Annotated in this window: 45 protein-coding genes (2 of these 45 cut by a window edge); 18 read left to right on the forward strand and 27 right to left on the reverse strand. The window is 61.5% G+C overall.

Annotation, left to right across the window (positions count from 1 at the left end):
• The 3 genes from AC1RME_RS04915 to AC1RME_RS04925 form a co-directional block, all read left to right on the forward strand.
• Positions 1 to 99 carry the final stretch of a LysR family transcriptional regulator gene (locus tag AC1RME_RS04915; protein ID WP_493090614.1) on the forward strand. It extends 879 nt beyond the left edge of the window, so the window shows 99 of its 978 coding nt (coding positions 880–978); the start codon falls outside the window, past its left edge; the stop codon is at positions 97 to 99.
• 67 nt (positions 100 to 166) lie between these two features.
• The gene (locus AC1RME_RS04920; protein WP_493090616.1) at positions 167 to 676 is read left to right on the forward strand and encodes a GNAT family N-acetyltransferase; all 510 of its coding nucleotides are present in this window, start codon (positions 167 to 169) and stop codon (positions 674 to 676) included.
• 115 nt (positions 677 to 791) lie between these two features.
• Positions 792 to 1,283: a hypothetical protein gene (locus AC1RME_RS04925; RefSeq protein WP_493090618.1), complete on the forward strand. Its 492-nt coding sequence runs from the start codon at positions 792 to 794 to the stop codon at positions 1,281 to 1,283.
• 47 nt (positions 1,284 to 1,330) lie between these two features.
• On the opposite strand, the gene AC1RME_RS04930 is transcribed toward AC1RME_RS04925, so the two are convergent.
• Together AC1RME_RS04930 and ccoN are read right to left on the reverse strand one after the other, a co-directional pair.
• Complete coding sequence (locus AC1RME_RS04930) at positions 1,331 to 1,552, reverse strand: CcoQ/FixQ family Cbb3-type cytochrome c oxidase assembly chaperone (protein ID WP_096821818.1); 222 nt, start codon at positions 1,550 to 1,552, stop codon at positions 1,331 to 1,333.
• Positions 1,553 to 1,567: 15 nt separating this feature from the next.
• Entirely contained in the window at positions 1,568 to 2,995 is a 1,428-nt protein-coding gene (gene ccoN / locus AC1RME_RS04935) for a cytochrome-c oxidase, cbb3-type subunit I (protein ID WP_096821819.1), read from the reverse strand.
• 324 nt (positions 2,996 to 3,319) lie between these two features.
• Between ccoN and AC1RME_RS04940 the strand changes: the two genes are divergently transcribed.
• From AC1RME_RS04940 to AC1RME_RS04950, 3 genes are all read left to right on the forward strand, one after another.
• Positions 3,320 to 4,993: a nitrite/sulfite reductase gene (locus AC1RME_RS04940; protein WP_096820237.1), complete on the forward strand. Its 1,674-nt coding sequence runs from the start codon at positions 3,320 to 3,322 to the stop codon at positions 4,991 to 4,993.
• Positions 4,990 to 5,469, forward strand: coding sequence for a DUF934 domain-containing protein (locus AC1RME_RS04945; protein ID WP_096820238.1), 480 nt, complete (start codon positions 4,990 to 4,992; stop codon positions 5,467 to 5,469). Before AC1RME_RS04940 ends, AC1RME_RS04945 begins: the two co-directional genes overlap by 4 nt.
• Before the next feature lie 139 nt (positions 5,470 to 5,608).
• Entirely contained in the window at positions 5,609 to 6,583 is a 975-nt protein-coding gene (locus tag AC1RME_RS04950) for a hypothetical protein (protein WP_493090621.1), read from the forward strand.
• 42 nt (positions 6,584 to 6,625) lie between these two features.
• On the opposite strand, the gene AC1RME_RS04955 is transcribed toward AC1RME_RS04950, so the two are convergent.
• Complete coding sequence (locus AC1RME_RS04955; protein WP_493090623.1) at positions 6,626 to 8,974, reverse strand: tetratricopeptide repeat protein; 2,349 nt, start codon at positions 8,972 to 8,974, stop codon at positions 6,626 to 6,628.
• A gap of 212 nt (positions 8,975 to 9,186) precedes the next feature.
• Between AC1RME_RS04955 and AC1RME_RS04960 the strand changes: the two genes are divergently transcribed.
• Positions 9,187 to 9,858, forward strand: coding sequence for a DUF3313 domain-containing protein (locus AC1RME_RS04960; protein ID WP_096820241.1), 672 nt, complete (start codon positions 9,187 to 9,189; stop codon positions 9,856 to 9,858).
• Between the two features lie 50 nt (positions 9,859 to 9,908).
• Here the strand turns inward: AC1RME_RS04960 and AC1RME_RS04965 are convergent, their stop codons facing one another.
• The 13 genes from AC1RME_RS04965 to AC1RME_RS05025 all read right to left on the reverse strand — a co-directional run bounded on the left by AC1RME_RS04965 (position 9,909) and on the right by AC1RME_RS05025 (position 25,602).
• Positions 9,909 to 12,413 carry a spermidine synthase gene (locus AC1RME_RS04965; RefSeq protein WP_493090625.1) on the reverse strand — a complete coding sequence of 835 codons (2,505 nt, stop codon included), beginning with the start codon at positions 12,411 to 12,413 and terminating at the stop codon, positions 9,909 to 9,911.
• A gap of 107 nt (positions 12,414 to 12,520) precedes the next feature.
• Entirely contained in the window at positions 12,521 to 14,107 is a 1,587-nt protein-coding gene (locus tag AC1RME_RS04970; RefSeq protein ID WP_096820242.1) for an arylsulfatase, read from the reverse strand.
• 72 nt (positions 14,108 to 14,179) lie between these two features.
• Positions 14,180 to 15,202 (reverse strand): HAD family hydrolase, encoded by a 1,023-nt coding sequence (locus AC1RME_RS04975; protein WP_096820243.1) that lies wholly within the window; start codon positions 15,200 to 15,202, stop codon positions 14,180 to 14,182.
• Entirely contained in the window at positions 15,199 to 16,503 is a 1,305-nt protein-coding gene (locus AC1RME_RS04980) for a BatD family protein (protein WP_493090627.1), read from the reverse strand. The genes AC1RME_RS04975 and AC1RME_RS04980 overlap by 4 nt, the downstream gene beginning before the upstream one ends.
• Positions 16,500 to 18,065 (reverse strand): VWA domain-containing protein, encoded by a 1,566-nt coding sequence (locus AC1RME_RS04985; protein WP_493090629.1) that lies wholly within the window; start codon positions 18,063 to 18,065, stop codon positions 16,500 to 16,502. The genes AC1RME_RS04980 and AC1RME_RS04985 overlap by 4 nt, the downstream gene beginning before the upstream one ends.
• 1 nt (position 18,066) lies before the next feature.
• Positions 18,067 to 19,059 (reverse strand): vWA domain-containing protein, encoded by a 993-nt coding sequence (locus tag AC1RME_RS04990; RefSeq protein ID WP_493090631.1) that lies wholly within the window; start codon positions 19,057 to 19,059, stop codon positions 18,067 to 18,069.
• Positions 19,046 to 19,534: a DUF4381 domain-containing protein gene (locus AC1RME_RS04995; RefSeq protein WP_102621377.1), complete on the reverse strand. Its 489-nt coding sequence runs from the start codon at positions 19,532 to 19,534 to the stop codon at positions 19,046 to 19,048. Before AC1RME_RS04995 ends, AC1RME_RS04990 begins: the two co-directional genes overlap by 14 nt.
• Positions 19,531 to 20,469 carry a DUF58 domain-containing protein gene (locus AC1RME_RS05000; protein ID WP_493064753.1) on the reverse strand — a complete coding sequence of 313 codons (939 nt, stop codon included), beginning with the start codon at positions 20,467 to 20,469 and terminating at the stop codon, positions 19,531 to 19,533. Before AC1RME_RS05000 ends, AC1RME_RS04995 begins: the two co-directional genes overlap by 4 nt.
• A gap of 8 nt (positions 20,470 to 20,477) precedes the next feature.
• Entirely contained in the window at positions 20,478 to 21,458 is a 981-nt protein-coding gene (locus AC1RME_RS05005; RefSeq protein ID WP_493090634.1) for an AAA family ATPase, read from the reverse strand.
• A 15-nt stretch (positions 21,459 to 21,473) separates the two neighbouring features.
• The gene (locus AC1RME_RS05010) at positions 21,474 to 22,517 is read right to left on the reverse strand and encodes a hypothetical protein (RefSeq protein WP_493090636.1); all 1,044 of its coding nucleotides are present in this window, start codon (positions 22,515 to 22,517) and stop codon (positions 21,474 to 21,476) included.
• Between the two features lie 13 nt (positions 22,518 to 22,530).
• Positions 22,531 to 23,481: a SphA family protein gene (locus tag AC1RME_RS05015; RefSeq protein ID WP_096820251.1), complete on the reverse strand. Its 951-nt coding sequence runs from the start codon at positions 23,479 to 23,481 to the stop codon at positions 22,531 to 22,533.
• A 12-nt stretch (positions 23,482 to 23,493) separates the two neighbouring features.
• Positions 23,494 to 24,870, reverse strand: a complete 1,377-nt coding sequence (locus AC1RME_RS05020; protein WP_493090638.1) for a DUF1254 domain-containing protein — start codon at positions 24,868 to 24,870, stop codon at positions 23,494 to 23,496.
• A 306-nt stretch (positions 24,871 to 25,176) separates the two neighbouring features.
• A complete protein-coding gene (locus AC1RME_RS05025) occupies positions 25,177 to 25,602 on the reverse strand; it encodes a YciI family protein (RefSeq protein ID WP_096820252.1) in 426 nt (141 codons plus the stop codon).
• A 132-nt stretch (positions 25,603 to 25,734) separates the two neighbouring features.
• Here AC1RME_RS05025 and AC1RME_RS05030 point away from each other — a divergent pair, with 132 nt between their 5' ends.
• The 8 genes from AC1RME_RS05030 to AC1RME_RS05065 all read left to right on the forward strand — a co-directional run bounded on the left by AC1RME_RS05030 (position 25,735) and on the right by AC1RME_RS05065 (position 39,096).
• Entirely contained in the window at positions 25,735 to 26,178 is a 444-nt protein-coding gene (locus AC1RME_RS05030) for an SRPBCC family protein (protein WP_096820253.1), read from the forward strand.
• 132 nt (positions 26,179 to 26,310) lie between these two features.
• Positions 26,311 to 26,811, forward strand: a complete 501-nt coding sequence (tpx, locus tag AC1RME_RS05035) for a thiol peroxidase (RefSeq protein ID WP_096820254.1) — start codon at positions 26,311 to 26,313, stop codon at positions 26,809 to 26,811.
• A 188-nt stretch (positions 26,812 to 26,999) separates the two neighbouring features.
• Positions 27,000 to 28,307 carry an MdtA/MuxA family multidrug efflux RND transporter periplasmic adaptor subunit gene (locus tag AC1RME_RS05040; RefSeq protein WP_096820255.1) on the forward strand — a complete coding sequence of 436 codons (1,308 nt, stop codon included), beginning with the start codon at positions 27,000 to 27,002 and terminating at the stop codon, positions 28,305 to 28,307.
• Complete coding sequence (locus AC1RME_RS05045) at positions 28,304 to 31,408, forward strand: MdtB/MuxB family multidrug efflux RND transporter permease subunit (protein ID WP_096820256.1); 3,105 nt, start codon at positions 28,304 to 28,306, stop codon at positions 31,406 to 31,408. Before AC1RME_RS05040 ends, AC1RME_RS05045 begins: the two co-directional genes overlap by 4 nt.
• Positions 31,405 to 34,512, forward strand: coding sequence for an efflux RND transporter permease subunit (locus AC1RME_RS05050; RefSeq protein ID WP_096820257.1), 3,108 nt, complete (start codon positions 31,405 to 31,407; stop codon positions 34,510 to 34,512). The genes AC1RME_RS05045 and AC1RME_RS05050 overlap by 4 nt, the downstream gene beginning before the upstream one ends.
• Positions 34,509 to 35,978: an efflux transporter outer membrane subunit gene (locus AC1RME_RS05055; RefSeq protein WP_096820258.1), complete on the forward strand. Its 1,470-nt coding sequence runs from the start codon at positions 34,509 to 34,511 to the stop codon at positions 35,976 to 35,978. The genes AC1RME_RS05050 and AC1RME_RS05055 overlap by 4 nt, the downstream gene beginning before the upstream one ends.
• 205 nt (positions 35,979 to 36,183) lie before the next feature.
• Positions 36,184 to 38,265, forward strand: coding sequence for a putative bifunctional diguanylate cyclase/phosphodiesterase (locus AC1RME_RS05060; protein WP_096820259.1), 2,082 nt, complete (start codon positions 36,184 to 36,186; stop codon positions 38,263 to 38,265).
• An 84-nt stretch (positions 38,266 to 38,349) separates the two neighbouring features.
• Complete coding sequence (locus AC1RME_RS05065) at positions 38,350 to 39,096, forward strand: SDR family oxidoreductase (protein ID WP_096820260.1); 747 nt, start codon at positions 38,350 to 38,352, stop codon at positions 39,094 to 39,096.
• A gap of 127 nt (positions 39,097 to 39,223) precedes the next feature.
• Here AC1RME_RS05065 and AC1RME_RS05070 read toward each other — a convergent pair whose 3' ends face one another.
• From AC1RME_RS05070 to AC1RME_RS05090, 5 genes are all read right to left on the reverse strand, one after another.
• Positions 39,224 to 39,712, reverse strand: a complete 489-nt coding sequence (locus AC1RME_RS05070) for a hypothetical protein (RefSeq protein WP_096820261.1) — start codon at positions 39,710 to 39,712, stop codon at positions 39,224 to 39,226.
• 230 nt (positions 39,713 to 39,942) lie between these two features.
• The gene (gene mapR, locus AC1RME_RS05075) at positions 39,943 to 41,352 is read right to left on the reverse strand and encodes a GntR family transcriptional regulator MpaR (RefSeq protein WP_096820262.1); all 1,410 of its coding nucleotides are present in this window, start codon (positions 41,350 to 41,352) and stop codon (positions 39,943 to 39,945) included.
• A gap of 85 nt (positions 41,353 to 41,437) precedes the next feature.
• Positions 41,438 to 42,868: a cytochrome c oxidase accessory protein CcoG gene (ccoG, locus tag AC1RME_RS05080; protein WP_096820263.1), complete on the reverse strand. Its 1,431-nt coding sequence runs from the start codon at positions 42,866 to 42,868 to the stop codon at positions 41,438 to 41,440.
• A 195-nt stretch (positions 42,869 to 43,063) separates the two neighbouring features.
• Positions 43,064 to 43,297 (reverse strand): DUF3203 family protein, encoded by a 234-nt coding sequence (locus tag AC1RME_RS05085; RefSeq protein WP_096820264.1) that lies wholly within the window; start codon positions 43,295 to 43,297, stop codon positions 43,064 to 43,066.
• Between the two features lie 80 nt (positions 43,298 to 43,377).
• Positions 43,378 to 43,536: a hypothetical protein gene (locus tag AC1RME_RS05090; RefSeq protein ID WP_173861372.1), complete on the reverse strand. Its 159-nt coding sequence runs from the start codon at positions 43,534 to 43,536 to the stop codon at positions 43,378 to 43,380.
• A 218-nt stretch (positions 43,537 to 43,754) separates the two neighbouring features.
• On the opposite strand from AC1RME_RS05090, the gene AC1RME_RS05095 reads away from it, so the two are divergent.
• The 3 genes from AC1RME_RS05095 to glgB are packed head-to-tail and all read left to right on the forward strand — an operon-like array spanning position 43,755 to position 51,367.
• Positions 43,755 to 45,752, forward strand: coding sequence for an alpha-1,4-glucan--maltose-1-phosphate maltosyltransferase (locus AC1RME_RS05095; protein WP_096820265.1), 1,998 nt, complete (start codon positions 43,755 to 43,757; stop codon positions 45,750 to 45,752).
• A gap of 39 nt (positions 45,753 to 45,791) precedes the next feature.
• Positions 45,792 to 49,133 carry a maltose alpha-D-glucosyltransferase gene (gene treS / locus AC1RME_RS05100; protein WP_096820266.1) on the forward strand — a complete coding sequence of 1,114 codons (3,342 nt, stop codon included), beginning with the start codon at positions 45,792 to 45,794 and terminating at the stop codon, positions 49,131 to 49,133.
• Between the two features lie 2 nt (positions 49,134 to 49,135).
• The gene (gene glgB / locus AC1RME_RS05105; protein WP_096820267.1) at positions 49,136 to 51,367 is read left to right on the forward strand and encodes a 1,4-alpha-glucan branching protein GlgB; all 2,232 of its coding nucleotides are present in this window, start codon (positions 49,136 to 49,138) and stop codon (positions 51,365 to 51,367) included.
• Between the two features lie 54 nt (positions 51,368 to 51,421).
• Here glgB and AC1RME_RS05110 read toward each other — a convergent pair whose 3' ends face one another.
• The 6 genes from AC1RME_RS05110 to AC1RME_RS05135 form a co-directional block, all read right to left on the reverse strand.
• Complete coding sequence (locus AC1RME_RS05110; RefSeq protein ID WP_096820268.1) at positions 51,422 to 52,492, reverse strand: autotransporter domain-containing protein; 1,071 nt, start codon at positions 52,490 to 52,492, stop codon at positions 51,422 to 51,424.
• A 431-nt stretch (positions 52,493 to 52,923) separates the two neighbouring features.
• Entirely contained in the window at positions 52,924 to 53,721 is a 798-nt protein-coding gene (locus tag AC1RME_RS05115) for an endonuclease/exonuclease/phosphatase family protein (protein ID WP_096820269.1), read from the reverse strand.
• 87 nt (positions 53,722 to 53,808) lie between these two features.
• Positions 53,809 to 54,570, reverse strand: a complete 762-nt coding sequence (locus AC1RME_RS05120) for a PIG-L deacetylase family protein (protein WP_096820270.1) — start codon at positions 54,568 to 54,570, stop codon at positions 53,809 to 53,811.
• A 251-nt stretch (positions 54,571 to 54,821) separates the two neighbouring features.
• Positions 54,822 to 56,981 (reverse strand): glycogen debranching protein GlgX, encoded by a 2,160-nt coding sequence (gene glgX / locus AC1RME_RS05125; protein WP_096820271.1) that lies wholly within the window; start codon positions 56,979 to 56,981, stop codon positions 54,822 to 54,824.
• Between the two features lie 103 nt (positions 56,982 to 57,084).
• Positions 57,085 to 57,405: a DUF2934 domain-containing protein gene (locus AC1RME_RS05130; RefSeq protein ID WP_096820272.1), complete on the reverse strand. Its 321-nt coding sequence runs from the start codon at positions 57,403 to 57,405 to the stop codon at positions 57,085 to 57,087.
• A gap of 29 nt (positions 57,406 to 57,434) precedes the next feature.
• Positions 57,435 to 57,671 carry the 3' portion of a malto-oligosyltrehalose synthase gene (locus AC1RME_RS05135; RefSeq protein ID WP_096820273.1) on the reverse strand. It continues 2,538 nt past the right edge of the window, so the window shows 237 of its 2,775 coding nt (coding positions 2,539–2,775); its start codon lies off the right edge, out of view; it ends in the stop codon at positions 57,435 to 57,437.

Consider the following 57,671-nt stretch of genomic DNA (forward strand, 5'->3'; position numbering starts at 1 on the left):
TTGGCGGTGAACAGGGAGTCAGAATCGGTGGGGGAGGTGCAGACGTTGGTTGAGTTGATTCAGCGAACGTTCAATGAGCGACAGGAGTGGTTCGAGTAGGTCTCGCCAGAATCAGTTGCGCCGGTTTACAGTGACCGGCCACGCACTGATCCAGGAGGGATCTTTCATGCCTGAGCACAACCCCGCCATTCACCTCGAACGTTTCAACGAATCCCACGTCGAGGGCATCACAGCGCTCTATAACGACCCGGCCGTGACCCGGCAGGTGTTGCAGATGCCGTTTCAGACCACCGAGGTCTGGCGCAAACGCCTCGCGCCGGACAACGAGCGGGTGGTGCAACTGGTGGCGCTGCATCAGGGGGTGGTGATTGGCAATCTGGGGCTGGAACAGTTCTCACGGATTCGCCGCAGTCACGCCGGCAGTGTCGGCATGGCCGTTGCGGTGGCGTGGCAGGGCAAGGGTGTCGGTTCGAAGCTGTTGGCGACGACGCTGGACGTGGCGGACAACTGGATGAACCTGCACCGGGTCGAGCTTTCGGTGTACGCCGACAACGAGGCGGCCATCGGGCTCTATCGCAAGTTCGGTTTCGAAACCGAGGGCCTGTTCCGCGATTACGCCGTGCGTGACGGGCAATGGGTCGACACCCTGAGCATGGCGCGTCTGCGCAAACGCTGACCTTCTGTCCGTCAATGGCTGACGAGGCGACCGTGCAGGCAAATGACTTGTACGGTCGTCATCGGCATCTGCCATGCTCAAAGTCCGCAGCACCGCTCCTTGAAGGAACACCGCAATGGACGACGTACAGCAACTGGGCGAAATGCTTCGCCACTATGCCGACAGCGAAGCGCACAAGAAGCAATTGTTCGAGACCCAGTCGGCGACCTGGGCTACACGGATCACTGAGTTGTTCGGGCAGATCCAGCAATGGCTGGCACCGGTGCAGGCGCCGGGTTTGCTGGAGGTGAGTCGGGAGGCGTACGTGGCGTTCGGGCCGAGCATTCAGGTTGAGACGTCAACCTTCAAGACTGAAAAACTGAGCATCGTGATCGCCGGCAAACCGGTGGAGTTCGTGCCGGATGTGATGGGCAGTGGCGGGCAGATTTCGTTGGCGGTGATGGGGCTGACGGCGGCGCGGTACGGGAGTATTTCGCTGGTGGGGCTGCCGGGCGGGGAGTGGCAGTGGCGCAAGACCAATGGGTTGAAGGATCCGGATACGTTTGTGTTTGATGCGAATTTTCTGGCGCAGCAGCTGCAGAGCCTGATTCCGCGCGATCGCACCTAGGGCCAAATCGATCCCACACCCAGTGTGGGATCGATCATCGGGTGCAATTACATTTCGAGGTTGACCCACCCCGGCTTCGCCACCTCCGGCGCCACCGCCTTCACAGTCTTGCCCGTAGCCAACTCAACCCGCCGAGCCACCTCCGGATCATCGGCAAACGGCGTCAGACTCGCATCATCCAGGCTTTCAGCCGTTTCGTGGCGCAAGCAATACTCCACCGACAGCCACAAAAACAGCACGCCCAACACATTCAAAAAGATATCGAACATGACCGGCTCCCTTGATCAGGCGATCTGCGCTTCACGGTGGGCAATCGCGACATCCGCCACCCGCACGGTGCGCCATACGTTGTAGGCCATCAGCAACATGCCCGTCAGGAAGAACACCCCACCGGCAAACCGTACGACAAACCCCGGATGGCTGGCCTGCAGCGCTTCGACGAACGAGTAGGTCAGCGTGCCGTCCTCGTTGATCGCCCGCCACATCAGACCCTGAGTGATGCCGTTGACCCACATCGAAGCGATGTACAACACCGTGCCGATGGTCGCCAGCCAGAAGTGCAGGTTGATCAGCGGCGTGCTGTGCATCCGCTCGCGGCCGAAGACCTTGGGCACCATGTGGTAGGTCGCGCCGAAGGTGATCATCGCCACCCAGCCGAGCGCGCCGGCGTGTACGTGGCCGATGGTCCAGTCGGTGTAGTGGGAGAGGGCGTTGACGGTCTTGATCGCCATCATCGGGCCTTCGAAGGTCGACATGCCGTAGAACGCCAGCGACAGGACGAGGAAACGCAGGATCGGGTCGGTGCGCAACTGATGCCAGGCGCCGGACAGGGTCATCATCCCGTTGATCATCCCGCCCCAGCTCGGGGCCAGCAGAATCAGCGACATCGCCATCCCCAGCGACTGCGCCCAGTCTGGCAGCGCGGTGTAGTGCAAGTGATGCGGGCCGGCCCAGATGTACAGGGTGATCAGCGCCCAGAAGTGCACGATCGACAACCGGTACGAGTACACCGGCCGATTGACCTGTTTCGGCACGAAGTAATACATCATCCCGAGGAACCCGGTGGTTAGGAAGAACCCCACTGCGTTGTGCCCGTACCACCACTGCACCATGGCGTCGGTGGCGCCGGAATACACCGGATAGGACTTGAACCAGTCCACCGGAATCGACAGGTGATTGACCACGTGCAGCATGGCGATCACCAGGATGAACGCGCCGAAGAACCAGTTGCCGACGTAGATGTGTTTGGTCTTGCGCTGTACCACGGTGGTGAAGAACACCACGGCATACGCGACCCAGACCACCGCCATCCACACCGCGCCGGAGAATTCGATCTCGGCGTATTCCTTGGTGGTGGTGTAGCCCATCGGCAGGGTGACCAGCATGATCACGATCACCGATTGCCAGCCCCAGAAAGTGAAGGCTGCGAGTTTGTCCGAGTACAGCCGCACCTGACAGGTCCGCTGTACCGCGTAGTAACTGGCGGCGAATTGCGCACTGCCGGCGAAGCCGAAAATCACCAGACTGGTGTGCAACGGTCGCAAGCGGCCGAAGGTGGTCCACGGCAAGTCCAGATTCATGTCCGGCCATACCAGTTGCGAGGCGATCCATACCCCCATCGCCATGCCCACGACACCCCAGAAAACAGTCGCGATGACGAATTGGCGGACGACCTTGTAGTTATAAGCCTGTCCGATTGTTGCTGTGCTCATGGTCAATTCTTCCACGGTTGCAAAGTCTTGCCAGGCCACCCGGTCTGGCACGAGCTGCACTGTAGAAACCCCACCGGAAACAAAACAGGCTCAGGAATTGATCATTTGTGCGGATCAGATCGAAGCGCTGCCTGCGGCCATCTGCCGCGCCCTGATACGGTTTTTATGTGTTCAGGTGAATCTGTTGTGCACTGCGCCGTTCGTCCATAGTCAGGGAAAATACTGTGGGAACGGGCGAACCCGAGATAGCGCCAGACGCGAACTGGCGCTATCTCGGGTTCGCCCGTTCCCACAGGAATCTGTGCATTCCTGATGAGGTAGCCGATGTATCAATACGACGATTACGACCGGGCACTGGTGTTCGAGCGCGTTGCGCAGTTTCGCGATCAGGTCGAGCGCTTCATGGCCGGGGAGTTGAGCGAAGAAGAGTTCCTGCCGCTGCGTCTGCAAAACGGCCTGTACATGCAAAAGCACGCTTACATGCTGCGGGTGGCCATTCCTTACGGCACGCTGAGCGCCGAACAGATGCGCACACTGGCGAGCATTGCCAGTGACTACGATCGTGGCTACGGCCACTTCACCACGCGGCAGAACATGCAGTTCAACTGGATCGAACTGCACGAGGTGCCGGACATTCTCGAACGTCTGGCGCAGGTCAACATGCATGCGATCCAGACCTCGGGCAACTGCGTGCGCAACATCACCACCGAAGCCTTCGCCGGGGTCGCGGCAGACGAGTTGATCGACCCGCGCCCGCTGGCGGAGATCCTGCGGCAATGGTCGACGATCAACCCGGAATTCCTGTTCCTGCCGCGCAAGTTCAAGATCGCCATCTGCTCGGCGAAACAGGATCGCGCGGCGATCATGATGCACGACATCGGCCTCTACCTTTACCCCGGCCGCGACGGGCAGATGCTGCTGCGAGTGATCGTTGGCGGTGGTCTGGGGCGCACGCCGATCCTCGGTCTGCAGATCCGCGACGGTTTGCCGTGGCAGCACTTGCTGTCCTACGTCGAGGCGGTGCTGCGGGTCTACAACCGTCACGGCCGACGGGACAACAAGTACAAGGCGCGGATCAAGATTCTGGTCAAGGCGCTGGGTATCGAGGCGTTCGCCAAGGAAGTCGAAGAAGAATGGCAACACCTCAAGGATGGCCCGGCGCAACTGACCGAGGACGAATACCTGCGGGTTGCCAACGCCTTTGTCCCACCGAGCTACCGGACTCTGGCGGGCACCGATCTGGATTTCGGCACGTACCTGGCCGACAACCCGGCGTTCGCCCGTTGGGTTGCGCGCAATGTGCAACCGCACAAGGTGCCGGGCTACACCAGCGTGGTGCTGTCGACCAAACCGGGCCTGGCCTCGCCCCCGGGGGACGTGACCGGTTTGCAGATGCTGGCGGTGGCCGACTGGTCCGAACGTTTCGGTTTCGGCGAAATCCGTATCGCCCACGAGCAGAACATCGTTCTGCCGGATGTGCCCAAGTCCGAGCTGTTCGCGTTGTGGCAACTGGCGAAAGAGCAAGGGCTGGGTGCTGCCAATGTCGGCCTGTTGACCGACATCATTGCCTGCCCCGGTGGCGATTTCTGTGCGCTGGCCAACGCCAAGTCGATTCCGATTGCCCAGGCGATTCAGGCGCGTTTCGACAACCTCGATTACCTGCACGACCTCGGTGATATCAGCCTGAACATTTCCGGCTGCATGAACGCCTGCGGCCATCACCACATCGGCAACATCGGGATTCTCGGCGTCGATAAGAACGGCAGCGAGTGGTACCAGATCACCCTCGGCGGGTCGCAGGGCAAAAACAGCGCGCTGGGTAAAGTCATCGGCCCGTCGTTCAGCGCTGCCGAAGTGCCGCAGGTGATCGAACGGATCATCGGCACCTTCGTGCGCTACCGCGAGAGCGAAGAACTGTTTGTCGATACCGTGGCGCGCATCGGGCTGGAGCCGTTCAAGGAACGGGTCTACCCGAAAACGCTGGAGGTGTCGGCATGAACAATCTGCTGCGGATGGAGGCGAGCGGGGCGCGGATTGTGCTCGACGATCCATGGACGCTGATCCGTTCACCGGATACGGATGGCGCCGCTGACATGTCGATTCTGCCGCTGGCCCACTGGCTCGAATCACCCTCGACCCATGCAGTCTGGCTGGGCCCGGACGACGGCGTCGAAAGCCTGCTGCCGTGGTTGGCATCGCTGCCGCTGATTGCCCTCGATTTCCCGAGTTTTCGCGACGGCCGCGCCTACAGTCAGGCTTATCTGCTGCGCAGCCGTTTTGGCTGGAAAGGCGAATTGCGGGCGATTGGCGATGTGCTGCGCGATCAACTGAGCCACATGCGCCAGTGCGGGTTCGACAGCTTCGCCGTGCGCGAGGACAAATCCGCCGAGGATGCGCTCAAGGGGTTGGCGGGGATGAGCGTGTTGTACGGGCGCTCCGTCATCGAGCCGCGACCGTTGTTCAGGCGGCGTTGAAGCGAGGCCCGCACAGGGGAAACCCTTAGAACCCTTACAAATCGGGGATTTTTCCTTGGGTCGATGGTGGCCTTTTGGTAGAGTCCCCGTCGCCAGCGGGTTTTCGGCTGGACGACGGAACGAAGAAGGGAGTCTGTTTGTGAGTGCGGGCAAGAAGATCTTGGGCCTGACGGCGTTGCTGTTGATGCTGACGTTGTGGGCCGGTTACATCTACGTATTCAACGAAAGCCGTGGCGGTCAGCTCGGCGGTGTCGGCGAAAGCACCGCGTGGTGCGGCACGCCGCCGTCCTCGGATGCGGCGCTGCTGGGCAAGGATCAGTTGACCTTGCGCATCACCAACAACCTGCGCGGCGAGTTCATGCTCAGCGGTGCGGTGGTGGTGTCCGAACGCACCTTCAACCGCTATGACCTGGGCCGCAACGAACTGCGTCTGCGCCTGGAACCGTTGCAGTGGACTTACGGCGCCACGCCGATCTTCCTTGAGCAAGTGAAGGTCCTGCCGCTGAGCCGCAACCTCGCCTCGACCGACAAGAGTGCCTTTGCCCAACTCGAATCGCGCCCGATCGGCGTTCAGGGGCGGGTCACCGAGTTTCCTTTCGACACTTATCGCTACGGCTACAAGCCAGTCCTGTACTACCTCAAGGGCAACGAGCGTGTCGACCTGCGCTTCAAGAACATCACCACGCTGATGGAGATGTCCAACACCTTCACGCCGATCCAGAAATACAACCGCGCCGACTACATCAACGAGAAAAACGTGATGGTCCGCGACGAGGACTACAAAGCCTACGGCCACCACGAATGCGCCTTCAGCGTCGAGCGCAAAGGCGCGTTCAAGGTTGTGGTGCTGTTGATGCTGCTGGTGTTGTGCCTGCCGTTGCTGCTGGTGTTCTACCGCGATGAGCCGGGGATCGACTTCCTCGCCACGCTGGTGGGGATCGGCGTGGTGCGCACGGTGCTGGTGGGGCCGGTGCAGGATTTCCAGCTGTACAACATCGACTTCCTGTTTGGTGCTGCGTTGTTGTTGGTGGGCACGGTTTCGCTGATCAAGGCGATGCGGATTAACAGTCGGCGGGAGATGGCGTTGCGCAGTGGAGAGACTTCGACCTGGTAACGCAATCGGGCGGGAGCAACCAAGCGTTGCTCCCGCCCGTTTTCATTTCAATGCCGGATCCCCCATATTCATCTTCTTCCACCCCTGCAACAGCACCTGCGCCTTCGGCTCCTGCCCGCTGTCCAGATACCACTGAATCAGCGACAACCGCGCATTGCGGTTCGCCGGTTGTACCTTGAGCAGTTTCTCCAGTTGCTCGCTTGCCTGATCCACCTTGCCGCTGTCATGCAACGCCACCGCCAGCACGTAACCGTATTGCGCGTTCTGCGGTTCCAGTTGTGCGGCTTTGCCAAGCGCCGACATGGCTTCAGTGGTTTTGCCCGCGCGAATCAGTGACAGGCCTCGGGTGTGCTGCAGCAGGGCCGCGTCAGGGTGTTGCTTGAGGCTGGCATCGAGCAGTTGCTGCGCCTCCTGACCACGACCATTGGCCTCCAGCCATTGCACCAGCGTGACCAGCGCCGGGTAGAAGTCCGGGTCGCGCTTCAGTGCGGTTCGCAACAGCCCTTCAACTTCCGAGCCGCGACCGCTGGCCTGATAGAGCATCGCCAGGTTCAGGTTGGCTTCGGCACGTTCGGCCAGGCTCTTCTGCACGGCTTCGTACTCGGCAATCGCCACGTCCCAATTGGCCTGAGCCGGGCCCAGGCCATTGCGGGCAACACTCAGCAGATCCCGCGCAGCGACGATTCGTACTGCTTTCACCGGATCACCGAGCAACGGCGTCAACAGCGGCAAGCGCTCTGGCGGTGGCAGGAACGCGCTGATCGCCCGTACCGCGCTTTCGCGTACCTGTGACGCCGGGTGCTTCAGGTCCGTGGTCGCCAGTTTCAGCGCCTGTTCACTTGGATAGAGTGGCAATTCCGCGAGCAATGTCGCTCGCTGGATTGCCGGCAGGTTGCTGCGCTGCAATTGCTCGTACAACGCTTGTGCGGCGCCGGGCTGGCCGTTGCGAATCAGCCACAGGCTCTCGTCGTAACGCGGCGCTTGAGGTTCGGTCGAGGCAGTCCACAGTTTGAATTGCGCGGTGACCTTGTCGCCGGCCTTGCCCTGATGACAGGTCAGGCAGGCGTCTGGCGTGCCGAGCTTTTGCGCACGCTCCGGGTTGGGGATGCTGAAGCTGTGGTCATGCCGGAAGTCGTTGCCCATGTAGAACTTGCCGGGCATGTGGCAATCCACGCATTGCGAGCCGGGCTGACCCATGGTGTGGCGGGTGTGTTCGATGGAGTCGTAGTTCTTCGCTTGCAGGCCCTGGCCGTCGACGCCTTCCACCGAGGTCTTGCCGGCGCTGTTGTGGCATTGCAGGCACACCGCGTTGCCCGGTGCTTTCAACTCGGTGCTGTGAGGGTTGTGGCAGTTGCTGCAGCGCACGCCCTTGTCGAACATTTTGCTCTGGGCGAAGGAGCCGTGTTCGAACACTTCGTCCTTGATCTTGCCGTCCAGCGCATACAGTTCGCGGGTCAGGGTGCTGGGCAGGTAATCGTCCATCAGCCGTTTGCCGACGGTGTAGCCATCGCCCAGCGGCGCGCGGCGAGCGTGGCAGCGGGCGCAGGTTTCGATCTCGACGGTGGCGTTCTTGTCCTTGAGATCGACGTCGAAGCCGGCGTGAATCAGGTCGGTTTTCTTCGCCGTCCATTGCAGATGATTCGACGCCGGCCCATGACAGGCCTGGCAACCGACGCCGAGGCTGTTCCAGTGGCTGGCGAAGGTGTTGCTGGCCGCGTCGAAATTGCGCTTGAACCCGGTGGTGTGGCACTCGACGCACATGAAGTTGGCGTTCTGGCTCGGCTTGCTCCAGTGCAGCGGATTCTTGAAGTTCACGCCCTGGCCGGGGTAGAGGTGAAACCAGCGGTTTTTCTCGGTATCCCAGGCGACGCCAAGGGCCTGCAAGCGGCCTTCACCGACTTCGATCAGGTATTGCTGAAGCGGCGCGATGCTGAAGGTGTAGGCGACTTTGAAGTCGGCGTTCCTGCCGTCGACGCCAGGTGTATTGACCCAGAACTCGTCGCCCTTGCGCGCGAAACGGGTGGATTCGTTTTCGGCTTTGAAGGTGACATTGTTGAAGTCACCGAGCATGGTTTCGGCATTCGCCGGTTGCATCGCCAACTGATGATGGGAGTCTTGCCAGTCCTTGACCTGTTCCTGGTGACAGCCCTGACATTGCTGTTCATCAACCATGGACGCGGGCAGTGTTGCTGCAGGTTTGGCCGCTACCGCAACAGGCGTGCTGACCGGCACGACTTTGACCGGTGCCGGAGCGGGGCTGAACAGAAACCAGCCGATCCCCGCCACGGCCGCGAGCAGCAGGCCAATGGTGACGGGAAACAGGTAGCGTGAAATCGAGGTCGGTGAAGCATCAGGCTGGCGCGGTGCATCGTTATTTTTATGCTTGGGCATTGCGACTTCCGTAGTCCAGGTGCATTGGCCTTCTGGCGTGCGTTCAAGCTCGATGCAGCTTTGCCGGATGCCCGGCATCTGTCAAATGACCGTTGTGAACCGGTACACGGCACCGCGCCAATATTGTGTGTTCTGATCGCAATTCGCGGGTTTTTAGCTATACCTGTAACTCCCCAATGCAACAAATCAGGCCTTCTGACAGGAGTTACAGCATGAAGCTAGCCGTGATGATGAGCACCCTGTGCATTGCCACTCTTGGCGTGGTGGGTTGCTCCAGCAAAACCGTCGCTCCAGATGAGTACTCCGGGTTTCTCAAGGACTACAGCCAACTCAAGGAGGCCAAGTCACCGTCCGGGGCCGAGGTGATGCGCTGGGTCGATCCCAAGCTCGATATCAACAAGTTCACCAGCGTCTATATCGAACCGACGCAGCTCTACCCAAAACCTCAACCGACCGTGAAGATTCCGCAACAGACCCTCAATGGCATCACCGCTTACTACGATCAGGCGCTCAAGCGTGAAGTGGGCAAATCCTTGCCATTGGCCAGCGGCCCTGGCCCGGGCGTGATCGTGGTGCGTGCGGCGATCACCGCCGTGAGCAGCAAGACCGAAGGGCTGCATGCCTATGAAGTGATCCCGATTGCCCTGGTGGCGGCAGCGGTCAGTACCGCCAGCGGCATCCGCGATCAGGAAACCACCCTGGCCACCGAAGCGGTGTTCCTCGATGGCGGCAATAACAAGGTCGTGGCCCAGGTCGTGCGCAAAGGCACCGGCAAACCGCTGCAGAACGACTCCCAGGTGATGAAGGCCGATGACGTGAAAGCCGTGATCGATGGCTGGGCGTCGGACATGCATCAGTCGTATCTGAAGATGAAAGCCAAATAGTCCCGGAAATCATTCCCACGCACCGCGTGGGAATGATCGGATGACGAGAGTCACTGCCCGACAAACCAGCGGAAATACGGATTCCCTCCATCTCCCTGCATCACCTCGCGAATATCCCGGCCCCAGGCATCCCGATCACCGTCATAGGCGTGCAGGCTTGCGCGATAGAACTGCATCAGGCGCTGTCTGTGCCCCTGCATCCGTTCAGCGAACCCGGCATCGGCATTCACCAGCGGCGGTGTGACATACAGATCCAGCAACGCCGGCAGCACCCGGGTGATCTCTTTGGATCGGACCCACGGCGCGTATTCGATGCGCGGCTGATCGTCAGTCACCGCCGGTGCGTCGGCGGCAAAACGTTCCAGACCGGCGCGATCGGTGACCCAGGTCGACAGCAACGCCGGCGCCGAACCGATGCCGACGTCCTGCAAGGTGCTGCGTACGCTGTCCTGTTGCAGGCGTCGGGTGATTTTTTCGGCATCCAGTTCGATGGGTGTCAGCGAGCCTACCAGCAGCATCTCGTGGAACTCGCTGGTCCACAGCGTCGCGTACGGGAAGACGTCGAGGAAGCTGCGCACCAGTGAACGCGAGTCGTCGATGTTCTGGGTCGGCAGTGGCAGCCATTGCGCCACAAGACCCTGAGCATTCAGGCGACTGACCGCCAGTTGATAGAAGTCCCGGGAATACAGATTGACCACGCCGGCCGCGGAGGGCGGTGGCGGCTCGAGGGTGATCAGGTCGTAGGTCTGCGGGCTGCGCAGCAGTTCCTGACGACCGTCGCGCAGCCGCACATCGACGCCGGGATCGCTGGCAGCGTTGAAGTTGCCCTTGAACAACGGCGCAGCCTTGATCACTGACGGCAGCAGCTCGGCCACGACCCGATGTTCCAGCCCCGGATAGCGCAGCAACGCGCCGGCAGTGATGCCGGTACCGAAACCGATGACCAGCGCCGAGCGCGGCTCGCCGTTGTGGATCAGCAGTGGCAGCAGCGCCTGAATCCGCATGTAGCGCAGCGACGGCATCGCATCGCCGGTATTCGACACGCCCAGGATGTACAGGCGCTGGAAAGCGTTCTGGCCTCGACCTTGAGTGACCACCGCGACCGTGCCGCCGCGTCCCTCTTCATAAAAGGCCAGCGTGCCGTTGCGCGCGCCGGGGAGCAGGCTGGCGAGTTTGTCGACCGGCGTCAGCACGGCCAGTGCAACGGACAGCAAGCCCAACGCGGCCACTGCCTGACGCCGGCCTTTCTTCACGCCATGGCCCTTGCGCACGGCGAACCAGCCGATGCCGGCGGCAATGATCGCCAGCAGGCCCAGCGTGCGTACCAACCCCAGCAATGGAATCAGCAGGAAACCGCAGAGCATCACGCCGATGATTCCGCCCAACGTGTTGAACGCTACCACCGCGCCGACATCGCGGCCGACATGCTCGTGGCCGACACTCAAACGCAGGGCCAACGGAAACGCCGCGCCCAGCAGCAAGGTCGGCAGGAACACAATGCACAACGCCGCAACAGCGAAACGTGCGCTCATGCCGGCCAGTTCACTGGCGCCTTGAGTCACGAGCCAGATTTCCGCCTGACTCTGGGCGATCACCAGCCAGCGACCGAGCAGGGCGATTTCCAGCAGGGCGATCAATCCCGCGCCAGCGATCAGCAAGCCGAACACGCCCCACGGATCGCGAATCCGTTCGACGCGACGGGCGAGCAGGGCGCTGCCGATAAACAGCCCGGTCAGGTAGGTTGCCAGCACCACGGCGAACGCGTAAGTGCGGGTACTCATGAATTGCACGATCGACTGCGACCACACCACTTCGTAACCGAGGGCCACGCCGCCGGCGATGGAATACAGCCAGAGGGCGGTGCGATCCGGCGCTTTTTCAGTGTGATGTTTGAGCGGGGCTTCGACCGGCATCGGATGTTGGCGCTGCCAACCCAATGCGCCGGCGGCGGCCAGCAGATTGAGCATCGCTGCGGCCAACGCACTACCGCGCACGCCGAGGGTGGCGATCAGCACGAACGCCGCGAGCAGGGTGCCGACAATCGCCCCCAGGGTATTCGCCGCGTACAACTGGCCGCCGCCCTTGCCCGGCGCACTGCCCAGCGAGCGCACCAGCACCGGCAGCGTGCCGCCCATCAACACGGCCGGAACGCCCACCAGCATGAACGGCAACACCCAGGCCAACAGACCGACATGATCCTGCAACCAGGCAAACGGACTGGCCGCCACGCTCATGGCAAACGTCGCACCGACGCCCAGCACGGCCACCAGTACTTCCAGCCCGGCATATAGCAAAACCGGTTGCGCCAGGCGATCCGCCCAACGCCCGAACAGCCAGCCACCGATAGCCAGCCCGGCAAAGAAGGCACTGATGCCGGTGGTGATCGCGTAGACCTCGACCCCGACCACCAGCGACAGCTGCTTGATCCACAACACCTGATACACCAGCGCCGCCGCGCCGGAAATGCACAGCAGCAGGGCGGGGATCAGCAACGCCGGGGCGGCGGTATGCGGGAGGGGATGGGCCGACGACTTGCTGGCGACACGTGAGGACATTGCGACTGCCTTGTTCCGGTTGATGAATGATTGTTCCCATGCATAGCGTGGGAACGACCACTAAAAAGGGCCGCTCGCCATTGACGGCGAGCGGCGGTCCAGCGGTCTTACTGTGCAGGCTGGTTCTTCATTTTTTCTTCGATCTTCGCGTCCACCGCCGCACGGATCTGGTCGATGCTGAAGCTCGCCGGTTTCTGGCTTGGCGGATACTCGATGAAGGTCTGGAGGAAGCGCGCTGCCTTGGTGGTGGCGACGGCGACCAGATACACGTTCTTGGTCGACCAGTCGTAATACTGATCGGACACCACGTCGGCCCGCTCATACGGGTCCATCCTCAGGTTGAAGATTTTCGGTACGCGCAACGGTGTGAACGGGTTGCTCCACACCGCGAAGCCACCGGGCGCACGCTGCTCGGCGAACACGGCTTTCCAGTTGCCGAAACGCATCGATACCAGCATGCCGTCGTCGTTGAAGTAGAAGAATTCGTTGCGTGCACCGTTCGGTTGTTGGCCCGTCAGGTAAGGCAACTGGTTGTAGCCATCCAGATGCACCTTGAAGTTGGTGCCGCCGCTGGTGGGCGCCCAACCCTTGAGCAGCTTGCTGGCGACATCGGTATCACCGGCCGCCGCGAGCAAGGTCGGGAACCAGTCGAGTCCGGAGAACATCTCGTTCGAGACCTCACCCGGTTTGACCTTGCCCGGCCAGCGGATCATCGCTGGTACGCGGTACGCGCCCTCCCAGTTGGAGTTCTTCTCGTTGCGGAACGGCGTGGTCGCCGCGTCCGGCCAGGAGAACTGGTTCGGCCCGTTGTCGGTGGTGTAGACGACGATGGTGTTGTCGGCGATTTTCAGGTCGTCGAGGGTCTTGAGCAGTTTGCCGACGTCGCCGTCGTGCTCGACCATGCCGTCCGCGTACTCGTTGCCGGGCATGCCGCTCTGGCCCTTCATCGAATCACGCACGTGGGTGAACAAGTGCATGCGGGTGGTGTTCATCCAGACGAAGAAAGGCTTGTCGGCCTTGGCTTGTTTCTCGATGAACGCCTGGGCGGCGGCGGTAGTTTCGTCGTCGATGGTTTCCATGCGTTTGGTGGTCAGCGCGCCGGTGTCTTCGATCTTGCCGTCGGCGAAGCTGTGGATCACGCCACGCGGGGAGTTGGCCTTGACGAACTCTGCATCGTCTTTCGGCCAGTAAGGACGTTCCGGTTCTTCTTCGGCGTTGAGGTGATAGAGGTTGCCGAAGAACTCGTCGAAGCCGTGGTTGGTCGGCAGGTATTCGTCCTTGTCACCGAGGTGGTTCTTGCCGAACTGGCCTGTCGCGTAGCCCTGGGACTTGAGTGCCTGGGCAATCGTGATATCGCGCTTTTGCAGCCCGACCGTGGCGCCCGGTGCGCCGACTTTCGACAGGCCGGTACGCAGTGGCGTCTGACCGGTGATGAAGGAGGATCGTCCTGCGGTGCAGCTGTTCTCCGCATAGTAGTCGGTGAACATCATGCCTTCCTTGGCGATCCGGTCGATGTTCGGCGTCTTGTAGCCGACCACGCCCATCGAGTAGGCGCTGATGTTGGTCTGGCCGATGTCATCGCCGAAGATCACCAGAATGTTGGGTTTTTCAGCGGCTGTGGCAGTTGCCGACAGCGCCATCACCGACGTTGCCACGAGGGCGAGTTTCGGTAGCCACTTGCGTATGCGAGTCATCAGACTTGCTCCTTTTGCGCGGGGGTGGTGTGGTGCGTCAAACGTTTCTTGCAGTCCTGCGTCACGCTTTTGTTATTTCACTTGCTCGGGGGCGGGTGGATCGAACGGGTAGATCCGGCGCCAGTCGCTCGCCATGTCCACAACGGTCCAGCCACGGGAATTCGCTTCGTCGAGGGCCTTGTCCAGGCGCCCGATCTCGGATTTTCGGTCATAGGCCCATTCGCGTTTGGCATCGGTGTGATGCACCAGGCCCATGAAGCGTTTGCCGGGGCCTGCCGCCGTCCACTGGAGCATTTGCAGGTCGCCGTCGGAGTTGCCAAACGCGAGGATCGGCCGGCGACCGATCACCGCATCGATGCTTTCCGGTTTGCCGGGACCGTCGTCGTTGTGCGCCAGTTTGGCGGTGCGCACGATCGAGGCCTTGCCGTCCTTGTAGCTGAACGCCGTCACGAAGGTGGTGCCGATCACTTGCTCCGGCGGGATGCCGTAGACCTTCTCGGCGAAGGCACGCATGAACGCCGTGTCGCCGCCGGAAACGATGTAGGTCTTGAAGTCCTGGCTGCGCAGGTAGTCGAGCATTTCCAGCATCGGCTGGAAGATCATCTCGGTGTACGGTTTGCCGGTTTTCGGATGCCGGGCCTGGGTCAGCCAGGTTTTGGCGTAGTCATCGAAGGCGTCGGTGGTCATGCCGGTGTGGGTGGCGGCGAAGATCTTCAGGATGCCGTCCATGCCGGCGGCGGCGAGCGCCTTGTGGTCATTCTCGATCACGGCCTTGAACGGTTGCGTGGTCTTCCATTCCGGATGCTGCGGCGCGGTGCGCTTGACCTCGTCGAAGGCGAACAGCAACTCGAAATACGCGGGTTGCTCGCTCCACAGCGTGCCGTCATTGTCGAACACGGCAATGCGTTCGGCGGGTTTGACGAAGTCCTTGCCGGACTGGTCGGTGATCGCCTGGACGAATTCGATGATGTGCTTTTTCGCCGGCCCGTCGTTCCATGACGGCAGCGGCTCGCTGGCCTGGGCCAGCAATGGCAGTGCGAGGCTGAACAACAGGGCCAGACCAAAACGTTGGCGGTGCAGCATCGGGTTCGTCATGGGAAATCCTTCTCGTGGACGGGGTTGAGCGGGCGCAAGGCCGGGGCCGATCGGGCCTGCTGCTGTTCGGCCTGACTGTGAAGCGTAGACAACGATTGGCGCAGTTGGCCCAGTGTTTGTTCGGTGGCCGGTTCGCGGCCGTAAAGGCCACGCAACAGTCCTTGCAGGCGTTGCCCTGAATCGACCAGTTTCAAGCCCAGCCCACGGCGGCGCAGCCACAGATAAACAGCGCTCAATTGCGCAGGCTTGCTGGTGAGTTGCGGGGTGATTTGTTGCCACGCGCTTTCGGCTGATTGCTGCCAGGCCAGCGCTCGTTTGTGCTTGCGGGTTTGCCACTGCTGGCGGGCACGGCTGAGCGCTGGCCAGCCCAGATAGCCGCCAACGATCAGTACGACGAGCAAGGCCAGCCACGCCAGCCAATGGGGGGAAAGGTGCAGGCGATTGTTCTGGCCGAGTCGTTTGAGGTCTTCGGTGATCGAGAACACCGGCTTGTACGCACTGTTGGCGGCGGCCTCTAAAGTGATTGCAGGAACCTGCGCGGTGCGACTTTGCTGCGCGCGCGAATCCCACCATTTCACCTCGATGGCCGGCAGGGTGTGGGCGCCGGCCGTGTCGATGCGATAGCTGACGCTGTCGATGCGCTGACCGCCGAGGATATCGCCGCGACCGTCATCCAGATTGCTGATCTGCGGGGTCTTCACATAGCGACTCAGTCCGTTGACCTCCACCAGCGCTGGAGCGGGCAGCGCCATGGCGAGTGCGCCGTCGGCCTGCAGCGTCAGTTGGCGGGTGATGCTGTCGCCGACTTTCAGCGGCGTCGCCGAGTTGATGAGGGTTTGATTGAAGCGCAGCCCCGTGGCCACCAGCGGCGTTTCACCGGGTTTGAAACCGGGTGGCTGGGCGGCGCTGAACTGTAGCGGCTGGCTCTGGGCACTGATCTCGCTGGTGGCTTGACCGGGGCTGGCGCGCACGGTCAGGGCCGGAATGTTGAAACCCCGGGCAGCGTTTGGCGTGATCAGATAGCTGTAGCGCAGGCCCGTGAAATTCTGGCCGTCGAAGGTCTGGTTCAGGTGCTGGGCCTGACCGTCCGGCGGCATGACCAGCGCGCCGTCAAGCTTCAGGTCGGGCAGGGTGGGGGCGCTGGTGAACCAGGTGTCGGTGAGAACATCGAGTTGCAGCGCCAGCAGGCCGCCGACGATGGCGCCATCGGCGGGTTGCAGGTGAGCCTGCACGCGCAGCTGCGGTTCAGCGGCTGCTATCTGGGCGCTCAAAAGGCACACAAGCCCTATCAACCGGTTCATGGCTTGGCCCCCGCCTGATCCTGCAAGCTGAATTTCTGCTTGAGGAATTTCGCCGGGGAGGTCGTGAGGTTCTGCAACCACAGCGCATCCGACGCCGCTTGTTCGGTCTCGACCGCTTTGCTCTGGCCCTTGCCCGGTGCCTTGTCGAACTTGACCTCGTCCGGTTTGGTTTGCGGCGCGTTCTGTTCGGCGCTCACGGTGTCTTTCTGCAAGGCAATCGCCAACGCCAGATTGGCCGTGGCTTCGGGGAATTGCGCTTGCAGCTTCAGGGCCTGGGTGTACGCCGCGATGGCCTCGTCGAACTTGAAGCGGCGCACGTAAATGTTGCCCAGATAGAAATACGCCTGCGGCGTGTCCAGCCGCGCGAAGGTCGCCAGCGCCAGGTCGTAGTCAGCCGCGTGATAGGCCGCCACGCCTTTCCAGTACGGATCGACAAACAGCGCCGCCGCCTGCGGGAAATGCTCATGCTCGAAGGCCCAGCGCCCTTGCTGGTCGCGGGTAAAGAAAGCGTCGGTCAGCGCGTTGGCCTGAGCCGGCGCTGCTGGCCAGCCAAGGCCCACGGCCACTGCAAGCGCCGGCATCCAGTTCACGCTCCAACCCTTGCGCACGTTTAACAGCGCCAGCAACACCAGCGGCCAGCACAGCCAGTAACCGGCGTCTTTCCAGTGCAATTCCCGCTGCTCGGCACTGGCGCTCTGGAAGTGCTGCTGCGCGTGCAGTTCGATCCAGTCCAGGTCGTCGTCATTCAGCGTCAGGCTGCCGAGCGGCGCATCGAGCGCCGAGGCCAGTTTCTTGATGGCGGCCGGATCGAAACTGCCCAGGGTCGGGCGACCGTTGGCATCGATACGTGGCTGGCCGGTGGCGTCCTGAATGATGCCGCCATCCTGATTGCCCACCGCGAGCACCAGTACTTGCAACTGCTCATCCGGTTTTTCAAGCGGTGCGGTGTCGGCGCCATCGGTGATCAGCAGCAGGCTGCCCGGGACCTTTTCAGCGTTGAGCAACCGCCTGGCCTGATCGATCACTGCGCCGACGTTCTTGCCCGGTTTGTCGATCAGCCCGGTGCCCAGCGCTTGAATGAACGTGTCGAGCAGCGCCGGATCATCGGTTGGCGGCAGCACCAGATGCGCGCTGCCGGCGTAGGCAATCAGCGCGGTGCGGGCACCGGCGCGGCGCTGGATCAGGTCATGCAGCTTGTGTTTGACGGCCTCAAGGCGAGTGGGCTGCACGTCGTTGGCATCCATCGACGGCGACAGATCGACAGCCACGATCAGCGGCGCGCGATTCTCCAGAAAGTCCGGGCGATCCTGCTCCCAGGTCGGCCCGGCCGCTGCCACCGCGCCAAGCATCAGCAGCGCACACAGCCAGTGCACCGGACGCAGGCGCTGGTGATCCTGCGGGGTGACCAGCAAGTGCGGCAGCAGATGCCCGGCGATGTTGCCGCGCAGCCTGCGTTGCAGGTCACGGCCACGGCGCCAGAGCCACGGCAGCAGGGCGCCGAACAGCGCCAACAGCAGCCACAGCGGGCGCAGGAAGTGGAAGTCACCGAGATTGATCTCCATCTCAGGCCTCCTGCCGCTGACGTGCAACCGCCAGCCGTGGGTGCAGCAGCGCGCCGAGGTGATACAGCGCCAGCACCAGCAGGGCCGCGCCCAACGGCCAGTGGAACAGTTCGCGTTGCGGCTGATGACTGAGGGTTTTCACTTGATGCGGCGTGAGACGGTCGAGGGTGCTGTAGACCTGCTCCAGCGCGTTGCGATCTTCGGCACGGAAGAACTGGCCGCCGGTGGTTTTGGCGATTTGCTCCAGCCCCGGCAGATTGACCTTGGCCTCGCCGGAGGCACTCGGGTCGCCGATGCCGATGGTATGAATCACCACGCCTTTTGCAGCGGCCATTTCGGCGGCATGGTCCGGCGTGATCGCACTGCTGGTGTCGTTGCCGTCGGTGAGCAGGATCAGGACTTTTTCCTGTTCATGGGTCTTGTCCAGCAACTTGAGGCTGAGACCGATGGCATCGCCAATCGCGGTGTTCGGGCCGGCCATGCCGATGCCGGTGTCGGCCAGCAGCAGCGACAGGCTGGCGTGATCAAGGGTCAGCGGCGCCTGCGGATAGGCGCCGCTGCCGAACACGATCAGGCCGAGGCGGTCGTCCTTGCGCTTGTCGATGAAGGTCTGGACGACGTCTTTGACCGCTGCCAGGCGATTGATTTTCTGGCCACTGGTGTTGGTGAAATCTTCGGTTTCCATCGACTGCGAAATGTCGATCGCAAGCATCAGGTCGCGCACCGGTTGCTGGCGCTCGATGGGTTTTTCGACGAACACCGGACGGGCGACGGCCAGCAGCAACAAGGCCCACACCAGGAAATTGAGCAGCAGTTGCCAGTGATTGCGCCGGCTGCCGGCGGTGCGCGGTGTTTCACCCACGGCGCGGCTCATAGCGTTGAAGAACGGCACGCGCACGGCGCTGCGGGCTTCCTGATACGCGGGCAGGCAGCGGTAGGCCAGCCAGGGCAGCGGCAGCAGGAGTAACAGCCACGGGTAATCAAGCTGCCACATGATGGTGCTCCACCCAGTGTTGGCAGGTGTCGAACAGCGCCTGCCGCTGCGGTGCAGGCAGGTCTCGCAGGACGTCGTCGGGGGCGTAGGCCAGTCGGGCCAGTTGCTGACTGAAATCGGCGGGCAGCGTTTTTTTGCTGTGTTGCTGCAAGAAGTGTTGCCAGTCCTCTTGTTCAGCGGCTGCGACCGATTGCGATTGCGGCATGGAAATAGCCACACGCTTGAGCAACTCCGGCAATTCGCGCAAGGCATTCAGGTCATCACTGCGATCACGCAACTGCGCCAGCCGCACCAGCGCTTCCCGCCGATACTGATCGCGCCGCCATTGCCGGTACCGCCGCGCCCCGATCGCCAGCGCTGTCAGTAGCAGAACGGCGAGCAACACCCACCAGCCCCAGGTCTGTGGCGCGTAACTGATCGGCGCGGGCAGGCCCAACTCCTTGAGTTGTTCGATGCTCGGAATGTTCGGGTTCACCGCCGGGGTCCGGCGCTTTTGCCAAGCTCGGCGCGCAATTGCTGATGGGCTTCTTCGGCGGTGCTGAACATCATCAGCGGCACCTGACTGCGGCGCAGCAGGGTGGCGACGTCCTTGAGCCGGCCACCGAGAAAATCCCCCAGCGGCTGATGCACGTTGCGTTTCTCGACCGCCAGTTCCACTTGCAACTGGCCCTGGGTGACCAGCAGTCGACCATCGCTCGGCAGCTTCATCGCCAACGGGTCGTAGACTTGCAGAGCGATCACATCGTTGTGTGCTGACAGTTGCCGCATCAACTGCAAGGTGCGTTCGCCGGCCCCGGCAAAGTCGCTGACGATGCAAATCAGATGGTCATGCCCGGCCAGCGCCAGGCAACGCTGCAAGGCCTTGTCCAGTTGATCCTCGTCTTCGGCGTCGGGGTTGCCGGCATTCAGCGCCTGATTCTGCTCGGCGATGCGACTGAGCAAGACCTCGACCCGTTTGCGGCTGCGCAGCGGCGCGATGCAGTCGATGCGCCGATCGTTGAAGACCAGCCCGCCGACCCGGTCCCCGGCATGGAATACCATCCACGCCGCCAGTGCGCCGAGTTCGGCGGCGACAGCGGATTTGAAGCTGCGCTGCGATCCGAAAAACATCGACATGCGCTGGTCGACCACGATCAGCGCCGGGCGATCGCGTTCCTCGGTGAAGGTGCGCACCACCGGTTTGCCGGTGCGCAGCGAGGCGCGCCAGTCGAGATGGCGCAAGTCGTCTCCGGGTTGATAGCGGCGCAACTCATCGAAGTTCAAACCCCGGCCACGCAGGCGCGAGGCGTGGTTGCCGGCGAGGATGCTGCCCTGTGGCTGGCGGGCCAGGAAACTCAGATCACGGGCCTTGAACTCCAGCGCCATCAACTGTGCGAGAGAGACATAGACCAGCCCGTCGGTGCTTTCCATATCAGGCCTCAGGCGGGAATCGCCACCTTGTCGAGAATCCGGTCCAGCACCTGATCGGCGCTGACGCCATCGGCCACCGCGTCGTAGCTCAGTTGCAGGCGATGGCGCAGCACCGGATGCACCACGGCGCGCACGTTGTCCGGCGAAACGAAATCCTGGCCCTGCAACCACGCATCGGCGCGGGCGCAACGGTCCAGCCCGATGCCGCCGCGCGGACTGGCGCCGATGGTGATCCAGCGGCCGAGGTCTTCGTCGTAATCGGCCGGATGGCGGGTGGCGTTGATCAGGTCGATCAGGTAACGGTCGATGGCAGGGGAGACGTGCACCGCGCTGACTTCCTTGCGTGCGGCGAAGATCACTTCCTGCGCCAGTTCGAAGCCCTTGGCCGGCGCGGTGTTGGCGCCCTGGGCGAACTCTTCGGCGCGCAGCAGTCGCAGCACCTGGCTCTCGTTGTCGGCGCTGGGGTAATCGAGCAGCACTTTCATCAGGAACCGGTCCATCTGCGCTTCCGGCAGCGGATAGGTGCCTTCCTGTTCAATCGGGTTTTGCGTCGCGACGACAATGAACAACTCCGGCAGCACGTGGCTGTTACCGGCCACGGTGATCTGCCGTTCTTCCATGGCTTCGAGCAATGCCGCTTGCACCTTGGCCGGCGCACGGTTGATCTCGTCGGCCAGAATCAGATTGCCGAACAGCGGGCCGGGCTGGAAACGGATCTCGTTTTTGCCTTCGACCTGATGCAGCACCTCGGCGCCGGTGATGTCCGAGGGCAGCAGGTCCGGGGTGAACTGGATGCGGCTCATCTTCGCGTCCAGATGCCTGGCCAGCGCCTTGACCGTGCGGGTCTTGGCCAGCCCCGGCAGGCTTTCCAGCAGCAAGTGCCCGTTGGCCAGCAGGCCGAGCAGGATCTGCCGGATCACCTGATCCTGGCCGAGCACCGTTTCAGCGATGCTGGCCTGCAGGGCGTTGAGGTCGGTGAGTGCGGTCATGGCGCGAGTCCTTGCTCAAAACATGAAGGTCGGGATGACCGGAACGAACGACAGCCGGAAATTCCAGCGGCTGCTGATCTGGTCTTCGGGGTGGATCGCCGAGTACTGGATCTCGCCGGAAATCCGCACCGGCAACTTGCCGAAATTGAAGATCCGCCCGGCGCCGATGCCGACGGGGAAGGTGACCTTGTTGCCGCCGTCAGCCTTCCAGTTGACCGTGACGTTGGGCGTCATGCCGACCCGCCATTGGGCCGGGCCGGGAATCACGCGCTGGATGAAGTACTGCACGTTGGTCAGGCTGACGTCCTTGCGATGACTGTCGCCGCCGACCGACCACCAGTGCTGCGGGAAAACCCCCAGTGTCCAGTCTTCGCCCAGATAGGCAGCGACAAACGCCGGGCCCAGCGAGTATTTGCCGGTGCCGAGCACGTCCTTTTCAGCGGTAGGGAACATCGCCGTCGGGCCGAAGCCCCAGACCATCTTGCCGCCGCCGGCAAAACGCACCGGTTGCTTGGGCGAGAACACGCCAACGTAGGTCAGGTCGCCGAAGCCGCTGGTGCGGTCAAACGGATCCTCGACCACCGAGGCGAAATCGTCGCGATCACTGAGGATTTCATTCGGCCCCATGCCGATCAGGTTGCCGGCCCTGTGGTTGACCGGAGCGCTGACGTAGCTGATCGGCACGCGGTTGATCAGATTCCAGTCTTCGCCGAGGGAGATCGGGAAGGTCGGCATGAAGCTGTACTTGCCGAGCATCCGTGTGCCGTTGCTGTTCGGGCCCTTGAGCGCGGTGTAGTCGAACTGGTTGACCAGCAGCACCAGATTGCCCACCGGGTTATCCATCAGTTTGGAGATCTGTTCGGTGGACGGGTCGCAACCAGCCTTCACGACGTCCTTCAGGTCGATGTCGAAGTTCTGTTGCAGGCGATGGCAGGTTTCCGGATCGCCCTTGGTGACCGGGTTGGCGGGGGCGCTACCGAGCCCCGGTAAATCACCGCCCGCGCAGGCCAGGCTGCTGAACAATGCGCTGCATAAGGTCAAGCGGCGAGCGATGGCCATCCCTGGCGCCTCCTTAGAAAAACGCCAGGGTCAGGTTGACGGAAACGCCATTGCCTTCAGGACGGTTCTTGGTGTCGAACTCCGGCACCCAACGGGCACTGACGCTGGCCTGGGCGTCGGCGAATTTGCCGCTCCAGCCAACGGTCGGGCCGGCACCGACCGAACGACCGCGAAAGCCGTTCAGGGTGTCGGCGGTGTCACCCTTGTCGTCGCTCACCTGCTGGATGTAGCCGGCGACCAGCCCGGCATTCCAGCCGTTGCCAAAGCCGTGGGTCCACAGGGCTTCGAGGGAAAAGATGTCGCCCGTACGGTAATCGGTGGCCTTGTTCTCGGTGTAGAACTGCAGGTTGCCGGACAGCGTGAACTCGCCACCCTTGCCGTCCAGATGCGAGAACGCCACGGTGGGCATGAACGTGTAGTTGTTCTGGCCGGGGTTGGCCAGGCGATTGTCGTTATAGGCACCGGTCGGTACGTAAATCGGCAGCGAAAACGAGATGTGGTTGAGCTCGTCGAAGTGGTAGCCGGCGGCGATCGGCGTGATCAGCGCGTCGGCAAACTGGGTGCCGGAATCGCTGGTGCCGAGGGTGCGTCCACGGGGGCCGGTGATGGCCGCATCGATGTCGGTATATTGAACCGGTATGCCGATGGCCGAGGCATAGTTCCAACGGCCTTTGCCGGTGTCCCAGACGTGAGTGACGTTGGCCATGGTGTAGGAGACTTTCATCTTGATCCCGGCGCTGACCGCCCCGGAAATCGGTGCGCCACGACTACCCTTGAGCTCGCCGTCGTACCAGATGCTGGTAAACGACGTCACCCAGCCCGGTGCCGGCGGGACGACCCCGGCATTGGAAAACACCTGCTGGCCGGTAATCGGTCGCCCGACACCGCCCTCGGCGGCGTACAGCGCCGGGCTGCCGAGCATGCACAGCGCCAGCAACGGGCGCACAACGGAAGGCTTGACCATCACTGACTCCGCTTATTGTTTTGTGTCGACCGGGTTGAGCAACGGCATTTTCCATTCACCGCTGGCGACTTCCGGTCTTGGCAGATACAGGCGCAAGACCCCGTAGAACGGGCCATCCGGCGCAGGCAGCCAATTGGCTTGTTTGTCTTTCCCCGGATTCTTGTGCTGCACGTACAGGGTCAGACCGCCATCGGCATCGAGCTTCAGCTCCGGCAGCATCCGCGAGTTGATCAGGTAGCGGTTGAGCGGGTTGGCCACCAGCAGTTTGGTCTTGCCGTCGTACATCGTCAGTGACCAGAACGCATCGGCGGGGGGCAGGGCGCCCTTGTCGAAATGCAGGGTGTAGTCGTGTTTCGAGGCATCGGCGTGCTGCCCGTCCTTGTCGACGAAGTAACCGATGTAGTTGGCCTCTTCGGCGGAGTTGCCGAAGATCCCCATGTTGGCGCCAGCGTAGCGGTACAGGTAATTGCCCTTGAGGTGATCGCGAGTGCCGAACAGATCACCGCTGGAGACCTGGTGGGTGTCGACCTTGTCTTTCTGGAACGCGGCGAACTCGGCTTTTGCATCGGCTATGCCGTCTTCCAGTGCCTTGCGTTGCTCGGCGCTGAGGGCCTTCAGATCGAAGGATTGGCCGGCACCGATACCGATTTTGGCGAAGCGGGCCAGCAGGTCTTTCTCGACATCCTGCGCCGGCGTGAAGGCCAGCATGAAGTTCAGGTAGCGGAACAGGTCCGGGGTTTCGCTCATGGTCGGCGTCGGTTTCGGCCAGCTGACTTTCGGCGCTGGCGCCGGGGCTTTCTGTTTCACGTAATGGCTGAGGGGTTCGACCTTGTAGCCTTTCTGGATCTGCTTGACCTTGGCCAGGTCCTTGTCGTCGAACAGTTGCGTGCGGTACAGCGCGTAGGTGATGTTGCTTTCACTGCGCAGCAGACGGTCGATGTTCAGCGGCTGCTGGCCCTGCCAGTTCGGCCCGGCAATCATGAAGTGCCCGCCGTTGTTGCCGGTGCTGCGGGTGCCCAGGTAAGCGAAATTCTGCGTGTAGGCGTCGATCAGTTGCACCGAGTAATAACGGTGCTCCTCGATGGGCGGCAGGGTGAGAATCAGCGGCTCGGCACGCAGGTCCATCCAGACGAACGAGTAAGGCGTGTCGGCGTTGGGCGTGACGAATGCGGTGTCTTTTGCGGTGAAGGCTTTGGCGGTGTTGCCGATCCTGTTCAGTGGCGCCTTGTAGTTCGGGCTCTTGGTGTCGATGGCCTGGGTGTAGAGGGTCTTGTACATCTCCACGACCGGGAAACCGTACAGGTAGGCTTCCTTGGCGATGCCCCGGGCTTCATCGGGGCTGGCGGTGAAATCCTGAGCGCCGACGCCACAGCTGACAAACGTGGCCATGACGCTGTATGCCGCCACTTTGAGGGCTGGTTTCGACCGGTTACAGAGGACGGACGTCAGCGAGCGCGCCGACGAAAAGGCGTGAACTTCCGTTTTATTCGACATGATTCCCCGATTCCCTGGTGGCTCAGTGGACGACTCGGCACTTCGCGGCCGTTAAGGCGTAATCCTTTTCTTATCAAGCCTGTAGGACATGTCTGTTGAAGCTAGCAGTTAATCGGGGGTTAGCCAGTCAGAGGGATTAATTCTTTGGTTTTGTGCGCAGGATCACGCCAGTTTGTGTACTGGCGTGGGCCCTGTGCAAAGTCAGTGTTTTTTTGCCTGCTCGCGTACCCGCTCTTCCTGTTCGCGCAGTTCCGGGGTGAACTCGGCGCCGAAATCTTCCGGGCTGAACACCTGGCGAATCTCGATCTCGGCTTCGGTGCCCGGCATGGGATTAGGGCAGCGCTTGACCCACTCGATGGCTTCTTCCTTCGACTTCACGTCCCAGATCCAGTAACCGGCGATCAGCTCCTTGGTTTCGGCGAAGGGGCCGTCGATCACGCTGCGTTTTTCGCCGCTGAAACGTACCCGGGCACCTTTACTGCTGGGGTGCAGGCCATCGGCGGACACCAGAATACCGGCCTTGGCCAGTTCCTCGTTGTAGTTGCCCATGTCGGTCAGCAGTTGTTCGCTGGGCATCACGCCGGCTTCGGAGTCCTGGCTGGCTTTGACAATGATCATGAAACGCATGGTGTTTCTCCGCTGGAAAGTGAGGGATTCACTGCTTTGTCGAATGGCGGGGGCTTGAATCGACAGGTCGTTAAATAAAAGATGCAGACTCGCGTTTTAACAAGCATCGCCTCCATACGGAATGTGTCCGCCATGCCCACACTGGAACTCACGACCCTGATCCCCGATCGCCCCCCGAACGAGGTACTCGACTTCTGCCTGGAAGGCGTCAATTTCCCGAAGATCTTTCCCGAACGCGTCACGCCACTGGGGGATATCGACCTGAACAACTTGCGTATCGAAGCCGGGCGGCAATTCCGTTTCCGGCACTGGATGTTCAATCTGATCCCGTCGAACTGGACGGTGACGATCCGCGAAGTCGGCGACACGCATTTTGTCGATGAAATGCTCAAGGGACCGCTGCGTGCCTTTCGTCATGAACATCGGGTAGCGGCGGGTGAGGGCGGTACGCTGTACACCGACCGCGTGACGTATTCGGCGATTGGCGGGGCGTTCAGCGAGCGATTGCTGGTGAACGGCTACATGCGGCGGATATTCGAGGCCCGCCATCGCAACATGCTGCAATTGCTTGGGTAGCGCTCAAGGTTGTATCCAATCTTGCGTGGTGGCACATGACAATTTCGGTTCAGGCATAGGTCGTCGGACAATTTCGTGGTTAACTTCCGCCTCTTGCATGCTTTCCCAACAACGTTAAGAAGGACTCCGTTCATGGCTCAAGTCACGCTCAAAGGCAACCCGGTTCAAGTCAACGGCCAATTGCCACAAGCCGGTTCCAAGGCACCAGCCTTTTCCCTGGTAGCCGGCAATCTGTCCGACGTCACCCTGAAAGACTTTGCCGGCAAGCGCAAAGTGCTGAACATCTTCCCAAGCGTCGACACCCCGACCTGCGCTACTTCCGTGCGCAAGTTCAACGCTCAGGCCAACGAACTGGCCAACACCGTGGTGCTGTGCATCTCGGCTGACCTGCCATTCGCGCAGGCCCGTTTCTGCGGCGCCGAAGGCCTGGAAAACGTACAGAACCTGTCGACCCTGCGTGGCGCCGAGTTCATCCAGAACTACGGCGTGGCCATCGCTGACGGCCCGCTGAAAGGCCTGACCGCCCGTGCGGTAGTCGTGCTGGACGAAAACGACAACGTGCTGCACAGCGAGCTGGTCAAGGAAATCGCTGAAGAGCCGAACTACGATGCAGCTCTCTCGGTTTTGAAATAAGTGTTCTGAAACAAGCGCTTTACAATTGTTAACGGCCTGGCCCTGTCCAGGCCGTTTTCATTTGTGTATCAGTGTTTTGGCTCACACCTTGAAACGTAAGTTGAAGGTAAATTGCCGGTAAAGCTGCTTTGCTTTACCCCCACCAGTGCTTATCGTTCAGCCTCCCGTAAAAGAAGCCCACGCGCCCAATGGTTAATCACTCCATGCAATCGTCTTCCCGAAACTCTCGTCGCTGGCTGCTCAGCCTGCTTGTCCTGCTGGTCATCGCCGGTCTGTGCTGGAAATTCTGGCCCGCCGGATCGACCCACAAAGAGGGCGGCGAGAAAGCCGCGGCCGGTCATACCGGTCGTTCGGGGATGATGCGTCCGGGCTTCGGCGGCGCGGCAGGTCCGATCCCGGTGCGCGTGGCGCCGGCCGTCACCGGTGACTTCCCGCTGTATTACAAGGCGCTGGGCACCGTGACCGCGCTCAACACCATCAACGTACGCAGCCGGGTCGGCGGCGAACTGGTGAAGATCTATTTCGAAGAAGGGCAGATGGTCAAGGCCGGCGACCTGCTGGCGGAGATCGATCCGCGCTCGTACCAGAACGCCTTGCTCCAGGCTGAAGGCACCTTGCTGCAGAACCAGGCTCAGCTGAAGAATGCCCAGGTCGACGTCGAGCGCTATCGCGGCCTGTTCAAGGAAGACAGCATCGCCAAGCAGACCCTGGACACCGCCGAAGCGCTGGTCGGCCAGTACCTCGGCACCGTGAAGACCAATCAGGCGGCGGTCAACGACGCCAAGCTCAACCTCGAATTCACCAAGATCCGTGCACCGATTGCCGGTCGCGTCGGCCTGCGTCAACTCGACGTCGGCAACCTGGTGGCGGCAAATGACACCACGTTCCTCGCCGTCATCACCCAGACCCAACCGATCAGCGTGGTCTTCACGCTGCCGGAAAACACCCTCGAAACCGTACTCGCCCGCTACCACAGCGGCGCCAAGCTGCCCGCCGAAGCCTGGGACCGTGGCGACACCAAACTGCAAGCCAGCGGCGTGCTGCAAAGCCTCGACAACCAGATCGACGTGACCACCGGCACCCTGAAGTTCAAGGCACGCTACGAAAACCGCGATCAGTCGCTGTTCCCCAACCAGTTCGTCAACGTCCACCTGCTGGCCGACACCCTCAAAGGCGTCGTGCTGGCTCCGTCGGCCGCGATCCAGTTCGGCACCAACGGCACCTTCGTCTACGCGCTGGACGGCGACAAGAAAGTCACCATCCGCCAGTTGAAGATCGGTGCCAGCGATGGTCAGAACACCGTGATCACCGAAGGCCTGGCCGCCGGCGACCGCGTGGTGCTGGAAGGTACCGACCGTTTGAAAGAAGGCAGCGAAGTCGAAGTGGTCAACGACAGCCAGGACGTGCCGGCCACGCCGACCGAACACCTGCAAGGCAAGTCAGCCGCCACCGCGCCTGACGCCGCTGCCACCAACAAGGCCAAGAAGGGCGCATGAACATTTCGCGTCTGTTCATCCTCCGCCCGGTCGCCACCACGCTGAGCATGCTGGCCATCGTGCTGGCCGGCCTGATCGCCTATCGTCTGCTGCCGGTTTCGGCTCTGCCGCAGGTGGATTACCCGACCATCCGGGTCATGACGTTGTACCCGGGCGCCAGTCCGGACGTGATGACCAGCGCCGTCACCGCGCCGCTTGAACGCCAGTTCGGGCAGATGCCGGGCCTGACGCAAATGGCCTCGACCAGTTCCGGCGGTGCCTCGGTGCTGACCCTGCGTTTCAGCCTCGACATCAACATGGACGTCGCCGAGCAGCAAGTGCAGGCAGCGATCAACGCCGCGACCAATCTGCTGCCGACCGACTTGCCAGCGCCACCGGTGTACAACAAGGTCAACCCGGCGGACACCCCGGTGCTGACCCTGGCCATCACTTCGAAAACCATGTTGCTGCCCAAGCTCAACGATCTGGTCGATACGCGCATGGCGCAGAAGATCGCCCAGATCAGTGGTGTCGGCATGGTCAGCATCGCTGGCGGTCAGCGTCAGGCGGTGCGGATCAAGGTCAACCCGGAAGCGCTCGCCGCCAACGGCCTGAACCTGTCGGACGTGCGCACGCTGATCAGCGCGTCCAACGTCAACCAGCCCAAAGGTAACTTCGACGGCCCGACCCGGGTGTCGATGCTCGATGCCAATGACCAGCTGACATCGCCCAAGGATTACGCCAACCTCATCCTGGCCTACAAGAACGGCGCGCCGCTGCGACTCAAGGATGTCGCGCAGATCGTCGACGGCGCCGAGAACGAGCGTCTGGCCGCGTGGGCCAACCAGAATCAGGCAGTGTTGCTGAATATTCAGCGGCAACCGGGCGCCAACGTGATTGAAGTGGTCGACCGGATCAAGGCGCTGCTGCCGAGCATCACCGACAACTTGCCGGCCGGTCTTGAAGTCACTGTACTTACCGACCGCACCCAGACCATCCGCGCCTCGGTCACCGACGTGCAGCACGAACTGCTGATCGCCATCGCCCTGGTGGTGATGGTGACGTTCCTGTTCCTGCGTCGCGCCAGCGCCACCATCATTCCGTCCGTCGCGGTTCCGCTGTCGCTGATCGGTACGTTTGGCGTGATGTACCTGGCCGGGTTCTCGGTGAACAACCTGACGCTGATGGCGCTGACCATCGCCACCGGTTTCGTGGTCGACGATGCGATCGTGATGCTGGAGAACATCGCCCGTTTCATCGAGGAAGGGGACAGTCCGATGCAGGCCGCGCTCAAGGGCGCGAAGCAGATCGGCTTCACCCTGATTTCCCTGACCCTGTCGCTGATTGCAGTACTTATTCCGCTGCTGTTCATGGCCGACGTGGTGGGGCGGCTGTTCCGCGAATTCGCCATCACCCTGGCGGTGGCGATCCTGATTTCCCTGGTGGTCTCGCTGACCCTGACGCCGATGATGTGCGCCCGTTTGCTCAAACGCGAGCCGGAAGAGCATGAACAGGGCCGTTTCTACCGGGCCAGTGGTGCGTTCATCGACTGGATGATCGCGGCTTACGGGCGCAAGTTGCAGTGGGTGCTCAAGCACCAGCCGCTGACGTTGCTGGTGGCCATCGGCACGCTGGCGTTGACCGTGTTCCTTTATATGGTGGTGCCCAAGGGCTTCTTCCCGGTGCAGGACACCGGGGTGATCCAGGGGATTTCCGAAGCGCCGCAGTCGATTTCCTTTGCCGCCATGGGCGAGCGTCAGCAAGCGCTGGCCAAGGTGATTCTGGAAGATCCGGCGGTGGAAAGCCTGTCGTCCTACATTGGCGTCGACGGTGACAACGCTACGCTCAACAGCGGTCGCCTGCTGATCAACCTCAAGCCTCACGGTCAGCGCGACCTGACGGCCGCCGAAGTGATTACCCGCCTGCAACCGCAACTGGACAAACTGGTGGGCATCCGCCTGTTCATGCAGCCGGTGCAGGACCTGACCATCGAAGACCGTGTCAGCCGCACCCAGTACCAGTTCAGCATGTCCTCGCCGGACGCCGAACTGCTCAGCCTGTGGAGCAGGCGCCTGGTGGAAGCACTGGCCCAGCGCCCTGAACTGACCGACGTCGCCAGCGATTTGCAGGACAAGGGTTTGCAGGTGTTCCTGGTGATCGACCGTGACGCGGCCTCGCGCCTCGGCGTGTCGGTGGCGAACATCACCGATGCACTGTACGACGCCTTTGGCCAGCGGCAGATCTCGACCATTTACACCCAGGCCAGCCAGTACCGCGTGGTGCTGCAGGCTCAGGCCGGGGAGAAGATCGGCCCGCAGGCGCTGGATCAGATTCACGTCAAGACCACTGATGGCGGCCAGGTGCGGTTGTCGAGCCTGGCCCATGTCGAGGAGCGTCAGGCGCAACTGGCGATCACCCACATTGGCCAGTTCCCGGCGGTGATGATGTCGTTCAACCTTGCTCATGGCGTGGCGCTGGGCCATGCGGTGGACATCATCGAGCAGGTGCAGAAAGACATCGGCATGCCGATCGGTGTGCAGACTCAGTTCCAGGGCGCGGCCGAAGCGTTCCAGGCGTCGCTGTCGAGCACCTTGCTGCTGATTCTGGCGGCGGTGGTGACCATGTACATCGTGCTGGGCGTGCTCTACGAGAGTTACATCCACCCGATCACGATTCTGTCGACCCTGCCGTCGGCGGCGGTCGGCGCCTTGCTGGCGTTGCTGCTCAGCGGCAATGACCTGGGCATGATCGCGATCATCGGCATCATCCTGCTGATCGGTATCGTGAAGAAGAACGCGATCATGATGATCGACTTCGCTCTCGACGCTGAACGCACCCAGGGCATGGCCCCGGAACAGGCGATCTATCAGGCGGCGCTGTTGCGCTTCCGGCCGATTCTGATGACCACGCTCGCGGCCTTGTTCGGCGCGGTGCCGCTGATGCTGGCCACCGGCTCCGGCGCTGAATTGCGTCAGCCGTTGGGTCTGGTGATGGTCGGCGGTTTGCTGGTGAGCCAGGTGCTGACACTGTTCACCACCCCGGTGATCTACCTGTACTTCGACCGTCTCGGTCGGCGCTGGGGCCGTGCGCCTTCGGCCGTGGAGCCGGTAGAACAGCCATGAACCTGTCCGGTCCTTTCATCAAACGCCCGGTGGCGACCATGCTCCTGAGCCTGGCGATCATGCTGCTGGGCGGCGTGAGCTTCGGCCTGCTGCCGGTGTCGCCACTGCCGCAAATGGACTTCCCGGTGATCGTGGTGCAGGCGAGCCTGCCCGGCGCGAGCCCGGAAGTCATGGCCTCGACCGTGGCGACGCCGCTGGAACGCTCGTTCGGCGCCATCGCCGGCGTCAACACCATGAGCAGCCGCTCCAGCCAGGGCTCGACCCGGGTCATTCTGCAATTTGATCTCGACCGCGACATCAACGGCGCGGCGCGGGAAGTGCAGGCGGCGATCAACGCTTCGCGCAACCTGTTGCCAAGCGGGATGCGCAGCATGCCGACCTACAAGAAGGTCAACCCGTCGCAGGCGCCGATCATGGTGTTGTCGCTGACGTCTGATGTGCTGGAAAAAGGCCAGCTCTACGATTTGGCCTCGACCATCCTGTCCCAGAGCCTGTCCCAGGTGCAGGGCGTAGGCGAGGTGCAGATCGGCGGCAGTTCCTTGCCGGCGGTGCGCATCGAACTCGAACCCCAGGCGCTGAACCAGTACGGCGTGGCGCTGGACGATGTGCGCAAGACCATCGCTGGCGCCAACGTTCGCCGGCCCAAGGGTTCGGTCGAGGATGACCAGCGTCTGTGGCAGATCCAGGCCAATGACCAACTGGAGAAAGCCAAGGACTACGAGTCGCTGATCATCCACTACAACGGCGGTGCGGCCCTGCGCCTGAAAGACGTGGCCAAGGTCACCGACGGCGTGGAGGACCGCTACAACAGCGGTTTCTTCAATGACGACGCGGCGGTGTTGCTGGTGATCAACCGGCAGGCCGGCGCCAACATCATCGAGACGGTCAACGAGATCAAGGCACAGTTGCCGGCGTTGCAGGCCGTGTTGCCGGCCAGCGTCAAGCTGAACCTGGCGATGGATCGTTCGCCGGTGATCAAGGCCACCCTGCACGAAGCAGAGATGACCCTGCTGATCGCCGTGGCGCTGGTGATCCTGGTGGTGTTCCTGTTCCTCGGCAATTTCCGCGCGTCCTTGATTCCGACCCTGGCGGTGCCGGTGTCGCTGGTCGGCACTTTTGCGGTGATGTACCTCTACGGCTTCTCGCTGAACAACCTGTCGCTGATGGCGCTGATTCTCGCCACCGGGCTGGTGGTGGACGACGCCATCGTGGTGCTGGAGAACATTTCCCGGCACATCGACGAAGGCGTCAAACCGATGAAGGCCGCGTACCTCGGGGCCAAGGAAGTCGGTTTCACGCTGCTGTCGATGAACGTGTCGCTGGTGGCGGTGTTCCTGTCGATCCTGTTCATGGGCGGGATCATCGAGAGCCTGTTCCGCGAATTCTCCATCACCCTGGCCGCGGCCATCGTGGTGTCGCTGGTGGTTTCCCTGACCCTGACCCCGATGCTCTGTGCCCGTTGGCTGAAGCCGCACACGCCGGGTCAGGAAAACCGTCTGCAACGCTGGAGCCGGCGTACCAACGACTGGATGGTCGGCAAGTACGCCACCAGCCTCGACTGGGTATTACGTCATCGGCGCCTGACGCTGTTAAGCCTGATCATCACGGTCGGCGTGAACGTCGCACTGTACGTGGTGGTGCCGAAAACGTTCCTGCCGCAGCAGGACACCGGCCAGTTGATCGGTTTCGTGCGCGGCGACGACGGTCTGTCGTTCAGCGTGATGCAGCCGAAAATGGAAACCTTCCGCCGCGCCGTGCTCAAGGACGAAGCGGTCGAGAGTGTCGCCGGGTTCATCGGTGGCAACAACGGCACCAACAACGCCTTCATGCTGGTGCGTCTGAAGCCGATCAAGGAGCGCAATATCTCGGCGCAGAAAGTCATCGAGCGTCTGCGCAAGGAAATGCCCAAGGTGCCCGGCGCACAGTTGATGTTGATGGCCGACCAGGACCTGCAATTTGGCGGTGGTCGTGAGCAGACCACGTCGCAGTACACCTACATTCTGCAGAGCGGTGATCTCGGCGCTTTGCGCGAGTGGTACCCGAAAGTGGTCACCGCGCTGCGAGCCTTGCCGGAACTGACCGCCATCGACGCCCGTGAAGGACGCGGTGCGCAGCAGGTGACATTGATCGTCGACCGTGATCAGGCCAAGCGTCTGGGCGTGGACATGAACATGGTCACCGCCGTCCTGAACAACGCCTACAGCCAGCGGCAGATTTCCACGATCTACGACAGCCTCAACCAGTATCAGGTGGTGATGGAGGTCAATCCGAAATACGCCCAGGACCCGGTCACGCTTAATCAGGTGCAGGTGATTACCGCTGATGGCGCACGGATTCCGCTGTCGACCATTGCCCACTACGAAAACAGCCTGGAAGACGACCGGGTCAGCCACGAAGGCCAGTTCGCCTCCGAAAGCATTTCGTTCGACATGGCCGAAGGCGTGACGGTGGAGCAGGGCAGTGCCGCCATCGAGCGGGCGATTGCCAAGGTCGGCCTGCCGGAAGACGTGATCGCGAAAATGGCCGGCACCGCCGACGCCTTTGCGGCCACCCAGAAGAGCCAGCCGTTCATGATCCTCGGTGCATTGCTGGCGGTGTATCTGGTGCTGGGCGTGCTGTATGAAAGCTACATTCACCCGTTGACGATTCTGTCGACGCTGCCGTCGGCCGGGGTTGGTGCGTTGCTGTCGATCTATGCGCTGGGCGGCGAATTCAGCCTGATTTCGCTGCTCGGGCTGTTCCTGCTGATCGGCGTGGTGAAGAAGAACGCGATCCTGATGATTGACCTGGCACTGCAACTGGAACGTCATCAGGGCATGGCGCCGCTGGAGTCGATCCGCAGCGCCTGCCTGCAACGTCTGCGACCGATCCTGATGACCACGCTGGCGGCGATTCTCGGTGCCTTGCCGTTGCTGCTCAGCCGTGCCGAAGGTGCGGAAATGCGCCAGCCGCTGGGCCTGACGATCATCGGCGGGCTGATTTTCAGCCAGGTGCTGACCCTTTACACCACGCCTGTGGTTTACCTCTATCTCGACAAGGCCCGCCACCGCTTCAACAAGTGGCGTGGCGTACGTACCGATGCCGCTCTGGAAACTCCGCTATGAATGACCGTTCGCTTATCCAACTGGCCAGTGTCCGCGGCTCGCGTTTGCTGAGCCTGTCACTGTGCGTGGCGATGCTCAGTGCGTGCGCCGTCGGCCCGGACTACCAGCGCCCGCAGACCGCCGAAATTGCCCAGTACAAAGAGGCCGAAGGCTGGCGTCAGGCCAGTCCTGCCGACTCTCTGGCCCGTGGCGCCTGGTGGGAACTGTACGGTGATCGCCAGCTCAACGAGTTGATCGAGAAGCTCAACAGCGCCAACCAGACCGTCGCCCAGTCCGAGGCGCAATACCGTCAGGCCCAGGCCCTGGTGCGTGATGCACGCGGGGCGTTTTACCCGAGCATCGACCTGAGCGCGGGCAAGACCCGTTCCAGCCAGGGCACCGGCAGCAGCAGTTCGAGCCTGAGCAGTTCTTCCAGCGGGATTCGTGACACCTACAACGCCCAGTTGGGCGTCAGTTGGGAGGCCGATGTCTGGGGCAAGTTGCGTCGTGGTCTGGAGGCCAATGAAGCCAGCGCCCAGGCCAGCTTCGCCGATCTGGCGGCGATGCGCCTGAGCCAGCAGTCGGAACTGGTGCAGAACTACCTGCAATTGCGCGTGATCGATCAGCAGAAGCGCCTGCTGGAGTCGACAGTGGCGGCCTATGAGCGCTCGCTGAAAATGACCCAGAACCAGTACAACGCCGGGGTCTCCGGGCGTGACGCGGTAGCCCAGGCGCAGACACAACTCAAATCCACCCAGGGTGATCTGGTGGACCTGATCTGGCAGCGGGCGCAGTTCGAAAACGCCATCGCGGTACTGACCGGCCAGCCTCCGGCGCAATTCAAGCTAGCCGAAACCCAGGACATCCCGAAGCTGCCGCAGATTCCGCTGAGCTTGCCGTCGCAATTGCTGGAGCGTCGCCCGGACATCGCTTCGGCGGAACGCTCGGTGATTGCGGCCAACGCCAACATCGGCGTTGCCAAAGCGGCGTATTACCCGGATTTCAGCCTGAGCCTCAGCGGTGGCTACAGCAGCAGTACTTCGCGGGACCTGATCAGCCTGCCAAACCGTTTCTGGTCGGTGGGGCCGAAAATGAGTCTGCCGCTGTTCGACGGCGGTCGACGCTCGGCGGAAGTTGATCGCACCGAAGCGAAGTACGACGAGACCGTGGCCAAATACCGGCAGACCGTGCTCGACGGCTTCCGCGAAGTGGAAAACTATCTGGTGCAGTTGAAGGTGTACGAGGACGAGGCGGCGGTACGCCAGGAAGCCCTTGATGCTGCGCGCGATTCCTTGCGTCTGACCCAGAACCAGTACAAGGCCGGGCTGATTGCCTATATCGACGTGGTGGTGGTGCAAGCCACGGCGTTGAGCAACGAGCGGACGGTGCTCAATATCCTGCAGAGTCGACTGATTGCCAGTGTGCAATTGATCGCGGCGCTGGGCGGTGGCTGGGACGGGCAGCTGGAAACCAGCCAGAATCCGTAACCCTGAATTCCCACGCAACGCGTGGGATCGATCAGTACTGCGACTGCCGGGCTAGAGCCTTGTCGAACGATCAAACAAGCGTTTCATCGGCTTGATGGCCATTTGATTACTTTGTCAGTGCGTTCTTCTGTGCAATCAGTACAATCGGCGCATTTGGCCCCGCTGAGAACGGAAGCAGTACGGTGGGGTGGTCACGAGAATTCTCATGCTCATCGGTAGTTATTCCTTCACGCTGGTTTTCATTTCGCTGTGTGTGGCGATCCTCGCGTCCTATACCGCGCTCGACCTTACAGGGCGCATCGCCACCGCCAAGGGTCGCGCCGTGCATTTGTGGACGGCCGGCGGGGCGTTCGCCATGGGCATCGGCGTCTGGTCGATGCACTTCATCGGCATGCTGGCCTTCAAACTGCCGATCAGCCTGGGTTATGACATTCCGATCACAGCGCTTTCATTGCTGATCGCCGTGCTGTCCTGCGGTTTTGCGCTGTGGCTGGTCAGCCAGCCGAAACTGCCGGCCTGGCAACTGGCCTTCGGCGCCTTGATCATGGGCGCCGGCATCAGCGCCATGCACTACACCGGCATGGCCGCGATGCGCATGCAACCGGGTATCGATTACGATCCGACGCTGTTCGGCGCTTCGCTGCTGATTGCCGTCGGCGCTTCGGCCGCCGCATTGTGGATTGCCTTTCGTCTTCGTCAGCATTCGCCTTATGTGCGTCTGTTTCGTGCCGGCGCAGCCATCGTCATGGGCATCGCGATTGTCGGCATGCACTACACCGGCATGGCGGCAGCGCGGTTTCCCGAAGGCAGTTTCTGCGGCGCAGCGCTCAGCGGTCTGAATGGCAATGGCCTCGATAATCTGGTGCTGATCACCACGCTCGCGGTGCTGAGCATCGCACTGCTGACCTCGATTCTCGATGCCCGCCTCGAAGCGCGCACCGCTGATCTGGCCCATTCGTTGACCGTGGCCAACCGCGAACTCACCCAACTGGCCCTGCACGACACCCTGACCGGCCTGCCGAACCGCATGCTGCTGGACGACCGGATCAATCAGGCGATGAAAAAGGTCAACGAACAGGGCGGTTGTTTTGCGCTGATGTTCATCGATCTGGACGGCTTCAAACCGGTCAACGACGCTTTCGGTCACCACATGGGCGACCAGTTGCTGCGCGAAGTGGCGGTGCGTCTGCGTGAAGATTTGCGCAGCCTCGACACGCTGGCACGGATCGGCGGCGATGAATTTGTCCTGCTGGTGCGCCTGACCGAGCCCAACGATGCGCTGGGTCTGGCAGCACGTCAGGTCGGCTTGATCGCGCAGTCGTTCCGCGTGGCCGAGCATGACCTGCAGATTTCCGCCAGCGTCGGTATTGCCCTGTATCCGGGCAACGGCCAGAACGCTCAGGAACTGTTGATGAACGCCGACGCCGCGATGTACCACGCCAAGGGCGGCGGTAAAAACGGCTACAGCTTCTTCGACGCCTCGATGAACAGCAACGCCCGCAAGCAACTGCAACTGTTGCAGGACCTGCGTGCGGCGCTGGAACACAATCAGTTCAGCCTGCATTACCAACCCAAGTTCCACGCGGCCGACGGTCGTCCGGTCGGTGCCGAAGCGTTGCTGCGCTGGGAGCACCCGCTCCACGGCATGCTGATGCCGGACAAGTTCATCGACCTGGCCGAAAAGACCGGGCTCATCATTCCGATCGGCGAATGGGTACTCAACGAAGCCTGCCGACAGATGCGCGAGTGGTACGTGCTGGGCTACACCGACTGGCGAATCGCGGTGAACCTGTCGGCGTTGCAGTTCTGCCACACCGGGCTGGTGCAAAGCGTCGCCAAGGCCTTGGCCACTCACCACTTGCCGGCCAACAGCCTGACCCTGGAAATCACCGAAACCACGGCCATGAGCGATGCCGACGCGAGCATGACGGTGTTGCAGGAACTGTCCGACATGGGCGTCGATCTTTCCATCGATGACTTCGGCACCGGCTATTCGAGCCTGATGTACCTCAAGCGCCTGCCGGCCAACGAGTTGAAGATCGACCGTGGTTTTGTCCGCGACCTGGAGCATGACAGCGACGACGCCGCCATCGTCTCGGCGATTGTCGCGCTCGGTCAGGCGCTGGGCCTGCGCATCGTGGCCGAAGGCGTGGAGACCGGCGTGCAGCAGGACTTTTTGACGCAACTGGGCTGCGATTCGCTGCAGGGTTATCTGCTCGGCCACCCGATGCCGGCGGATCGCTTCCTGCAGGACATCGTGCGTGGCAAGCCATTGGCGGTGAACTGAACGACTGACACAGGCCATGCAAAACCCCGCAATGACGGTTATTCTTCCTGCGACTGTTACGTGTGCATTGGGGGGAAAGCCTGCATGGATAAAGTCATTGTGATCACTGGCGGCGGTCGCGGAATCGGGGCCGCCACTGCGCTGTTGGCTGCCGAGCAAGGCTATCGGATCTGCATCAATTACCAGACGGACGAACAGGCAGCCCACCACGTACTCGACCAGGTGCGTGAACGCGGCGCCACTGCCATTGCCGTGCGCGCCGATGTCAGTATCGAAGACGAAGTGATCGGCCTGTTTCATCGGGTCGACACGGAGCTGGGCCGGGTCACCGCACTGGTGAACAACGCCGGCACCGTCGGGCACAAATCGCGGGTCGACGAAATGTCCGAATTCCGCATCCTCAAAATCATGAAAACCAACGTTCTGGCGCCGATCCTCTGCGCCAAGCATGCGATCCTGCGCATGTCGCCCAAACACGGCGGGCAGGGCGGCAGCATCGTCAACGTCTCTTCGGTGGCCGCACGCCTGGGCTCGCCGAACGAGTACGTCGACTACGCGGCGTCCAAAGGCGCTCTCGACACGTTCACCATCGGTCTGTCCAAGGAAGTGGCGGGCGAGGGGATTCGGGTCAACGCGGTGCGCCCGGGCTACATCTACACCGATTTCCACGCCTTGAGCGGCGATCCGGATCGGGTCAGCAAGCTGGAGTCGGCGATTCCGATGGCCCGTGGCGGGCGGCCGGATGAAGTGGCGGAGGCGATTGTGTGGTTGCTGTCGGACAAGGCCTCATATGCGACGGGGACGTTTGTTGATCTGGGCGGGGGGCGTTAAAACTCGAATATATATGAGAAGTCCCGATCTCTTTTTAATCATGTACCGCCCGTATTGGTTTGCGTGTATCACAAAGTGAAAGGGCCCCGTTTAGGGGCCCGATTTTTGTTAGTCGTCCAAGGATATATTAATCATTGGACTCATTGGACTCAATGGACTCAATGGACTCAATGGTGATATTGTCTATAAACATGCGGGTGGTCGGTTTTTGATCACCCCTGTAGAAGGCGACAATATCAAAGTCTGCGTGCGAAGCCTCACGCAGATCCAAAGGAATGGAATATCGTTGCCACCGGCTATTTGGCACAGGGTTTTCCACAAAGGAAATATTATTTCTACCAGCGTCAACTCTAACGTCAACATAACCTTCAGGGGGGAACTCAACTCGCAGGTCGAAATTAACGATAACGTTCCTGCCCGCAAAACCCTGAAGTGTTCTCTGTGGGCATGTAAGATCAGCTCTAGGCTCAATGTTTTTTAGGGTGGCGAGGCACTTGCCGTGACCAGTCAAGTCATCATCTACCAATTCACATAATCGTACAGTTTTAATCCATCCCCAGCCTTTTTGTTCGCCATTATCGAAGTCGCATGAGTGTAGAATTGTTTTGCCAGACATTCTCAATACTCCTTTAGTTAAATTGCTCCTATATTTCATCAGGGCGAGTCAACTTTGTAACCTGTCAGATCTGACAGGTATTATCTGGAAAAACAACCGCTCATCGGAAATGTATGTAGTGGTATAGAAATGAAACTTCGTAGATCGGCTGGTGTTCAATCGGGACATCCATCTCGGCAATCTAGCGTTCTTACAAGCGCAAGCGCGATGCACGGGGGAACATCGATCCGTCAGAACGACCGCACAATCCGCCCCAACGTCTCCATCGCCTTCTCCGAACTCTCGGTCCACGGGCTGCCGTAGTTCAACCGGATGCAATTCCTGAATCTTTGCGTCGGCGAAAAAATCGGCCCCGGCGCAATGCTGATGCCTTGCGCCAACGCCATCTGAAACAACTTCAACGAATCCATCTGCGGTGGCAGTTCCAGCCACAGGAAATAGCCGCCGGCCGGTTGGCTCACGCGGGTCTGGGCCGGGAAGTAGCGGGCGATGGCCGCGAGCATGGCGCTTTGCTGTTCTTCCAGGGCATAGCGCAATTTACGCAGGTGACGGTCGTAGCCGCCGTGTTGCAGGTAGTCGGCGATGGCCGCCTGGGCCGGCATCGAGGCGCAGAGTGAGGTCATCAGTTTCAGGCGTTCGATCTTCTGCGCGTAGCGTCCGGCGGCGACCCAACCGATGCGGTAGCCGGGAGCCAGGCTTTTGGCAAACGAGCCGCAATGCATCACCAGACCTTCGGTGTCGAAGGCTTTGGCCGGTTTCGGCGCCTGCTGGCCGTAATAGAGTTCGGCATAGACATCGTCCTCGATCAGCGGCACTTGATGGCGTTTCAGCAGTTCCACCAGTTCCTGTTTCTTGGCCTCGGGCATGGTCGCGCCCATCGGGTTCTGGAAGCTGGTCATGCACCAGCAGGCCTTGATCGGGTGCCGTTCGAGCGTCTGGGCGAGTACGCCGAGGTCGATACCGTCGCGCGGGTGCACGGGGATTTCCACGGCTTTGAGCTTCAGCCGCTCGAGCACTTGCAGGCTGGCGTAGAACGCCGGGGCTTCGATGGCCACTAGGTCGCCGGGTTCGGTCACCGCTTGCAGGCACAGGTTCAGCGCTTCGAGGGCGCCGTTAGTGATCAGCAGTTCTTCCATCGGCAGCATCAGCCCGCCGACCATGTAGCGCAGGGCGATCTGCCGGCGCAGTTGCGGGTTGCCCGGCGACATGTCGGTGACCACCATGCGCGGGTCCATTTCCCGGGCGGCGCTGGCCAGCGAACGTGACAGGCGTTGCAGCGGGAACAGTTCGGGGCTGGGGAAAGCCGAGCCGAACGGTACGGTGCTCGGGTCCTTGATCGATTCGAGCACCGAGAACACCAGTTCGCTGACGTCGACTTTGGTGGACTCATTGACCTGGCTGCTGATCACCGGCTCCGAGAACGGGCTCGGGGCGTGGGTGTTGACGAAATAGCCGGAGCGCGGCCGGGCGCGGATCAGGCCGCGACGCTCCAGCAGGTAATAGGCCTGGAACACCGTGGACGGGCTGACGCCATAGGTCTGGCTCGCGTAGCGCACCGACGGCACCCGCTGACCGGGGCCGAGGACGCCGGAGCGGATCAGTTCAGCGATGTCGTCGGCGAATTTTTCGTAGCGTTTCATCGGTGTCCTGCAATGGATGGGATTTGGAAAACGGTTGTGCCAATGGGCGCAGCGCCATTGGCACAAAGGGTTGCATCTTAAAGGTTCAACGATTCATCGGCGCAACAAACCGGCTCTTCGCCACGCTATAAACCTCAGGCTCATCGCTGTCGGCAATCTTGAAGCTCAAGGTCTGCGAGCTGCTGGCCGGGCGATCCGTGGTCATCGCCACCGACACCGGCACATCGACGATCTCGCCTGCTGCAAGGCTAAGCTCGGTCTTGCCTTGCAGCTGGAAGCCGTCGCCATCCACCAGGCTCAGGTTGTAGTCCTGGCGCTGTTGGGTCTTGTTGATGACTTTGAGGGTGTAGATGTTTTCGATCTGGCCCTGGCCGTTCTCGCGGAACAGGCCACGGTCCTTGGTCACGTCCAGCGACACCATCGGCCGTTCGACCAGGGCCAGGGCGAGGGCACCGATCATCAGCACCAGCACCGCGACGTAACCGATCAGCCTTGGACGCAGCAAGTGCGTCTTGCCACCCTGCAATTCACGCTCAGAGGTATAGCGGATCAGGCCTCGGGCGTAATTCATCTTGTCCATGATCGAATCGCAGGCGTCGATGCACGCCGCGCAGCCGATGCATTCCATTTGCAGGCCGTCGCGGATGTCGATGCCGGTCGGGCAGACCTGCACGCACAACTGGCAGTCGATGCAATCACCGAGGCCGGCTTCGACCGGTTTCACGTCACGTTTGCGCGGGCCACGGTTTTCGCCCCGGGCCACGTCGTAGGAAATTGCCAGGGTGTCCTTGTCGAACATCACGCTCTGGAACCGCGCATACGGGCACATGTGCATGCACACCGCTTCGCGCAGCCAGCCGGCATTGATGTAGGTGGCACCGGTGAAAAACAGCACCCAGAACAGACTGACACCGCCGATCTGCAGGGTCAGCAGTTCTTCGGCCAGCGGGCGGATCGGGGTGAAGTAGCCGACAAAGGTCAGGCCGGTCAGCACGCTGATCGCCAGCCAAAGCGTGTGCTTGGCCGCACGCCGTGCCAGTTTGTTCAGGCTCCACGGTGCCGCTTGCAGTTTGATCCGCTGGTTACGCTCGCCTTCGGTGATCTTCTCGCACCACATGAAGATCCACGTCCACGAGCTCTGCGGACAGGTGTAACCACACCAGACCCGGCCTGCGAACACGGTGATGGCGAACAGGCCGAACGCGGCGATGATCAGTAGCGCCGACAGCAGAATGAAGTCCTGCGGCCAGAAGGTCGCGCCAAAGATGTGGAACTTGCTTTCGGAAAGGTCCCAGAGCACCGCCTGACGTCCGCCCCAGTTCAGCCACACGGTGCCGAAAAACAACAGGAACAGAAACCCCGCGCCACTCATGCGCAGGGTGCGGAACAGGCCGGTGAAGCTGCGGGTGAAGATCTGGTTGTCGCTGGTGGCGTTCTTCGCCTTCATTGGGCGCGCCGGTACTTTTTTTATCTGGGGAGATGCTTCTACGGTTCGGACGGGGATTCGTTCGCTCATGGTCGTTCGCTCATCAGCCTCCATCAGGCCAGTGAACTATGAGCGCCGATCTGTTTGCATAACAGACTCAGGTATTTCAATAAAAAGCGTATCAGATGGGTTTTGCGCCCGGCCCTGCGACAACTTGAAGCAGTTGACGGGGCGGGGTGCAGACGCCTATCCCAGACGTCTGCGCAGGATCTTGACCAAGGTCAGTCAAATCACCGAATCACTGTCGGTGGCCTTGAGGTGTTTACGTCCGTCCCTGGCACCTGCGACGGTCAGCGCATCGGCTTCGGCCTCGGTGATGTAAATGCGCCGGCCTTCGATTTCCACGGCTGACATCGATTTTTCACTGTCGGTGATTATTGTCAGGTCACCGCACAGGCGAATCTGCTCACCGTTTTCGGTGGCGAAAAAACAGGTCTGGTTTTCGATGCGCACGGTCATGGGGCTGTCCTTTTTCCAAGGGTGTTGAAAGGTTAGGGCGCAGCCCCGGGGGATCGTTCTGCGCAACCGATTAATGGTCGCTAGACGATCACTGGCGGCATGGTCGTCGGTGGCTCTTCCTTGGGCGGCGGCGTGGTGCCCGGTGGCTCCTGTTCGGGGATCGGCTGCGGCTCGGTTTCGGGCAGGACGGGTTTGTCGATGTTCGGATCGGGCGTTTCAGCGGGGATCGGAATACTCATCAGATGAACCTCCGTGTGGCACATGGCGTGAGAAGTGCTTAAGTGGGTTGACCACTTCACCGCGAATTCGATCCGATTTTGTGGCGGGGCAAATCCCTGTGAACTTTTGCCGGCGAGGGTCGCTCGGAACCTGAGAGAGTTCATTGTCGGGCGCAGGCCCGGCCGTGATCGCCAAACAGGCAAGCGAGCGTCCTTGGGGCGTTAAGGAGAGATGCTCAATGACTGCTGAAAAACCCTCCGAACAGAGCTACAACCCGCACATCCCGCTGTCGCAGGCGTTGCTGCTGCCACGCATCGTCATCGAAAACACTCAGCCTTCGCTGGAGGGCGGGCAGTTTGCCGTCAAGGCTGTGGTCGGGCGCGAAATCGTGGTCACCAGTAAGATCTTCGCCGATGGTCACGACAAACTGGCGGTGCGCATCCGCTGGCGCGAAGAGGGCGAGGAAGTCTGGCAAAGCGAAGTCATGGCCGATCAGGGCAATAACAGCTGGGAAGGTCGGTTCCGGCCCCAGCGCATGGGCCGCTATCTGTACCTGATCGAAGCCTGGATCGACCTGTTCGCCAGTTTTCAGTACGAGCTGGAGAAAAAGCACACCGCCGCCGTCCCGGTCAGCCTGGAGTTGCAAGAGGGCCGCACGATGGTGCAACAGGCGGCCGAACGCAGCGAAGGCCCGCTCAGTGAGCGGCTGGCGGCGCTGCATCACGAATTGTCCGGGCTGCTCGAAACCGAGCAGGTGGCGCTGTTTCTGCACCCGCAGAGTGCACAACTGATGACCAAGGCCGATCACCGCCCGTATCTGAGCATCAGCAATGAATTTCCGCTGGACGTCGAGCGCGAACTGGCCGAGTTCGCCAGTTGGTACGAGCTGTTTCCCCGCTCGATCACCGACGATCCCGCCCGTCACGGTACCTTCAATGATGTGCATGCGCGGTTGCCGATGATTCAGGACATGGGCTTCGACGTGCTGTATTTCACGCCAATCCACCCGATCGGTCGTAGCCACCGCAAGGGCCGCAACAATTCCCTGATTGCAGGGCCGGACGATCCGGGCAGCCCGTATGCGATCGGCAGCGAAGAAGGTGGGCACGAAGCGATTCATTCGCAGCTCGGCACTCGCGAGGACTTTCGTCGACTGGTGGCGGCTGCCGCTGATCATGGTCTGGAAATCGCCCTCGATTTCGCCATCCAGTGTTCCCAGGATCACCCGTGGCTCAAGCAGCATCCGGGCTGGTTCAACTGGCGGCCGGACGGCACGATCAAATACGCGGAGAACCCGCCGAAGAAATATCAGGACATCGTTAACGTCGACTTCTATGCGCCGGAAGCGATTCCGAGCCTGTGGGTCGAGCTGCGCGACATCGTCGTCGGCTGGGTCGAGGAGGGCGTGAAGATCTTTCGCGTCGACAACCCGCACACCAAACCGCTGCCGTTCTGGCAATGGCTGATCGCCGATGTGCGCACGCTGTACCCGGAAGTGATCTTCCTCGCCGAAGCGTTCACCACCCCGGCGATGATGGCGCGGCTGGGCAAGGTCGGTTACACCCAGAGCTACACCTATTTCACCTGGCGCAACACCAAGGCTGAACTGGCGAGCTATTTCAGCGAACTCAACGAATCGCCGTGGCGCGAATGCTACCGGCCGAATTTCTTCGTCAACACACCGGATATCAATCCGGCGTTCCTGCATGAGTCGGGGCGTCCGGGGTTTCTCATTCGTGCGGCGCTGGCGACCATGGGCTCGGGCCTGTGGGGCATGTACTCGGGGTTCGAACTGTGCGAATCGGCGCCGGTACCGGGCAAGGAGGAATACCTCGATTCCGAGAAGTACGAGATCCGCGTCCGCGACTTCAATGCGCCCGACAACATCATTGCCGAGATCGCCCAGCTCAATCGCATCCGCCGGCAGAACCCGGCGCTGCACAGCCATCTGGGCCTGAAGATCTACAACGCCTGGAACGACAACATTCTGTACTTCGGCAAGCGCAGCGCCGATGGCAGCAATTTCATTCTGGTGGCCGTCAGCCTCGACCCGCATCACCCGCAGGAGGCCAATTTCGAGTTGCCACTGTGGGAAATGGGCCTGCCGGACGACGCCACCACCCACGGCGAAGACCTGATGAACGGCCATCGCTGGGACTGGCACGGCAAGTACCAGTTCATGCGGATCGACCCGGCTTATCAGCCGTTCGGGATCTGGCGGATCACCGCCCCTTGATCCGGGCCGACGCATTCATGCATCGAACAGGAGTTTCACATGGCGAAGAAACCCAAGTCAGCCACCTTCATCAAGGACCCGCTCTGGTACAAGGACGCGGTCATCTATCAAGTCCACGTCAAATCCTTTTTCGACTCCAACAACGACGGGATCGGCGATTTTCCCGGCCTGATCGCCAAACTCGATTACATCGCCGATCTTGGCGTCAACACCATCTGGCTGTTGCCGTTCTACCCCTCGCCACGGCGCGATGACGGTTACGACATCGCCGAATACCGTGGCGTACACAGCGATTACGGGACGATGGCCGACGCCAAACGCTTCATCGCAGAGGCGCACAATCGTGGTTTGCGGGTCATCACCGAACTGGTCATCAACCACACCTCGGACCAGCACCCGTGGTTTCAACGAGCACGCAAGGCCAAGCCCGGTTCAGCGGCCCGCGACTTCTATGTGTGGTCCGATGACGACCAGAAGTACGACGGCACCCGGATCATTTTTCTCGACACCGAAAAGTCCAACTGGACCTGGGACCCGGTTGCCGGCCAGTACTTCTGGCACCGTTTCTATTCGCACCAGCCAGATCTGAATTTCGACAACCCGCAAGTCATGAAAGCCGTGCTGTCGGTGATGCGCTATTGGCTGGACATGGGCATCGACGGCTTGCGGCTGGATGCCATTCCGTACCTGATCGAGCGCGACGGTACCAACAATGAAAACCTGCCGGAGACCCACGACGTCCTCAAGCAGATCCGCGCCGAAATCGACGCCAACTACCCGGATCGCATGCTGCTCGCCGAGGCCAACCAATGGCCGGAAGACACCCAGCTGTACTTCGGTGACACCGACGCCGAGGGCGTCAACGGCGACGAATGCCACATGGCGTTTCACTTCCCGCTGATGCCGCGCATGTACATGGCGCTGGCCCAGGAAGATCGCTTCCCGATCACCGACATCCTGCGCCAGACCCCGGAGATCCCGGCCAACTGCCAATGGGCGATTTTCCTGCGCAACCACGATGAACTGACGCTGGAGATGGTCACCGACAAGGAACGCGACTACCTGTGGAACTACTACGCCGCCGACCGTCGTGCGCGGATCAATCTCGGCATTCGCCGGCGTCTGGCGCCGCTGATGGAGCGCGACCGCCGGCGTATCGAATTGCTCAACAGTCTGCTGCTGTCGATGCCCGGCACGCCGACCCTGTATTACGGCGATGAGATCGGCATGGGCGACAACATCTACCTCGGCGACCGCGATGGCGTGCGCACGCCGATGCAATGGTCGATCGACCGCAACGGCGGATTTTCCCGCGCCGATCCGGCCAGTCTGGTGCTGCCGCCGATCATGGATCCGCAGTACGGTTATCAGTCGGTCAACGTCGAAACCCAGGCCGGTGACCCGCATTCGCTGCTGAACTGGACTCGTCGCCTGCTGACCGTGCGCAAGCAGTCCAAGGCCTTCGGTCGCGGCACCTTGAAGATGCTGTCGCCGGCCAACCGTCGCGTTCTGGCCTACACCCGCGAATACACCGGACCGGACGGCAAACACGAAATCATCCTGTGCGTGGCCAACGTCTCGCGCAGCGCTCAGGCCGTGGAGCTGGACCTGTCAGCCTATGTCGGCATGGTGCCGGTGGAGATGCTCGGCGGTAATGCGTTTCCGCCCATCGGTCAGTTGAATTTCCTGCTGACCCTGGCGCCGTACGGCTTCTACTGGTTCGGTCTGGCGGCGGAAAACCAGATGCCGAGCTGGCACGTCGAGCCGGCGCAGAGCCTGCCGGACTTCACCACGCTGGTGCTGAAAAAACGCATGGAAGAACTGCTCGAAGCGCCGTCCCGGGACACGCTCGAACAGGGCATCCTGCCGAACTGGTTGCAGAATCGCCGCTGGTTCGCCGGCAAGGACGCGGCGATCGAGCAAGTCCGGCTGACCTATGGCGTGCGTTTCGGCGACGCGCAGCATCCGGTGTTGCTCAGCGAAATCGAAGTCAGCGGCGGCGGGCAGACCAGTCGTTACCAACTGCCGTTCGGCTTCATTTCGGAAGATCAGGTCGGGCCGGCCTTGCCGCAGCAACTGGCCCTGGCGCGGGTGCGTCGGGTACGTCAGGTCGGGCTGATCACCGATGCCTTCAGCCTTGAGGCGTTTATTCGAGCGGTGCTGCAAGGCATGCAGAGCGGGACAGTGCTGGAATCGAGTGACGGAGAAATCCGTTTCGAGTCCACGCCGCAACTCGACAAACTTGGCCTCGGTGCGGAATCCGAAGTGCGCTATCTGTCCGCCGAGCAGTCCAACAGTTCGGTGGTGATCGGCAACAGTCTGGTGCTCAAGCTGATCCGCAAAGTCGCGTCCGGCGTACACCCGGAACTGGAGATGAGCGCTTATCTGACCGCCGCCGGGTTTGCCAATATCTCCCCGCTGCTCGGCTCGGTGATTCGTCGGGACGGGAAGGGCGAAGACAACCTGCTGATGATCGCCCAAGGCTACTTGAGCAATCAGGGCGACGCCTGGGAATGGACGCAGAACAACCTCGAACGGGCGTTGCGCGATGAGCTGGCGGACGCCGTGTCTGAACAGTCGCAACACTACAATGCGCTCGGCGAACTGAAGGACTTCGCCGGCATGCTGGGTCAGCGTCTGGGGGAAATGCATCAGGTGCTGGCGGCGCCGAGCGACAACAAGGACTTCGCACCGCAGGTCAGCTCGGCCAAGGATGCGCAGGCGACCGGCAAGGACGTGGGCGCTCAGGTCGAGCATGCGCTGAAGCTGCTCAAGCAGCATCAGGGCGAACTTGATGCGGCGGATCAGAAGCTGGTCGGTCGTCTGCTCGACCACAAGAAAACCATCCTCGCCCATGTGCAGGAGCTGGCGAAAAAATCCGCCGGCGGCTTGCGCATCCGCGTCCATGGCGACCTGCATCTGGGCCAGGTACTGGTGATCAAGGGCGACGCGTACCTGATCGACTTCGAAGGCGAACCGGCGCGGCCACTGGCCGAACGTCGGGGCAAGCACAGCCCGTACAAGGATGTCAGCGGGGTGCTGCGCTCATTCGATTACGCCGCCGCGATGACCATCAATGTGCACAACGTCGACAACAGTCCCGAAGCAGAGGCGGCGCGTCGCCGGGTCGCCGAACGCTATTTGCGTGAGGCCCGCGAAGCATTTGTCGAGGCATATCGCCGGGCGGCAGCTAGTCTTGATCATGCCTGGCAAGATCCTGAAGGTGCCGACGCCGCACTGGCGTTGTTCGGCCTGGAGAAAGCGGCCTACGAGGTGGCCTATGAAGCCGAAAATCGCCCCACCTGGCTGCCCGTGCCGTTGCACGGTCTGTATGGGTTATTGACGGGGCTTGAACCCTTTTCCGATCTTGGTGGAGAGTAGTCATGAGTTTCTCGAACAAGGAACAGGGTCACGTTAAAGAACGCTTGCTGCCTAGGGCGAAGGACATCGATGCCTTGGTGCGCGCAGAACATCAGGACCCGTTTTCCATTCTCGGACCCCACGGCGATGGTGCCGGCGGGCAGTTCATCCGGGCGTATCTGCCCGGTGCATTGAGTGTCACGGTGCTGGACAAGGACACCGGCGAGGAGCGCGGTCCGCTGGAGGCGACCGAAACGCCGGGGCTGTTCGTCGGGCATTTCGAGCCTTCGCGGCCGTATCAGTTGCGCACCCGCTGGGCCGGTGGCGAACAGGTCGCGGAAGACCCCTACAGCTTCGGGCCGTTGCTCGGTGAAATGGATTTGTACCTGTTCGCCGAGGGCAATCATCGCGACCTCAGCGGTTGCCTCGGTGCGCAGCTGAAAACCGTCGATGGCGTCGACGGCGTGCGGTTTGCCGTGTGGGCGCCGAATGCCCGGCGGGTGTCGGTGGTCGGCGACTTCAACGTCTGGGACGGGCGTCGGCATCCGATGCGTCTGCGGCATCCGTCCGGGGTCTGGGAGTTGTTCATTCCGCGCCTGCAGGCGGGCGATCTGTACAAGTACGAAATCCTCGGCGCTCACGGCATCCTGCCGCTCAAGGCTGACCCGATGGCGCTGGCCACCAGCCTGCCGCCGGACACCGCTTCCAAAGTCGCCTCGCCGCTGCAGATCGACTGGCAGGATCAGGACTGGATGAACGGACGCAGCGAGCGCCAGCAACACAATGCGCCGCTGTCGATCTATGAGCTGCACGCCGGTTCCTGGCAGTGCGAGCTCGACGATCTGGGTGAAGTGGCGCGCCAGTACACCTGGCCGGAGCTGGCCGAACGGGTGATTCCCTACGTCAAGGAACTGGGTTTCACCCACATCGAACTGATGCCGATCATGGAGCACCCGTTCGGCGGCTCCTGGGGTTATCAGTTGCTGTCGCAGTTCGCCCCGAGCGCGCGTTACGGTACGCCGGACGAGTTCGCGGCGTTCATCAATGCCTGCCATCAGGCGGAAATCGGCGTGATTCTCGACTGGGTGCCGGCGCATTTCCCGACCGATACCCATGGCCTGGCGCAGTTCGACGGCACCGCGCTGTACGAATACGGCAACCCGCTGGAAGGCTTTCATCAGGACTGGGACACGCTGATCTACAACCTGGGCCGCACTGAAGTGCATGGCTACATGCTGGCGTCGGCGTTGCATTGGCTGAAGCATTTCCACGTCGATGGATTGCGGGTCGATGCGGTGGCCTCGATGCTGTACCGCGACTATTCGCGCAAGGCCGGGGAGTGGGTGCCCAATCGCCACGGCGGTCGGGAGAATCTGGAAGCCATCGACTTCCTTCGCCATTTGAATGATGTGGTGGCGCTGGAAGCACCGGGAGCTTTAGTGATTGCCGAGGAATCCACGGCGTGGCCCGGCGTCAGTCAAAGTACCCAGCAGGGCGGCCTCGGTTTTGCCTACAAGTGGAACATGGGCTGGATGCACGATTCGCTGCATTACATCCAGCAGGATCCGGTGTACCGGGCCCATCATCACAACGAGCTGAGTTTCGGTCTGGTCTACGCCTGGTCCGAGCGATTCATCCTGCCGATTTCCCATGACGAAGTGGTGCACGGCAAGCACTCGCTGATCGACAAGATGCCCGGCGACCGTTGGCAAAAATTCGCCAACCTGCGCGCTTACCTGAGCTTCATGTGGACCCATCCGGGCAAAAAACTGCTGTTCATGGGTTGCGAGTTCGGCCAGTGGCGTGAGTGGAATCACGATCAGCAGCTGGATTGGTATCTGCTCCAGTATTCCGAGCACAAAGGCGTGCAGAAACTGGTTGGCGATCTGAACCGTTTGTACCGCGAAGAGCCGGCGCTGCACGAACAGGACGACGCGCCGCAAGGGTTTCAGTGGCTGATCGGTGACGATGCGATCAACAGCGTCTATGCCTGGCTGCGCTGGAGCAAGGACGGTTCGCCGGTGCTGGTGGTGGCCAACTTCACGCCAGTGCCGCGTCAGTCGTATCGGGTGGGCGTGCCGTTTGCCGGGCGCTGGAGCGAGTTGCTCAACAGTGATGCCGACACCTATGCCGGTTCCAATTACGGCAATGGTGGCGGGGCGTTCACCGATGATGTGCCGAGCCATGGTCAGGCGTTGTCGCTGGAGCTGAATCTGCCGCCACTGGCGGTGTTGATCCTCAAGCCCGAACGTTGATGAAGCACCTGCGGGAGCGAGCGGCTCGCTCCCGCAGAGCGACTGGACGTGTCCTTACCAGCGCATCCGGATTCCCAGACTGCCGATCAACCCGTTCAGATCATTGTCATCCACGTCACTGCTGTAGTCGGCGCTGACATACAGGCTCACCGACGGCGTGACCTTCGCCACCAGACCCAGACCCAATTCCACCGTCGACGACTTGCGACTGCTGCTGATCTTGTCCACCTGATCGAGGGTCACCGTGTTGCCGGTGTACACCGTGTGCCACAAGTTGGTGCGAACGTAGGGTTCGACCGGCAGACCGCTCAGGTCGTAACTGCCTTTCAGCCGAGCGCCGACCCGGCCGCTCCAGGACGAAATATCACTCGATGAAGCGTTGCCCGAACCCGCGTAGGGCGTGTCGAGGGTGATCCGCTGATTGATCAACTGCGCCTGTGGCTCGACAACCCAGTTTTCACTCAGGCCGATCGGGAACCCGCCCTCCACCGAGAATGTCATCGCACTGCCTTCGGTGGCCAGGCGCGCGCCCTGTTCATTACGGCTGAAACCACTGACCCGGCCACCGCTGGCCGACAGGTCGACGTGCCAGCCTTCGGATCCGGTCAGGCTGTAGTAGGCGCCGAGGCTCTGGCCTTGCAGGTTGAGGGTGTCGGTGGTCGGATCGACGAGGGCGCGGTTGACGATCAGACCGTTGCCGTTGCCCTGGATCTGGTACGTGCCGCCGATCAATCCGATCCGTTGGGTCTGGCCGCTGCTGCCTTGCAGGGTCAGCACTGGCGGTCCTTTGAACGCTCCGCCGCCGGGTGTCGCGAACCCGGGGTTGAGGAGGTCGGTCTGTGCCTGGCGAGAGGCTTGTCCGTAGAGTTGATCCCAGGCCGAGGGGGCAAGGTCTTCGGTGATCAGGTGGTTGCCGCGCAGGTCGGGGCGCGGGCTCAAGCGTTGCGGGTCGGGGGTGATGACGGTCGCGGGCAGCGTCAGGATCGGCACGTCCTGGCGATACCAGGGCGTGGTCTCATCCGCCACAGGACCCGCCTGCGCCTCCATGGATGAGCACAGCAAGATAGAACTTGAAACGGTGCAAAAGGTGATTTTGATCTCGTGTGGGGTGAGTGAGGTTTTCATGAAGATCTACCTTGCTAGCGCATGTGGTATCTCGCCTTGGCGTCTCTCCTACCCCGAACGAGGGGCGACCGAATGGAGCGAGGCGAACCCGCAGCCACCCGTTTTCACGAGTGTCCGAAGGCCCGCCCCGGGTAGTGTTTCCGGGGGTAGTAAGGTAGAGCTAAGAAGACCGATGTCCCTGCGTCAAGAAATTGGACGATGAGCGGTATGGCTAAATCAGAAGCTGCAAGCGTTTGTTTTTCTGCACATATCTAAGTTGTTGTTTGCAGGGGGAAACACGCCTTGAACCGCGAAACAGAGCGTTTGCTTAGCCTGCTATCGGCTTGCCAGGTGATGCGAACACCCAGATTTCCTGCCAGTCCATGCAGGTCATTGCTGTCAATATTGCGACTGTAGTCGGTGCTGGCATAGACACTCGCGGCGCGGTCGAACTACAGATGCACCTCGACCGCCAGCGGCAGGTGATCCGACAAATGCGTCCAGGGCTTGTTGCCGAGTATCTGCGGGTCATGGCTGCTGGCATTGCGCAGGTAGACCCGGTCCAGCCGCAGCAGCGGGAAGCGCGCCGGGTAGGTCTTGGCCGGCCGGCCGTGATGACGCTCGAAGGCTTCGTGCAGGTAGTCGCGGCGGGAGAGGGTGAGGTTGCCCTGCATCTGCCAGTCATTGAAGTCGCCGGCGATGATCACCGGCGCGTCCTCCGGCAGGGACTCGAGCAACTGACAGAGCAGTTGCAGCTGCAATTGACGGTGGCTTTCGAGCAGGCTCAGGTGCACGCAGATCGCATGAACCTCATCGTGCCCCGGTACATCCAGTACGCAGTGCAGCAGACCGCGGCGTTCCGGACCGGTGATCGAGACATCGAGGTTGCGGTATTCGCGGATCGGGTACTTCGACAGCAGGGCATTGCCGTGGTGGCCGTCGGGGTAGACGGCGTTGCGGCCGTAGGCGAAATCGCTCCACATGCTGTCGGCGAGGAATTCGTACTGCGAGGTTTGCGGCCACTCGTTGTAGCGATTCGAATGCCGCTCGTGTTCGCCCACCACTTCCTGAAGAAACACCAGGTCGGCGCGGGTACTGCGCACCGCTTCACGCAACTCCGGAAGAATGAAACGCCGGTTGAGTGCGGTAAAACCCTTGTGCGTGTTGACCGTCAACACCCGCAGGCGATGGATGGTCGACGGGTTCAAGGGCTGTGCGTCGATGACGTGACGCTTGGGGTCGCTGGACACGGTCGCTCCTCTGAATCATGACTGCCTTTTCATGCGACTGATCCGGGCGCGGGCAGTTCACATTGAGTGACTGCCCGCGCCCGGCCTTCAATCCACGAAGACAATTTCATAAGGCAGGCGCATGCGCTCCAGAATAGCCCTGGGCAACAACGGTGCAATGCCGATGGCCGGTTCGCCGTTCAACTGGCTGGCGTAGGCGTGGGTGGCGTGGCTTTTACGCGCGACGGTCCAGGTATCGAGGCGCAGCTTGCGCGCGCGGTGCCACGGAATCTGTGCCTGATCGCGCTCGGGCCAGTGCCAGGCCCAGACCGGCACATCGTGGTAGCTGGCACCGGCCAGTCGTGCGGCTTTGGCGCTGGCCCGACCGACCACTTCATGATCTTCGGTGCCGTCTTCGCACCAGGTGCTGAACACCACGTCACCGGGTCGCAGGTAACGCGAGATGAACTCGGTCAATTGGGCTTCCTGTTCAAACAGGGCATTGTCGGTGAAACCGCCGCGCACCCATTTCAGGCTGTGCATCGGCAGGCCCAGGCGGCGCAAGGCTTCGACGCTTTCCTGGGGGCGGAACACGCTCAGGCGTTTTTCCGACCACTGGCGCGAGCCGGGATGGCTGGCGCTGCCGTCGGTGATCGAGAGCAATTGCAGGGGATGACCAAGGGAAGACAACAGTTGCAGCAAGCCGCCGCAGGTCACCACTTCGTCACCGGGGTGTGGCGCAATGACCACCGCACGCGCGCCGGGCGGCACGAGGCTATGGGTGTTGATGACGGGGATGTTGTCGAGTTGCGCGGCGCTGTTCCAGATTTGCGCCGGCAGGCCGCTTTCGCTGAGAGATAACGGTTTCATGGGGCAGGACGTCCTTGTTGAGTCTGGCCTTCAGTCACCCACGGCAACGCGTGTCTGACCCGTGAAGGCTGGTTGATAACCCTGCAGCGCTCCGAACCCTGGATTGCCGCGATGCTGAGTATTGCTCAAGACGCACGGTTCGTCGCGTTGCAGATCAATCTGCTCCGGTTTTTTTTATTCAAGCTGTGCCGTAACTCTCAAGTCGTGATCGCAGACCCAGCGGTGGAGGCCGATGTGTCGGTGTCTTGCGCTCAGTCTTCTTCGTCGCGTTGCAGTTCAAACAACAGCAGCGAGCGCCCTGTAACCGAATATTGATGCCCGAAATCGAAGCGCTCCTGACCGCGGATCGACGGTTGGTTGGTGTCGACCATGCAGGTCCAGAAACTGCCTTCAGGCACTTCCGGCAGCGTGAAGTTGACGATGTCGTGATGGGCGTTGACCACCAGCAGCAACGTCGCGTCGGCGCCTTTACGGCGGATGCCGGTTTCCTGGGCGCGGCCATCGAGCAACATGCCCAGGCAGCGGTTGTGTGCATCGTGCCAGTGTTCGGTGGTCATTTCCGTGGCGTCCGGTGCCAGCCAGGTCACGTCCTTGACCCCGATGTCTTCGTTGTATTCACCCACCAGAAAACGCCCGCGCCGCAGGATCGGGTAGGTCAGGCGCAGCTTGATCAAGCGTTTGACGAATTTCAGCAGCGCCTTGCCGTCCTCGCTCAGGTCCCAGTTGACCCAACCGATTTCGCTGTCTTGGCAGTAGGCGTTGTTGTTGCCGTCCTGGGTGCGGGCGAACTCGTCGCCGGCCACCAGCATCGGCGTGCCCTGGGCCAGCAGCAGGGTGGCGAAGAAGTTGCGCATCTGCCGGTGACGCAGCGCATTGATTTCCGGATCGTCGGTGGGCCCCTCGACGCCGTGGTTCCAGGACAGGTTGTTGTTGCTGCCGTCCTGGTTGTTTTCGTCGTTGGCCTCGTTGTGCTTGTCGTTGTAGGACACCAGATCGTTGAGGGTGAAACCGTCGTGAGCGGTGACAAAGTTCACGGACGAATAGGGACGGCGGCCGCGCTGATTGAACATCTCGCCGGAAGCGGTCATGCGGCTGGCGAAGTCGGCGAGCTGACCGTCGTCACCTTTCCAGAATGCACGCACGGTGTCGCGGAACTTGTCGTTCCATTCGACCCAACCCGGCGGGAAGTTGCCGACCTGATAGCCACCGGGGCCACAGTCCCACGGCTCGGCAATCAGTTTCACCTGGCGCAGCACCGGGTCCTGGCGGCAGGCCACGAGGAAGCTGTGACGTTCGTCGAAACCGTCGTGGTAGCGGCCAAGAATGGTTGCCAGGTCAAAGCGGAAACCATCGACGTGCATTTCACTGGCCCAGTAGCGCAACGAATCAGTGACCATTTGCAGCACGCACGGGTGACTCAGGTCGAGGGTGTTGCCAGTGCCGGAATCGTTGATGTAGAAGCGCTTGTCGTCCGGCATCAGCCGATAGTACGAAGCGTTGTCGATCCCGCGCATCGACAGGGTGGGGCCTTGCTCGTTGCCCTCGGCGGTGTGGTTGTAGACCACGTCGAGAATCACTTCGAGATTGGCTTCGTGCAGGTGCGCGACCATCTCCTTGAACTCGGCGATCTTGCCGCTGGCCAGGTAACGCGGGTCCGGGGCGAAGAAGGCGATGCTGTTGTAGCCCCAGTAATTGGTCATGCCTTTGTGCAGCAGGTGCTGATCGTTGACGAAGGCGTGGATCGGCAGCAGCTCGACGGTGGACACGCCGAGTTTGCGGATGTGTTCCAGCACATCGTCGACCATCAGCCCGGCAAACGTGCCGCGCACGTTATCCGGCACGGCGGGGTGGCGCATGCTGATGCCGCGCACATGGGTTTCGTAAATGATGGTCTTGTCCCACGGCACGCTGACGCGATGGTCGTTGCCCCAGGTGTGCGCCGGGTCGATGACCTTGCATTTGGGTACGAAGGGCGCGCTGTCACGCTCGTCGAAACTGAGGTCGGCATCCGGGTGGCCGATGGTGTAGCCGAACAGCGCTTCGGACCATTTCAACTGACCGACCAGTTGTTTGGCGTAGGGATCGATCAGCAATTTGTTGTGGTTGAAGCGGTGGCCGTTGGCCGGGTCGTAGGGGCCGTAGACCCGGTAGCCGTAAATCAGGCCCGGGTGCGCGTCGGGCAGGTAGCCGTGGAAGATTTCGTCGGTATATTCCGGCAGTTCGATGCGTTCGAGTTCGACTTCGCCGGCATCGTCGAAAATGCACAGTTCGACGCGGGTGGCGTTGGCGGAAAACAGCGCAAAGTTCACCCCCAGACCATCCCAGGTCGCGCCGAGCGGGAAGGGCAGGCCTTCACGGATTCGCGAGGGCTCGGCGTGTGCGGCGGGCTCGGCTTTCTTTGGACGGGTCATGATTGCTCCTGCAAATCGGTGTGGGCATTTTTAAAGGACGAGTGAACCCTCGGTGGCGAGCGAACCCGCCACACGGCCATTCAGTTCAACGGTTCGAAAAGCCTCAGGCTGCCGGGGGCTTGCGGGGTGCGCGGGGCTTTTTCTCGGCGGCTTTTTCGCCCGGTGGAATCACTTTCGCGGCACTCGCCGGTTTGGCTTTGGCCGTCGCGGCCTTGGGCTTGGCCGCAGGCGTCTTGGCCTCAGAGGCTTTGGTGGCTGCCGTTTTGCCAGTCGCCGCCTTCGGCGATTTCTTCGGTGCCAAAGCTTCGGCCTCGGCCAGTTTGCGCGCCATCTCCCAGTGGCGGGCTTCATGGCCTTCGGGCTTACCTTCCGATTCCCAGATCTGATAGGCGAATTCGCGGATGCGTTTATCGTCGGTACTCATCGCAATGCTCCTGAACTGAACTCATGCTTCTAGAAGTGTTGGATAAACAGATTGACCGGGACATCCCCCAGCGCAGCGCTGACCTCCAGCTCCCTGTTTTTTGTGACTGCGGTGCTCGAAAAAAGTCCCTTCAGATTTTCGTCCAAGGCGGCGAACGGTAATTCGACCCGCGTATCGCCCCAGCGCAGCGCATCGACCTGCGGTACGGCACCGTTTTCCAGCAGTGTTGCGCAACGGATCGGCACGATGACGATCGCCCGTTGCCC

Source organism: Pseudomonas sp. GW822-FHT03F08 (assembly GCF_058801265.1).

What these genes read in the sequence shown, in the direction of transcription:
- AC1RME_RS04920 (WP_493090616.1), top strand. Translation starts at nt 167, where the DNA reads ATGCCTGAGCACAACCCCGCCATTCACCTCGAACGTTTCAACGAATCC.
- AC1RME_RS04925 (WP_493090618.1), top strand. Translation starts at nt 792, where the DNA reads ATGGACGACGTACAGCAACTGGGCGAAATGCTTCGCCACTATGCCGAC.
- AC1RME_RS04930 (WP_096821818.1), bottom strand. Translation starts at nt 1,552, where the DNA reads ATGTTCGATATCTTTTTGAATGTGTTGGGCGTGCTGTTTTTGTGGCTG.
- ccoN (WP_096821819.1), bottom strand. Translation starts at nt 2,995, where the DNA reads ATGAGCACAGCAACAATCGGACAGGCTTATAACTACAAGGTCGTCCGC.
- AC1RME_RS04940 (WP_096820237.1), top strand. Translation starts at nt 3,320, where the DNA reads ATGTATCAATACGACGATTACGACCGGGCACTGGTGTTCGAGCGCGTT.
- AC1RME_RS04945 (WP_096820238.1), top strand. Translation starts at nt 4,990, where the DNA reads ATGAACAATCTGCTGCGGATGGAGGCGAGCGGGGCGCGGATTGTGCTC.
- AC1RME_RS04955 (WP_493090623.1), bottom strand. Translation starts at nt 8,974, where the DNA reads ATGCCCAAGCATAAAAATAACGATGCACCGCGCCAGCCTGATGCTTCA.
- AC1RME_RS04960 (WP_096820241.1), top strand. Translation starts at nt 9,187, where the DNA reads ATGAAGCTAGCCGTGATGATGAGCACCCTGTGCATTGCCACTCTTGGC.
- AC1RME_RS04965 (WP_493090625.1), bottom strand. Translation starts at nt 12,413, where the DNA reads ATGTCCTCACGTGTCGCCAGCAAGTCGTCGGCCCATCCCCTCCCGCAT.
- AC1RME_RS04970 (WP_096820242.1), bottom strand. Translation starts at nt 14,107, where the DNA reads ATGACTCGCATACGCAAGTGGCTACCGAAACTCGCCCTCGTGGCAACG.
- AC1RME_RS04975 (WP_096820243.1), bottom strand. Translation starts at nt 15,202, where the DNA reads ATGACGAACCCGATGCTGCACCGCCAACGTTTTGGTCTGGCCCTGTTG.
- AC1RME_RS04980 (WP_493090627.1), bottom strand. Translation starts at nt 16,503, where the DNA reads ATGAACCGGTTGATAGGGCTTGTGTGCCTTTTGAGCGCCCAGATAGCA.
- AC1RME_RS04985 (WP_493090629.1), bottom strand. Translation starts at nt 18,065, where the DNA reads ATGGAGATCAATCTCGGTGACTTCCACTTCCTGCGCCCGCTGTGGCTG.
- AC1RME_RS04990 (WP_493090631.1), bottom strand. Translation starts at nt 19,059, where the DNA reads ATGTGGCAGCTTGATTACCCGTGGCTGTTACTCCTGCTGCCGCTGCCC.
- AC1RME_RS05000 (WP_493064753.1), bottom strand. Translation starts at nt 20,469, where the DNA reads ATGGAAAGCACCGACGGGCTGGTCTATGTCTCTCTCGCACAGTTGATG.
- AC1RME_RS05005 (WP_493090634.1), bottom strand. Translation starts at nt 21,458, where the DNA reads ATGACCGCACTCACCGACCTCAACGCCCTGCAGGCCAGCATCGCTGAA.
- AC1RME_RS05010 (WP_493090636.1), bottom strand. Translation starts at nt 22,517, where the DNA reads ATGGCCATCGCTCGCCGCTTGACCTTATGCAGCGCATTGTTCAGCAGC.
- AC1RME_RS05015 (WP_096820251.1), bottom strand. Translation starts at nt 23,481, where the DNA reads ATGGTCAAGCCTTCCGTTGTGCGCCCGTTGCTGGCGCTGTGCATGCTC.
- AC1RME_RS05020 (WP_493090638.1), bottom strand. Translation starts at nt 24,870, where the DNA reads ATGGCCACGTTTGTCAGCTGTGGCGTCGGCGCTCAGGATTTCACCGCC.
- AC1RME_RS05025 (WP_096820252.1), bottom strand. Translation starts at nt 25,602, where the DNA reads ATGCGTTTCATGATCATTGTCAAAGCCAGCCAGGACTCCGAAGCCGGC.
- AC1RME_RS05030 (WP_096820253.1), top strand. Translation starts at nt 25,735, where the DNA reads ATGCCCACACTGGAACTCACGACCCTGATCCCCGATCGCCCCCCGAAC.
- tpx (WP_096820254.1), top strand. Translation starts at nt 26,311, where the DNA reads ATGGCTCAAGTCACGCTCAAAGGCAACCCGGTTCAAGTCAACGGCCAA.
- AC1RME_RS05040 (WP_096820255.1), top strand. Translation starts at nt 27,000, where the DNA reads ATGGTTAATCACTCCATGCAATCGTCTTCCCGAAACTCTCGTCGCTGG.
- AC1RME_RS05045 (WP_096820256.1), top strand. Translation starts at nt 28,304, where the DNA reads ATGAACATTTCGCGTCTGTTCATCCTCCGCCCGGTCGCCACCACGCTG.
- AC1RME_RS05050 (WP_096820257.1), top strand. Translation starts at nt 31,405, where the DNA reads ATGAACCTGTCCGGTCCTTTCATCAAACGCCCGGTGGCGACCATGCTC.
- AC1RME_RS05055 (WP_096820258.1), top strand. Translation starts at nt 34,509, where the DNA reads ATGAATGACCGTTCGCTTATCCAACTGGCCAGTGTCCGCGGCTCGCGT.
- AC1RME_RS05060 (WP_096820259.1), top strand. Translation starts at nt 36,184, where the DNA reads ATGCTCATCGGTAGTTATTCCTTCACGCTGGTTTTCATTTCGCTGTGT.
- AC1RME_RS05065 (WP_096820260.1), top strand. Translation starts at nt 38,350, where the DNA reads ATGGATAAAGTCATTGTGATCACTGGCGGCGGTCGCGGAATCGGGGCC.
- AC1RME_RS05070 (WP_096820261.1), bottom strand. Translation starts at nt 39,712, where the DNA reads ATGTCTGGCAAAACAATTCTACACTCATGCGACTTCGATAATGGCGAA.
- mapR (WP_096820262.1), bottom strand. Translation starts at nt 41,352, where the DNA reads ATGAAACGCTACGAAAAATTCGCCGACGACATCGCTGAACTGATCCGC.
- ccoG (WP_096820263.1), bottom strand. Translation starts at nt 42,868, where the DNA reads ATGAGCGAACGAATCCCCGTCCGAACCGTAGAAGCATCTCCCCAGATA.
- AC1RME_RS05085 (WP_096820264.1), bottom strand. Translation starts at nt 43,297, where the DNA reads ATGACCGTGCGCATCGAAAACCAGACCTGTTTTTTCGCCACCGAAAAC.
- AC1RME_RS05090 (WP_173861372.1), bottom strand. Translation starts at nt 43,536, where the DNA reads ATGAGTATTCCGATCCCCGCTGAAACGCCCGATCCGAACATCGACAAA.
- AC1RME_RS05095 (WP_096820265.1), top strand. Translation starts at nt 43,755, where the DNA reads ATGACTGCTGAAAAACCCTCCGAACAGAGCTACAACCCGCACATCCCG.
- treS (WP_096820266.1), top strand. Translation starts at nt 45,792, where the DNA reads ATGGCGAAGAAACCCAAGTCAGCCACCTTCATCAAGGACCCGCTCTGG.
- glgB (WP_096820267.1), top strand. Translation starts at nt 49,136, where the DNA reads ATGAGTTTCTCGAACAAGGAACAGGGTCACGTTAAAGAACGCTTGCTG.
- AC1RME_RS05110 (WP_096820268.1), bottom strand. Translation starts at nt 52,492, where the DNA reads ATGAAAACCTCACTCACCCCACACGAGATCAAAATCACCTTTTGCACC.
- AC1RME_RS05120 (WP_096820270.1), bottom strand. Translation starts at nt 54,570, where the DNA reads ATGAAACCGTTATCTCTCAGCGAAAGCGGCCTGCCGGCGCAAATCTGG.
- glgX (WP_096820271.1), bottom strand. Translation starts at nt 56,981, where the DNA reads ATGACCCGTCCAAAGAAAGCCGAGCCCGCCGCACACGCCGAGCCCTCG.
- AC1RME_RS05130 (WP_096820272.1), bottom strand. Translation starts at nt 57,405, where the DNA reads ATGAGTACCGACGATAAACGCATCCGCGAATTCGCCTATCAGATCTGG.